Annotated in this window: 63 protein-coding genes, 3 tRNA genes and 1 pseudogene (2 of these 67 cut by a window edge); 22 read left to right on the top strand and 45 right to left on the bottom strand. The window is 35.4% G+C overall.

Annotated features, from left to right (window positions below):
• Together ACYQZV_RS01760 and rnhA are read left to right on the top strand one after the other, a co-directional pair.
• Positions 1-395: the 3' portion of a 7-carboxy-7-deazaguanine synthase QueE gene (locus ACYQZV_RS01760; protein WP_459892575.1), read on the top strand. Its footprint begins 244 nt before the window's first position; 395 of the gene's 639 nt are visible here — the last part of the coding sequence; its start codon lies beyond the left edge, outside the window; the stop codon is at positions 393-395.
• Complete coding sequence (gene rnhA, locus ACYQZV_RS01765; RefSeq protein ID WP_459892577.1) at positions 395-856, top strand: ribonuclease HI; 462 nt, start codon at positions 395-397, stop codon at positions 854-856. Before ACYQZV_RS01760 ends, rnhA begins: the two co-directional genes overlap by 1 nt.
• On the opposite strand, the gene ACYQZV_RS01770 is transcribed toward rnhA, so the two are convergent.
• From ACYQZV_RS01770 to gltX, 9 genes are all read right to left on the bottom strand, one after another.
• Complete coding sequence (locus ACYQZV_RS01770) at positions 828-1,175, bottom strand: hypothetical protein (protein WP_459892580.1); 348 nt, start codon at positions 1,173-1,175, stop codon at positions 828-830. The two genes, rnhA and ACYQZV_RS01770, sit on opposite strands and share 29 nt — an antisense overlap.
• Entirely contained in the window at positions 1,175-1,321 is a 147-nt protein-coding gene (locus tag ACYQZV_RS01775; RefSeq protein ID WP_459892582.1) for a hypothetical protein, read from the bottom strand. Before ACYQZV_RS01775 ends, ACYQZV_RS01770 begins: the two co-directional genes overlap by 1 nt.
• A 1-nt stretch (position 1,322) precedes the next feature.
• Entirely contained in the window at positions 1,323-1,484 is a 162-nt protein-coding gene (locus tag ACYQZV_RS01780) for a hypothetical protein (protein ID WP_459892584.1), read from the bottom strand.
• 297 nt (positions 1,485-1,781) lie between these two features.
• A complete protein-coding gene (locus ACYQZV_RS01785; protein WP_459892586.1) occupies positions 1,782-3,140 on the bottom strand; it encodes a tetratricopeptide repeat protein in 1,359 nt (452 codons plus the stop codon).
• 26 nt (positions 3,141-3,166) lie between these two features.
• Positions 3,167-3,997: a 4Fe-4S binding protein gene (locus ACYQZV_RS01790; protein WP_459892587.1), complete on the bottom strand. Its 831-nt coding sequence runs from the start codon at positions 3,995-3,997 to the stop codon at positions 3,167-3,169.
• 89 nt (positions 3,998-4,086) lie between these two features.
• Positions 4,087-4,479, bottom strand: a complete 393-nt coding sequence (locus ACYQZV_RS01795) for a DUF2203 domain-containing protein (protein WP_459892589.1) — start codon at positions 4,477-4,479, stop codon at positions 4,087-4,089.
• Between the two features lie 43 nt (positions 4,480-4,522).
• Complete coding sequence (locus ACYQZV_RS01800) at positions 4,523-5,437, bottom strand: glycosyltransferase family 9 protein (protein ID WP_459892591.1); 915 nt, start codon at positions 5,435-5,437, stop codon at positions 4,523-4,525.
• Positions 5,430-5,651, bottom strand: a complete 222-nt coding sequence (locus ACYQZV_RS01805; RefSeq protein ID WP_459892593.1) for a MoaD/ThiS family protein — start codon at positions 5,649-5,651, stop codon at positions 5,430-5,432. The genes ACYQZV_RS01800 and ACYQZV_RS01805 overlap by 8 nt, the downstream gene beginning before the upstream one ends.
• Positions 5,648-7,042: a glutamate--tRNA ligase gene (gene gltX / locus ACYQZV_RS01810; RefSeq protein WP_459892595.1), complete on the bottom strand. Its 1,395-nt coding sequence runs from the start codon at positions 7,040-7,042 to the stop codon at positions 5,648-5,650. Before gltX ends, ACYQZV_RS01805 begins: the two co-directional genes overlap by 4 nt.
• 50 nt (positions 7,043-7,092) lie before the next feature.
• Between gltX and ACYQZV_RS01815 the strand changes: the two genes are divergently transcribed.
• The 4 genes from ACYQZV_RS01815 (at position 7,093) to ACYQZV_RS01830 (ending at position 13,472) form a co-directional block, all read left to right on the top strand.
• The gene (locus tag ACYQZV_RS01815; protein WP_459892597.1) at positions 7,093-7,854 is read left to right on the top strand and encodes a glutaredoxin family protein; all 762 of its coding nucleotides are present in this window, start codon (positions 7,093-7,095) and stop codon (positions 7,852-7,854) included.
• 80 nt (positions 7,855-7,934) lie between these two features.
• Positions 7,935-10,883 (top strand): AAA family ATPase, encoded by a 2,949-nt coding sequence (locus ACYQZV_RS01820; protein ID WP_459892599.1) that lies wholly within the window; start codon positions 7,935-7,937, stop codon positions 10,881-10,883.
• Positions 10,884-10,940: 57 nt separating this feature from the next.
• Positions 10,941-12,131: a peptidase U32 family protein gene (locus ACYQZV_RS01825; RefSeq protein ID WP_459892601.1), complete on the top strand. Its 1,191-nt coding sequence runs from the start codon at positions 10,941-10,943 to the stop codon at positions 12,129-12,131.
• 15 nt (positions 12,132-12,146) lie between these two features.
• Positions 12,147-13,472, top strand: coding sequence for a glutamate-5-semialdehyde dehydrogenase (locus ACYQZV_RS01830; protein ID WP_459892603.1), 1,326 nt, complete (start codon positions 12,147-12,149; stop codon positions 13,470-13,472).
• Positions 13,473-13,480: 8 nt separating this feature from the next.
• Here the strand turns inward: ACYQZV_RS01830 and ACYQZV_RS01835 are convergent, their stop codons facing one another.
• The 20 genes from ACYQZV_RS01835 to ACYQZV_RS01930 all read right to left on the bottom strand — a co-directional run bounded on the left by ACYQZV_RS01835 (position 13,481) and on the right by ACYQZV_RS01930 (position 32,025).
• Entirely contained in the window at positions 13,481-14,539 is a 1,059-nt protein-coding gene (locus ACYQZV_RS01835) for a 3-deoxy-D-manno-octulosonic acid transferase (protein WP_459892605.1), read from the bottom strand.
• Positions 14,540-15,637 carry an inositol-3-phosphate synthase gene (locus tag ACYQZV_RS01840; protein ID WP_459892607.1) on the bottom strand — a complete coding sequence of 366 codons (1,098 nt, stop codon included), beginning with the start codon at positions 15,635-15,637 and terminating at the stop codon, positions 14,540-14,542.
• A 2-nt stretch (positions 15,638-15,639) separates the two neighbouring features.
• Complete coding sequence (gene coaE / locus ACYQZV_RS01845; RefSeq protein ID WP_459892609.1) at positions 15,640-16,533, bottom strand: dephospho-CoA kinase; 894 nt, start codon at positions 16,531-16,533, stop codon at positions 15,640-15,642.
• Positions 16,530-18,314 carry a translational GTPase TypA gene (gene typA / locus ACYQZV_RS01850; RefSeq protein ID WP_459892611.1) on the bottom strand — a complete coding sequence of 595 codons (1,785 nt, stop codon included), beginning with the start codon at positions 18,312-18,314 and terminating at the stop codon, positions 16,530-16,532. The genes coaE and typA overlap by 4 nt, the downstream gene beginning before the upstream one ends.
• A gap of 12 nt (positions 18,315-18,326) precedes the next feature.
• A complete protein-coding gene (rho, locus tag ACYQZV_RS01855) occupies positions 18,327-19,634 on the bottom strand; it encodes a transcription termination factor Rho (RefSeq protein ID WP_459892613.1) in 1,308 nt (435 codons plus the stop codon).
• A gap of 87 nt (positions 19,635-19,721) precedes the next feature.
• The gene (gene mnmE, locus ACYQZV_RS01860; RefSeq protein ID WP_459892615.1) at positions 19,722-21,038 is read right to left on the bottom strand and encodes a tRNA uridine-5-carboxymethylaminomethyl(34) synthesis GTPase MnmE; all 1,317 of its coding nucleotides are present in this window, start codon (positions 21,036-21,038) and stop codon (positions 19,722-19,724) included.
• A gap of 11 nt (positions 21,039-21,049) precedes the next feature.
• Positions 21,050-21,122: transfer RNA gene (locus ACYQZV_RS01865), tRNA-His, on the bottom strand.
• 19 nt (positions 21,123-21,141) lie between these two features.
• Positions 21,142-21,214 (bottom strand) — tRNA-Gln (locus ACYQZV_RS01870).
• A 43-nt stretch (positions 21,215-21,257) separates the two neighbouring features.
• Positions 21,258-21,602 carry a HesB/IscA family protein gene (locus ACYQZV_RS01875; RefSeq protein ID WP_459892617.1) on the bottom strand — a complete coding sequence of 115 codons (345 nt, stop codon included), beginning with the start codon at positions 21,600-21,602 and terminating at the stop codon, positions 21,258-21,260.
• Positions 21,603-21,712: 110 nt separating this feature from the next.
• A complete protein-coding gene (locus ACYQZV_RS01880) occupies positions 21,713-22,540 on the bottom strand; it encodes a lipoate--protein ligase family protein (protein ID WP_459892619.1) in 828 nt (275 codons plus the stop codon).
• Positions 22,513-22,971 carry a GNAT family N-acetyltransferase gene (locus ACYQZV_RS01885; protein WP_459892621.1) on the bottom strand — a complete coding sequence of 153 codons (459 nt, stop codon included), beginning with the start codon at positions 22,969-22,971 and terminating at the stop codon, positions 22,513-22,515. Before ACYQZV_RS01885 ends, ACYQZV_RS01880 begins: the two co-directional genes overlap by 28 nt.
• 14 nt (positions 22,972-22,985) lie before the next feature.
• Positions 22,986-23,288 (bottom strand): Lrp/AsnC ligand binding domain-containing protein, encoded by a 303-nt coding sequence (locus tag ACYQZV_RS01890; RefSeq protein WP_459892623.1) that lies wholly within the window; start codon positions 23,286-23,288, stop codon positions 22,986-22,988.
• Positions 23,269-24,468 carry a glutamyl-tRNA reductase gene (hemA, locus tag ACYQZV_RS01895; RefSeq protein ID WP_459892625.1) on the bottom strand — a complete coding sequence of 400 codons (1,200 nt, stop codon included), beginning with the start codon at positions 24,466-24,468 and terminating at the stop codon, positions 23,269-23,271. Before hemA ends, ACYQZV_RS01890 begins: the two co-directional genes overlap by 20 nt.
• Positions 24,458-26,155, bottom strand: coding sequence for a proline--tRNA ligase (locus tag ACYQZV_RS01900; protein ID WP_459892627.1), 1,698 nt, complete (start codon positions 26,153-26,155; stop codon positions 24,458-24,460). The genes hemA and ACYQZV_RS01900 overlap by 11 nt, the downstream gene beginning before the upstream one ends.
• A gap of 47 nt (positions 26,156-26,202) precedes the next feature.
• Positions 26,203-26,285: transfer RNA gene (locus tag ACYQZV_RS01905), tRNA-Leu, on the bottom strand.
• Between the two features lie 46 nt (positions 26,286-26,331).
• Complete coding sequence (locus ACYQZV_RS01910) at positions 26,332-28,728, bottom strand: glycosyltransferase family protein (protein ID WP_459892629.1); 2,397 nt, start codon at positions 28,726-28,728, stop codon at positions 26,332-26,334.
• Positions 28,729-28,762: 34 nt separating this feature from the next.
• A complete protein-coding gene (locus ACYQZV_RS01915; RefSeq protein WP_459892631.1) occupies positions 28,763-29,299 on the bottom strand; it encodes a hypothetical protein in 537 nt (178 codons plus the stop codon).
• Positions 29,300-29,317: 18 nt separating this feature from the next.
• Positions 29,318-30,334, bottom strand: a complete 1,017-nt coding sequence (tsaD, locus tag ACYQZV_RS01920) for a tRNA (adenosine(37)-N6)-threonylcarbamoyltransferase complex transferase subunit TsaD (protein WP_459892633.1) — start codon at positions 30,332-30,334, stop codon at positions 29,318-29,320.
• Between the two features lie 3 nt (positions 30,335-30,337).
• The gene (locus ACYQZV_RS01925) at positions 30,338-31,594 is read right to left on the bottom strand and encodes a S41 family peptidase (protein ID WP_459892776.1); all 1,257 of its coding nucleotides are present in this window, start codon (positions 31,592-31,594) and stop codon (positions 30,338-30,340) included.
• Between the two features lie 14 nt (positions 31,595-31,608).
• Positions 31,609-32,025: a hypothetical protein gene (locus ACYQZV_RS01930; protein ID WP_459892635.1), complete on the bottom strand. Its 417-nt coding sequence runs from the start codon at positions 32,023-32,025 to the stop codon at positions 31,609-31,611.
• Positions 32,026-32,099: 74 nt separating this feature from the next.
• Between ACYQZV_RS01930 and rfbA the strand changes: the two genes are divergently transcribed.
• From rfbA to rfbD, 4 genes are read left to right on the top strand one after another with little or no spacing between them, the layout of a single operon-like run.
• Positions 32,100-32,984 carry a glucose-1-phosphate thymidylyltransferase RfbA gene (gene rfbA / locus ACYQZV_RS01935; RefSeq protein ID WP_459892637.1) on the top strand — a complete coding sequence of 295 codons (885 nt, stop codon included), beginning with the start codon at positions 32,100-32,102 and terminating at the stop codon, positions 32,982-32,984.
• A complete protein-coding gene (gene rfbC, locus ACYQZV_RS01940; protein WP_459892639.1) occupies positions 32,974-33,552 on the top strand; it encodes a dTDP-4-dehydrorhamnose 3,5-epimerase in 579 nt (192 codons plus the stop codon). The genes rfbA and rfbC overlap by 11 nt, the downstream gene beginning before the upstream one ends.
• Positions 33,549-34,538, top strand: a complete 990-nt coding sequence (gene rfbB / locus ACYQZV_RS01945) for a dTDP-glucose 4,6-dehydratase (protein WP_459892641.1) — start codon at positions 33,549-33,551, stop codon at positions 34,536-34,538. Before rfbC ends, rfbB begins: the two co-directional genes overlap by 4 nt.
• Entirely contained in the window at positions 34,535-35,365 is an 831-nt protein-coding gene (rfbD, locus tag ACYQZV_RS01950) for a dTDP-4-dehydrorhamnose reductase (RefSeq protein WP_459892643.1), read from the top strand. Before rfbB ends, rfbD begins: the two co-directional genes overlap by 4 nt.
• A 28-nt stretch (positions 35,366-35,393) precedes the next feature.
• On the opposite strand, the gene ACYQZV_RS01955 is transcribed toward rfbD, so the two are convergent.
• The 3 genes and pseudogenes from ACYQZV_RS01955 to ACYQZV_RS01965 form a co-directional block, all read right to left on the bottom strand.
• Entirely contained in the window at positions 35,394-35,777 is a 384-nt protein-coding gene (locus ACYQZV_RS01955; protein ID WP_459892645.1) for a rhodanese-like domain-containing protein, read from the bottom strand.
• A 78-nt stretch (positions 35,778-35,855) separates the two neighbouring features.
• Positions 35,856-36,011 (bottom strand): annotated as a pseudogene (locus tag ACYQZV_RS01960) (type II toxin-antitoxin system mRNA interferase toxin, RelE/StbE family); the annotation flags it as partial.
• A 69-nt stretch (positions 36,012-36,080) separates the two neighbouring features.
• Complete coding sequence (locus ACYQZV_RS01965; protein ID WP_459892646.1) at positions 36,081-36,341, bottom strand: type II toxin-antitoxin system RelB/DinJ family antitoxin; 261 nt, start codon at positions 36,339-36,341, stop codon at positions 36,081-36,083.
• A gap of 209 nt (positions 36,342-36,550) precedes the next feature.
• Here ACYQZV_RS01965 and ACYQZV_RS01970 point away from each other — a divergent pair, with 209 nt between their 5' ends.
• The gene (locus ACYQZV_RS01970; protein WP_459892648.1) at positions 36,551-37,963 is read left to right on the top strand and encodes an OmpP1/FadL family transporter; all 1,413 of its coding nucleotides are present in this window, start codon (positions 36,551-36,553) and stop codon (positions 37,961-37,963) included.
• Positions 37,964-37,994: 31 nt separating this feature from the next.
• Here ACYQZV_RS01970 and ACYQZV_RS01975 read toward each other — a convergent pair whose 3' ends face one another.
• Positions 37,995-38,612 carry an ABC transporter ATP-binding protein gene (locus ACYQZV_RS01975; RefSeq protein ID WP_459892650.1) on the bottom strand — a complete coding sequence of 206 codons (618 nt, stop codon included), beginning with the start codon at positions 38,610-38,612 and terminating at the stop codon, positions 37,995-37,997.
• On the bottom strand, positions 38,605-39,804 hold the full coding sequence (locus tag ACYQZV_RS01980; RefSeq protein WP_459892652.1) for an FtsX-like permease family protein: 1,200 nt from the start codon (positions 39,802-39,804) through the stop codon (positions 38,605-38,607). Before ACYQZV_RS01980 ends, ACYQZV_RS01975 begins: the two co-directional genes overlap by 8 nt.
• 130 nt (positions 39,805-39,934) lie before the next feature.
• Between ACYQZV_RS01980 and rpsF the strand changes: the two genes are divergently transcribed.
• The 6 genes from rpsF to ACYQZV_RS02010 all read left to right on the top strand — a co-directional run bounded on the left by rpsF (position 39,935) and on the right by ACYQZV_RS02010 (position 42,593).
• Complete coding sequence (rpsF, locus tag ACYQZV_RS01985; RefSeq protein WP_459892654.1) at positions 39,935-40,276, top strand: 30S ribosomal protein S6; 342 nt, start codon at positions 39,935-39,937, stop codon at positions 40,274-40,276.
• A gap of 17 nt (positions 40,277-40,293) precedes the next feature.
• Positions 40,294-40,749, top strand: coding sequence for a single-stranded DNA-binding protein (gene ssb / locus ACYQZV_RS01990; RefSeq protein ID WP_459892656.1), 456 nt, complete (start codon positions 40,294-40,296; stop codon positions 40,747-40,749).
• Positions 40,750-40,773: 24 nt separating this feature from the next.
• On the top strand, positions 40,774-40,995 hold the full coding sequence (gene rpsR, locus ACYQZV_RS01995; protein WP_459892658.1) for a 30S ribosomal protein S18: 222 nt from the start codon (positions 40,774-40,776) through the stop codon (positions 40,993-40,995).
• A 10-nt stretch (positions 40,996-41,005) separates the two neighbouring features.
• Positions 41,006-41,458: a 50S ribosomal protein L9 gene (gene rplI, locus ACYQZV_RS02000; RefSeq protein WP_459892660.1), complete on the top strand. Its 453-nt coding sequence runs from the start codon at positions 41,006-41,008 to the stop codon at positions 41,456-41,458.
• 88 nt (positions 41,459-41,546) lie between these two features.
• Positions 41,547-41,996, top strand: a complete 450-nt coding sequence (locus tag ACYQZV_RS02005; RefSeq protein WP_459892662.1) for a hypothetical protein — start codon at positions 41,547-41,549, stop codon at positions 41,994-41,996.
• A gap of 12 nt (positions 41,997-42,008) precedes the next feature.
• Entirely contained in the window at positions 42,009-42,593 is a 585-nt protein-coding gene (locus tag ACYQZV_RS02010; RefSeq protein WP_459892664.1) for a PH domain-containing protein, read from the top strand.
• Here the strand turns inward: ACYQZV_RS02010 and ACYQZV_RS02015 are convergent, their stop codons facing one another.
• The 8 genes from ACYQZV_RS02015 to ACYQZV_RS02050 are packed head-to-tail and all read right to left on the bottom strand — an operon-like array spanning position 42,594 to position 48,514.
• Positions 42,594-42,884: a hypothetical protein gene (locus tag ACYQZV_RS02015; RefSeq protein ID WP_459892666.1), complete on the bottom strand. Its 291-nt coding sequence runs from the start codon at positions 42,882-42,884 to the stop codon at positions 42,594-42,596. It abuts the gene before it with no gap.
• 28 nt (positions 42,885-42,912) lie between these two features.
• On the bottom strand, positions 42,913-43,671 hold the full coding sequence (gene hisF, locus ACYQZV_RS02020; RefSeq protein ID WP_459892668.1) for an imidazole glycerol phosphate synthase subunit HisF: 759 nt from the start codon (positions 43,669-43,671) through the stop codon (positions 42,913-42,915).
• Positions 43,661-46,081 (bottom strand): penicillin-binding protein 1A, encoded by a 2,421-nt coding sequence (locus tag ACYQZV_RS02025; RefSeq protein ID WP_459892670.1) that lies wholly within the window; start codon positions 46,079-46,081, stop codon positions 43,661-43,663. The genes hisF and ACYQZV_RS02025 overlap by 11 nt, the downstream gene beginning before the upstream one ends.
• The gene (locus ACYQZV_RS02030) at positions 46,081-46,818 is read right to left on the bottom strand and encodes a TlyA family RNA methyltransferase (protein ID WP_459892672.1); all 738 of its coding nucleotides are present in this window, start codon (positions 46,816-46,818) and stop codon (positions 46,081-46,083) included. The genes ACYQZV_RS02025 and ACYQZV_RS02030 overlap by 1 nt, the downstream gene beginning before the upstream one ends.
• Positions 46,815-47,369, bottom strand: coding sequence for an orotate phosphoribosyltransferase (pyrE, locus tag ACYQZV_RS02035; RefSeq protein WP_459892674.1), 555 nt, complete (start codon positions 47,367-47,369; stop codon positions 46,815-46,817). Before pyrE ends, ACYQZV_RS02030 begins: the two co-directional genes overlap by 4 nt.
• Positions 47,344-47,841 (bottom strand): 3-isopropylmalate dehydratase small subunit, encoded by a 498-nt coding sequence (gene leuD / locus ACYQZV_RS02040; protein WP_459892675.1) that lies wholly within the window; start codon positions 47,839-47,841, stop codon positions 47,344-47,346. Before leuD ends, pyrE begins: the two co-directional genes overlap by 26 nt.
• Entirely contained in the window at positions 47,838-48,071 is a 234-nt protein-coding gene (locus tag ACYQZV_RS02045) for an HP1242/YdcH family protein (RefSeq protein ID WP_459892677.1), read from the bottom strand. Before ACYQZV_RS02045 ends, leuD begins: the two co-directional genes overlap by 4 nt.
• Positions 48,072-48,091: 20 nt before the next feature.
• A complete protein-coding gene (locus ACYQZV_RS02050) occupies positions 48,092-48,514 on the bottom strand; it encodes a hypothetical protein (protein WP_459892679.1) in 423 nt (140 codons plus the stop codon).
• A 23-nt stretch (positions 48,515-48,537) separates the two neighbouring features.
• Between ACYQZV_RS02050 and ACYQZV_RS02055 the strand changes: the two genes are divergently transcribed.
• On the top strand, positions 48,538-49,314 hold the full coding sequence (locus ACYQZV_RS02055; protein WP_459892681.1) for an HAD-IIA family hydrolase: 777 nt from the start codon (positions 48,538-48,540) through the stop codon (positions 49,312-49,314).
• 8 nt (positions 49,315-49,322) lie between these two features.
• On the top strand, positions 49,323-51,365 hold the full coding sequence (locus ACYQZV_RS02060; RefSeq protein ID WP_459892683.1) for an LPS-assembly protein LptD: 2,043 nt from the start codon (positions 49,323-49,325) through the stop codon (positions 51,363-51,365).
• Here ACYQZV_RS02060 and ACYQZV_RS02065 read toward each other — a convergent pair.
• Entirely contained in the window at positions 51,357-52,208 is an 852-nt protein-coding gene (locus tag ACYQZV_RS02065) for an ATP phosphoribosyltransferase regulatory subunit (RefSeq protein WP_459892685.1), read from the bottom strand. The two genes, ACYQZV_RS02060 and ACYQZV_RS02065, sit on opposite strands and share 9 nt — an antisense overlap.
• A 28-nt stretch (positions 52,209-52,236) precedes the next feature.
• Here ACYQZV_RS02065 and trmFO point away from each other — a divergent pair, with 28 nt between their 5' ends.
• Both trmFO and ACYQZV_RS02075 read left to right on the top strand, forming a co-directional pair.
• Positions 52,237-53,532: a methylenetetrahydrofolate--tRNA-(uracil(54)-C(5))-methyltransferase (FADH(2)-oxidizing) TrmFO gene (gene trmFO, locus ACYQZV_RS02070; RefSeq protein WP_459892687.1), complete on the top strand. Its 1,296-nt coding sequence runs from the start codon at positions 52,237-52,239 to the stop codon at positions 53,530-53,532.
• Positions 53,529-54,143 carry a trimeric intracellular cation channel family protein gene (locus tag ACYQZV_RS02075; protein WP_459892689.1) on the top strand — a complete coding sequence of 205 codons (615 nt, stop codon included), beginning with the start codon at positions 53,529-53,531 and terminating at the stop codon, positions 54,141-54,143. Before trmFO ends, ACYQZV_RS02075 begins: the two co-directional genes overlap by 4 nt.
• Here ACYQZV_RS02075 and ACYQZV_RS02080 read toward each other — a convergent pair.
• Together ACYQZV_RS02080 and ACYQZV_RS02085 are read right to left on the bottom strand one after the other, a co-directional pair.
• The gene (locus tag ACYQZV_RS02080) at positions 54,136-54,777 is read right to left on the bottom strand and encodes a lysophospholipid acyltransferase family protein (protein WP_459892691.1); all 642 of its coding nucleotides are present in this window, start codon (positions 54,775-54,777) and stop codon (positions 54,136-54,138) included. The genes ACYQZV_RS02075 and ACYQZV_RS02080 overlap by 8 nt on opposite strands.
• Before the next feature lie 9 nt (positions 54,778-54,786).
• On the bottom strand, positions 54,787-55,836 hold the full coding sequence (locus ACYQZV_RS02085; protein WP_459892693.1) for a glycosyltransferase: 1,050 nt from the start codon (positions 55,834-55,836) through the stop codon (positions 54,787-54,789).
• A gap of 63 nt (positions 55,837-55,899) precedes the next feature.
• On the opposite strand from ACYQZV_RS02085, the gene ACYQZV_RS02090 reads away from it, so the two are divergent.
• Positions 55,900-56,231 carry the 5' portion of a nitrous oxide reductase accessory protein NosL gene (locus tag ACYQZV_RS02090; RefSeq protein WP_459892695.1) on the top strand. 229 nt of this gene lie beyond the right edge of the window, so 332 of the gene's 561 nt are visible here — the first part of the coding sequence; it begins with the start codon at positions 55,900-55,902; its stop codon lies beyond the right edge, outside the window.

Here is a 56,231-nt window from a genome sequence, read left to right on the forward strand (position 1 = left end):
TTATACATATTTTTTCTTATCTTAAAAGCCTAAGCAAGACCATCCAGATAGAAACAAATGCAACCATCCTAAGGGAAGATATTTACGACGCTATAAAATCGTATCCACATACATATATAACGTTATCTCCTAAATACATATCAAACTATGCAGTAGACCAAAAGTTTTTAGCTTTTAACAAAAATATAGAGTTAAAAATAGTGGTGGATGAGCATCTAAACGAGAGCATTTTAGAACGAGAATATATTAAGCACTTTGTAGACAAAGGCCTACTTATACTCCAACCGCTTTGGGAAGAAGGCAAGGTAAAATTTCTCGATAAAGCTACTAGCCTTGCGGAGAAATTTGGGGGTAGAGTAATACCGCAAGTGCATAAACTTTTAGGCTTAAAATGATGGAAATAAAGATATATACAGACGGCTCTTGTCTTGGAAACCCAGGTGCAGGAGGATACTGTGCTATATTAAAAGCCTTTAAAGATAATAAAGTTTTAAAAGAAAAGATTGTAAAGGGAGCAGAAGAAAACACCACCAACAACCGCATGGAATTAAAAGCCGTTATAGAGGCGTTAAAAACTTTAAACAAGACAGATAAAAAAATAACTATATACACAGACAGCCAATATGTAGCAAACGGTATAAAATTATGGTTAGACGGTTGGGTTAAAAAAGATTTTGAAGGCGTAAAAAACAAAGACCTTTGGAAAGAGCTTTATGAGCTTTTAAAGAAATTTAACGTAGAAGTAGTATGGTTAAGGTCTCATCAAAAGGAAAAAGGACATGACCATGATACAAACAACCTTTGCGATAAAATAGCAAAAGAAGAGGCTATGAAGATAAAGAAGGGCCTTTTATAAATTCCTCTCCATACTCCAAAGGTTCCCCAGGCTTTTGTATATATATGTCAAACACATCTTTAAAGTTGTACAACAATGCACTTGAAGTTTCCAGATAACTTAAAGCCTGTTCATGCTGCTTGAGGGCAAAGTTTATCAAAGAAAGAAGTATATATTTTTCTCTTGAATCGCTTGCCAAAAAAAGCCACTTTGAAGCCTCTATATATTGAGATTTATGAATGTATTTTATTGCCCTTGCAAGATTCTTATCTTGTATAAGGTGTTCGTCAATTTTATTTTTATATTTATCTAATATTAAAATCCTAAAACCGGTGCGCATCAATCTTCGTCTTGTTCTTGAAGCGGGCTTTCTCCTCTTTCTTGCTCTGTTATATCAACCAAGTAAGCGATGAGATATGACATCGTAGCCACCACTACTAGGGCTGTGATAGCTAAAAAATCCATGTATTTCCACATTCCACCCATATCAAGCTTCTCCTTTTTTGTTGCCACCTTTCCATATAGGTAGCACAAAAGATACCACCATAATAGCTAGCACTCCAAATGCTAAAAAAGCAAACCATTCTCTATCAGCAGGAGTAACAGCTTTGGCCATTACTTCATTCATCACTCTTATCGCTTCTTCCATTTTTCTTCTCACCTCTCATAACATAAAAATAAAGCACAACCCCAAAAGATATTATCATCATTATCATAACTATTGTCATGAAAATGACATCCCATATCCTAAAAACGACGGGCACATACATATGGTGTCCCATTATTCTCTACTCTTTTGTCCTTTTTTGCTGGAAAAAATGCTGTACATAAAAATAGTAAACATGAGAAGCAGAACAAAAGCAACAACGCCTATTACTATAAATCTAAAAATCATAAAAACCCTCTCAAATGATTATATCACTTAATTATATAAAAATTATAAAAATTAAAACCCAAGATTTTTAAACCTAGGCAGCATATTTTGTTGAGATATTATACTTTTATATTTGTTAAAAAGCTCTTTTGCTTTCGCAATGTTTCCAAGCTTTTGATAGCAAGATATGTCTTCGTACAAAGCTTTTGCCATAGTATCGTATATACCAAATTTTTCTAAGTATGGTACAGCTTCATCAAGATATACGATGGCGTTTTTACACTGGTTCATCTTATAAAGATCGTTGCCAACGTTGTATAAGTCCAAATCAAGGCCGTATCTAGCACCGCCTTTCCTAGTTTTATATCCCCTTATCATAAGAGCCTGCAAGTGATATTTATAAGCTTTTTGATAGTTGCCTTTTTGATAGTAAATATCTCCAAGATGTCTTAGCGGTATGGCGGCACCTTCCGTATCCCCATTTTTAAGAGCTATTTGAGAAGATTCTACGTAGTATTTTTCTGCATCTTTCAAATCACCCTTTTTTTCATAAGCTTGTCCCAAAAGATTGTATAAAAGCCCAAGCGTATTTGGTTTATCTTGACCCAAAGCAATAGCTTGCTTTAAATATGATATGGCTTTATCATAGTCTCCGGTTTCAAGATAAAAGTTTCCAGAATAGTAATACGTAGTGTACAAAAGATTGTTATCGTTTAAGAGCTTTGAAATTTTAAAAGCCCTAGACAAATCCTCCAAAGCGAGTTGCTTCTGACCTGATTTTGCTTTGTTTAATACACTGTTTAAAATTTTTTGAGTAGATATTTTGATATCATATATAAAGTTAGATACGTTTATGCCGTTTTCTTGAGCTATTTTCATATATTTAAATACTTTGTCTATGTCGTAGTATCTAGAAGATAAAAAGTTGTTGTAAGCTATATAATAAGCTGCTTCCCCAATAAGGTATTTGTTGCCTACTACGTTTGCAAAGGCAAAGGCTTTTTTAAGCTCTTCGTTGGCTTTTTTATACCTTTCAGATTTCATAAGATTTATAGCCCTTTCTATAATCCCCTCTATCTGCTTAGTGGGCTCGGCGTAAACCTCAAATCCATAGTCAGTCTCATGTATCATATACTCATCTTTTGAAGAGTTACAGTAAAGCCATGGACCATTTTTTATAAATTCACCGCCTTTCGCTTTACAGTATTGGGCTGCCAGCGTTTCATATCTTTCGCGTTTTGTTTTATCGGTAAGATGGAAGTTAAAGTACATAGGTTTTTCTATCATATCTAGATAGAAAGGTATTACGCTTTCTGAATATTTTATGAAGTTTTTATAGTTGTTAAAATCCTTTTTTTGATAAACCTTTTCACAGCTTGATAAAGCCACTATGGCACCAACCATTCCAACGTATATAATGTTTTTCCTCATACTAAGGCTCCTTTTATATGTTAACATTAAAACAAATCCTTAGCATTTCCTTCATCATCCACCCTAGATATGTGAAGAGCCTGCTTCTCTTCACCATGAACTCTAAAATCTGTTCTACATGCATCCACACATTTTCCACACATATAACAAGCCTTTAAACCGCTTGTAGTATCAAGTTCATCTTTTAGTTTCCTAGGGTCTAAAGCTATAGGGCAAGCTCTCACACATTCCAAACATTCTGTGCAAGTGTTTTTATCATAAGTTATCCGCCATCTCATCTTTTGATTTAGCACTTCCAGATAAAGACCTATAGGGCAAAAGTATCTACACCACTTTTGCCTTAGCCATCCTATGGCGAGATAATTGAGAGCTATAAGACCATACGTAAGAAGCGATACCCATAAAAAAGCGGGATGATATGGTTTAAACAAAACCGATAAATCCACTATCCAATTTAGAAGTATCAAGGTAAGCAAAGCATTTAAAACAAATACTATAATATTAAATTGCAATTTTTTGCCGTGCCTATAGAGTTTATCATAAAGCACTTTAACGCCTCTAATAAGCCATCCTTCTGTACATATAAAACTACAAAAGAATCTTCCGTAAAAATAGTTTATAACAAAAGTGATACTATAAAGAGCTATCCACAATGAAAAAGCCCAAATGGCTGGTTTTGTCCAGTTGGTGGTGTAATGTCCCCATAAATAATAATTTCCATTGGCAAAATCCATCTTAATAAGATGAAAAAGCGGAAAGACAATAAGACTGATAGCAGAGATAACATTAAAAGCGAGCCTAACCTTAGTATATTTTGTAGAATAGGGATATTCCCCTAAAAGCTCTAAAAGCGCCATAGCAACCTCCTATCCTTAAAGTAAGTTCTAGCTTACTATAAAATTATTATAACATAAACCCTACAAATATTTTTAGGCATTTATGTTAATTAAATATCTCTTCTTTCCTCTTCTAAAAGTTCCACAGGCTTACGCCCAACAAAGCCCTCTTCTATACCATGCCAATGAGTTATCTCTTCTTCATCTTCTAACCAGCATAGCCATATATCTTGCTTTCCATTCTTAGACAAAAAGTCCAATAGCAAAGGGTTTAATCCCTTTACAACAGCACCGCTGGCTGATATCTCGTAAATTAGGTTGTTCATTTGGTTTTTCTTTTCTTCTAAAACACTTTCCATATAAAGCTTTTCCAACTCATCATCTATGCTGGAAATACGCTCTATAATATCTACAATTTCCTCTCTTAGGTCTATAAAATCATATATAACAGGTTTTATAGACTCCAAAACTCTATTAGCCTCTTCTAATTCAAAATACCGCATAGTATAAAAGTAATCTGTAAATATGCTTTTACTATGAAAAATGTTAGCCTAACAGCGCCATAGCTTTGTCAAATATAAATCTAGGCTCCACATCAAGGCAAGGGTAATTACCATACTTGCAAACTCCTTTACCATGCAAATCACAGGGCTTACAAGACATGTCCTTGGAGACTGTAATGCCCTCGTCTTCTTTTGGGGCAAAACCAAAGCATGGGTCTGTCCCACCAAATATAGTAATCACTTTAACTCCCACGGCTCTAGCCATATGGGTTATAGATGAGTCGTTCGCTATCACAAGTTTCGAGCTTTTGATACAAGCAAGAGTCTCTATAAGAGAAAGCCTGCCAACATAGTTTACGCCATAGGCATCTGTAACATCATCTTTTCCACCCAAAAGCCTCACCTCAAAACCATTTTTTAAAAACATTTGAGAAAGTTCTTTATAATGTTTATATCTTTTTTTATCATACCTAGCCCCAACTCCAAGGCTTATAACTGGTTTTGAGGATAAGAATTTGGCAACTCTATCAGATTTTACTTCCAAATAAGGTTTTGGGTTTTTTATGTCTAAAATAGGCTTTACGGCACTTGCATACTCGTTAGTTATATAAAAGTTTTCTTTTTTAAAAGCCTTAAACCATACACAAAGCCTTCTTTTTAAAGATTTTTTATTGTAAGAAAACCATGTTGCTTTTAAAAGGCTTCTTAAAGCAAAAGTTTTTAGATTTTTATGAAGGTCTACAACAATATTAGGATTTATACCTTTAGCAACCTCAAACATATTTGATTTATCAACTTCTAAAACCTTTACAAAAGAAGAATCTTGAAAAATAGGAGCAAACTCTTTATAGGTCATAAGATATACATCAAAACCAGCATCGTAAAGTGGTTTTAAAACAGCTGTCGTAAGTATAACATCTCCAAGGGAAGAAAACCTAAGAACAAGGACTTTATCCACCACTTACAGGGGGTATTACAAGGACAGTATCATCGTTTTTAAACTCGCTTGCATATTCGTTTTCTTTGGCAAACCTACAAGATTTAATTATATCGCAAAGAGCAGGATATTTTTTGCATAAGTATTCTTTTAAGTGCGCTTCATTTCCTTCAAACTCAATCTCTTCAAAAGCCCCGAGCCTTTCTTTTAATATAGAAAAATATAAAAGCTTCATACAAACTTAGAAAGTCTTCTTAAGGTTTCTTCTTTTGGAAGAATTGATACTATAACATCTATCGCTATACCTTCCAAAGAGCCTGTTATGGCTATTCTTAAAGCATGCCATATATCTTTTGGTTTTAATCCTGTGGATTTTTGGATATGCTTTACAACAGCTTTTAAGTTTTCTGGGGTTATCTCTTCTAAATCACTTATTTCTTTTATCAAAAGCTCAAAAACACTTTTGTCTATTTTCTCAAGTTCTATCTTTGCCGCTTCATCTGGGTCTTTGTGCTCAAAAAATGGCCTTAGTTTCTCAACAGCTTCCAAATATGTGTTGTATTCTTTTCTGGTGGCTTTCACTATCTTTTTAAGATACTCTATATCAAATTGTTTATAGGCTTTTTCTATAAAAGGCATCAAGTCCTCTAAAAGTCTATCTTCTGATAGTATTTCTCTTATATAAACGCCGTTTAACCAATACAGTTTATCGTGACTAAAAACAGCCGGCGATAGATTTATATCTTTTATATCAAAATGTTTTATGGCTTCTTCTTTTGATATAATCTCTTTACCAAGCTTTTCGCTGGACCATCCTAAAAGACAAAGATAGTTGAAAAGAGCTTCCGGGCAATAGCCGTTTTCTTTGTAAAATCTCACAGAAACACCACCGTGTCTTTTTGAGAGCTTTGTCCTGTCTTCTCCAAGGATTACTGGCAAATGCGCAAACTCTGGAGGTTTAAAGCCAAGGGCTTCGTATATAAGAATTTGTTTTGGTGTGTTTGATATATGGTCTTCTCCTCTTATAACATGGGTTATTTTCATAAGAGCATCGTCTATTACCACCACAAAGTTATAAACAGGGCTTCCGTCGCTTCTTATTATCACAAAATCCCCAAAATCATCTACGTTTATGCTTATATTGCCTCTTATCAAATCATCAAAACTTATCACTTTTCCGTCTGGAACCTTAAACCTCACAACGTAAGATTCGCCTTTTTTCAATCTATCTTCCACTTCTTCTTTAGAAAGATGTCTACAAGTACCAGGATATCTATAAGCTTTTCCTTGAGCGTAAGCTTCTTCCCTTTGCTTTTCAATATCTTCTTCTTTGCAAAAGCAATAATACGCATGTCCTGATTCCAAAAGTTTTTTGGCATATTCTCTGTAAACATCAAACCTTTCTGATTGCCTATAAAACTCATCCCAATCTATACCAAGCCATTTTAAATCTTCTAAAATAGATTCTTCAAACTCTTTTGTAGACCTTTCTCTATCGGTATCTTCAATCCTTAGTATAAAATTTCCGTTGTGGTGTCTTGCAAAAAGATAACTAAAAATACCGGTTCTTGCATTACCGAGATGCATATATCCTGTTGGACTTGGAGCAAACCTTGTTCTAACCATAAGACTATTATAAAGCAAAAACACCATTTTATCGTTATAATTAATACCATATGGGTATATTTACTAAAATATCAATCTTGGGTATTGTTTGGGTTGCACTAGAGCTTGTAATGGGTATCTTCCACAAAAGCGTGTGCACAAGCTCAGGATGTACCATAGCAGCCTCTTACAACAGATACCCAGAGTTTGTAATGCTTACAATAGGGATTTTACTTTTTATAATTTTGGGGTTTTTAAAAGAAAAAAAGAAAGAAAAACTCTTAGATAATGTGCTGATAGGTGCTTTAGCTTCGGAAGGGTATCTACAAGGATTTGAAATATTTACAGCCCATACGTTTTGTATTTTTTGCACAGTTACATTTTTAATAATACTAACACTCTTTATAATAAGAGTAAAAGAAAACAAAGAGATACTTTTAAAAGGGTTTAGCGCTTTTTTCTTTGTATTTTTTACGGTTTTCATGGTAAACAACCCTACTTTGGAGATAAAAAATCAATATACGCTTTTGTATCTTCCGGGATGCCCTCACTGCGAGCACGCAGAAAAATTTTTAGACAGCATACACGTAGATTACAACAAGATAAACGCTTCAAAACATAAAGGGCTTCTAATGTCCATGGGTATAAGCGAAGCTCCTGTGCTATTCGTAAGAGAGCCATACGGATACAAAGTGCTTGTGGGCTCTGATGCTATAGAGTCGTTTTTTAATAAAACCAAAAAAACCAATTCAAACATACAACAAGGCAACAATCTAAATTTTGGAGGCGGATGTCAACTAAACAACGTATTTGGTAATAGTTGTAGCAAATAATATTAGTATATTAATATCAAATGTATTGACAAAAATATACTAAAGCTTAAATTATAGTATAATACTAATAGGAGGTTGATATGTATAGCGAAAACATGTGGAGTAAGAAAGTAAAAGATTACATAGAGCAAGCGTCTTCAACGGCTAGGTCTTTGGGCGACACTAAAGTAGACACAGACCATCTTCTTTTGGCACTTTTAAAAGACCCAGATTCGGCGCTGTCAAAATACGTTTCGAAAAAAGGTATAGACTCAAAAGAGCTATATCAAAAGCTAAAAGAACACATAAACAGCATAGACGTTCAACTAAACAAAGCAGCAGAATCGGAGGCTAACCATCTTATAGACTTAAGAAGCAAGATTATTCAATTAAAATCCGATATATCAAACATTCAGACAGAGCTTTCTGAGATAAAAGAAGCAAAAAGACGGATAGAAAACGAATTAGAAAGAGCTAGAAGGTACGACCCTTGGAGCGCAAGACAGCTAGAGCTAGAATTAAGACAACTAAGAGCAGAGGAAGAACGCCTAAACAGAGAGCTTTCAAGAGTTGAACAAAACTTATCTACCGTTTTTGACAAAAGCGCAGTAAGAGATTTCTTAAACAACAAAATATCTATAGATGCTCTTGTTAAAACAGCTTTAAAAGAAAGCCCACACAAAGAACAATTAAAAGAAATAGGTATATCCTTTGATAGGTATGAAGACAAGGTGTCAAAAAGATTTATAGGGAAAACCCCAGAGTTTGGATATTCCAAAAACTTAGAAAGAGTGTTTGAATTAGCCCAAGAAAAAGCTGTAAAAGAGGGTGTTGCAGAGATTTCGGCAACTCATCTAGTTTCAGCGCTTTTAGAAGCAAAAGATTTTATAGCCGCAAAACTTTTAGAACAAATTTTAGGAGGTAAAAGCATGGACACAGAAAAAGAAATCCAAGAAGAAGAAAAGTCTATATTAGAACGCTACGGGGTGGACCTTACGCAAAAAGCAAAAGATGGCAAACTTGACCCAGTTATTGGTAGAGAGAAAGAGATAAATCAAACCATAGAAATACTTCTAAGAAGGAGCAAAAACAACCCTGTATTAGTAGGAGACCCGGGTGTAGGTAAAACTGCTATAGTAGAAGGCTTGGCCCAAAGGATAGTAAACAAAGAGGTTCCACCAGAGCTTCAAGACAAAAGCATAATAAGTATAGACATGGGTTCTTTGGTGGCTGGTTCTAAATATAGAGGCGAGTTTGAGGAAAGAGTAAAAAAGCTATTAGATGAGTTAAAAGAAAAGCCAGAAGTTATTTTATTTATAGATGAAATTCATACGGTAATAGGAGCAGGAAAAGGCGAAGGTTCTTTAGACGCTGGTAATATGTTAAAACCGGCTTTGGCAAGGGGCGAGATAAGGCTTATTGGAGCAACAACGCTAGATGAGTACAGAAAATATATAGAAAAAGATCTCGCCTTAGAAAGAAGGTTTCAGCCCGTATACGTAGACGAACCTACCATAGAAGAGGCTATAGAGATATTGAAAGGTTTAAAACCAAAATTAGAAGATTTCCACAAAGTAAAAATAGAAGACGAAGCCATAGACGCTGCTGTAAAACTAACGCACAGGTATGTAACATTTAGAAAACTACCAGATAAAGCCATAGATGCCCTTGACCAAGCCTGCGCTCGTAAAAAGTTAGCCTCTGTAACAGTACCTCCAGAACTTCAGGAAATAGAAAGAAAGCTAAGAGCTTTGGAAGAACAAATAGTCAATGCAAATCTATCTGGCGATTACGAAAAAGAAGCCCAGTTAAAGATAGAGAAGGTAAACCTTGAAAAGCAAAAACAAGATATCATCAACAAGCTTGATATGATAGATATCAAGATAAATCAACTCAAGAAAAAGCTAGAAGACCTAGAACAACAGATTATAAAAGTTGCAGAAAAAGGTGATTACGAAAAAGAAGCCCAGCTAAAGATAGAGATGATAAATACAGAGAAGGAGATAAAAGCATTAGAATCAAAACGTGCAAAAACGCTCAACGTAACATACGATGATATAGCTCAAGTAGTATCAGACTGGACTGGTATACCTCTAAACAAGCTAAAAGAAGAAGAGATGGAGAAGCTATTGCACTTAGAAGAAGAGCTTCATAAAAGGGTTATAGGTCAAGACGATGCAGTGATAGCCGTAGCAGAAGCTATAAGAAGAGCAAGAGCTGGTCTAAAAGACCCAAAACGTCCAATTGCTTCTTTCTTATTTTTAGGTCCTACCGGTGTAGGTAAGACAGAGTTGTCAAAAGCTTTGGCAGAACTCTTGTTTGGCGAGGAAGACGCTCTTATAAGACTCGATATGTCAGAGTTTAAAGAAGAGCATACCGTGTCAAAACTAATAGGTGCTCCTCCTGGATACGTAGGATACGAAGAAGGTGGAAAGCTAACAGAGGCCGTAAGAAGAAAGCCTTATAGCGTTGTGCTTTTAGATGAAATAGAAAAAGCCCACCCAAGGGTATTTGATTTATTCTTGCAAGTGTTAGACGACGGAAGACTGACAGATTCTCATGGAAGGACAGTAGACTTTAGGAACACGGTCATTATAATGACCTCTAACATAGGTAGTACATATCTTCTCACCCTTCCATTAGAAGGAGACCCAGAAGAAATCAGGAAAGAGTTTGAAAAAGCCAAAGAAAAAGTCTTAGGAGAACTAAAACATTTCTTTAGACCAGAGTTTCTCAATAGAATAGACGATACCATCGTATTCAAACCTCTTACTATGGAACAACTTATTCAAATAGTAGACTTGTTGATAAATGACCTTAATAAGCGCTTAAAAGATAAAAATATAACAGTAGAACTAACCATAGAAGCCAAGAAAGAGCTTGCCAGAAGAGGATATGAACCAACCTTTGGTGCGAGACCGCTAAAACGCACAGTTCAAAAACTATTAGAAACTCCTTTAGCCAACAAGATAATAAAAGGCGAAATAAAAGAAGGCTCTAAAGTAAAAGTAGATGTAAAAGACGGGGAGTTTGTCTTTGAAGCAACCTAACAAATCTTTCTGACAAGGGCGGGAGTTTTTCCCGCCCTATTTTGATATAATACTCTCATGAAAAAACCAGAGATACTATCACCAGTTGGTACTTTTGAAAGTTTGATGTCTGCTATAAAAGCCGGAGCAGACGCAGTTTATATGGGATTTGACAAGTTAAATCAAAGAGCCGGCAAAGGGGGCTTTTCAAAAGAAGATATAAAACAAGCAAGGCTCATCACAAAAGATTACAACGTAAAACAATACATAACCCTAAACTCAATAGTCTTCGAAGAAGATATACCGTATTTAGAAGACGTACTTGATTTTTTAAAGGATATAAAAGTAGATGCTGTTATAGCCTGGGATTTTTCTGTGGTGCTTGGAAGCTTGGCAAGAGGCTTAGAAACACATATATCTACAATGGCTTCCGTATCAAACTCTATCTCTGGTAAATTTTACAAAGATTTGGGTATAAAGCGTATAGTCCCAGCTAAAGAACTTGATTTAGATTCTGTTAAAAGCCTAAAACAAAACACAGGCTTAGAAGTGGAAGTGTTTGTGCATGGATCTATGTGCATGGCAGTATCTGGAAGATGTTTTCTGAGTCATGAGGTATTCCAAAAATCCGGAAACAGGGGAGAATGCTATCAGGTTTGCAGGCACGAATTTGATGTAAAAGTGATATCAAAAAACTCTGGCACAGAGTATTATCTCGGAAGCGACTATGTAATGTCTGCTAAAGATTTATTGACTATCAACTTTGTAGATAAACTAATGTGGGCGGACGCTTGGAAGATAGAAGGCAGGAACAAAAACCCTGACTATGTATACATGAGTACAAAAGCCTACAAAGAAGCAAGGGACAGAATATTAAACAACGAATGGAAAGACAAAGGATACCAAGACCTTTTGGATATGCTAGAAAGAGTATACCATAGAGAATGGGATAGTGGTTTTTACTTTAAAGAAGCTTCCTTCGGTATAAACTCCTCTATAGCAAAAGAAGAAAAAATATATGTGGGAGATGTGATAAAGTTCTACCCAAAAGCCTCTGTAGCAGAGGTAAAGATAGTGGCTCACCCTCTAAAAATAGGAGACACCATACATATAATAGGGAAATCCACAGGACTAGTAAGACAAAAAGTAGAATCTATGGAAATAGAAAATCAAAAAGTAGAAGAGGCTGATAAAGGTATGACAATAGGTCTAAAAGTTGCTGAAAAAGTAAGAGAAAAAGACAAAGTTTACCTTATAAAAGAAAAATAGGATAAAATAATTTTTATGAGAGAATATGCTTTAGAAATAGCAAAAAAGGCAAAAAGCGTATTGCCAAAGCTTTCAAGCCTAACACCAGCTACTAAAAATAGTGTACTCTTAAGAGTTTCCAAGCTTTTAATAGAAAACAAAGAACTTATCCAGAAAGAAAATGAAAAAGATTTAGAGTTTGCAAAGTCCATCGGCCTTTCAAAGGCAATGATAGATAGATTAAGAGTTGGAGAAAAGCAAATAAACAGCATGGTAAAAGTCCTAGAAGACGTTGCCAAATTGAAAGATCCAGTGGGTGAAATTACATCCATGTGGACAGTAGACAACGGACTTAAAATAGGCAGAATGAGAGTACCTCTTGGAGTAATATTTATAGTATACGAATCAAGACCCAACGTCACCATAGAAGCTGCTAGCTTGTGTTTCAAGTCTTCAAACGCTGTTATATTAAGAGGTGGTAAAGAAGCTCTTCATACCAACAAAATACTTGCAGACCTTTTTAGACAAGCTATAAAAGAATATGTAGATGGCTTAGAAGACGCTGTATCTTTTGTAGATAGAAGAGAAAGAGAAATTGTCACAGAACTCCTGCAGCTTGAGGGTCTTGTGGATGTTGCTATACCAAGAGGGGGCGAAAGTCTAATAAAGGCCGTATCAGAAACCGCTAAAATCCCGGTGATAAAGCATTACAAAGGCGTTTGCAGCATATATGTAGACAATGAAGCGGACCTTAAAAAAGCTTACGACATAGTTTACAATGCAAAAGTCCAAAGACCATCAGTGTGCAATGCTATAGAAAATCTTATCGTACACAAAGACCTTTTAAAGGATTTTTGGCCAAAGATGGCCATGGTGCTTTTGGAAAGCTCTGTAGAGTTAAGGTGTGATGAAGATACTTACAATGCCCTTCAAACAAAAGATTTTGAAGCTTTTAAAGACAAAATTAAAAAAGCCACCGAGGATGACTATTATGAAGAGTTTTTAGACCTTATACTAGCCGTAAAAACCGTAAACTCTTTAGAAGAGGCTATGGATTTTATAGAAAAATACGGCTCTAAACACTCGGATGCCATAATCACAGAAAACCACACAAAAGCCATGAGATTTTTGCAAGAAGTGGATTCTGCCGCAGTTTATGTAAACGCCTCCACCAGATTTACAGACGGCAACGAGTTTGGCCTAGGTGCTGAAATGGGTATATCCACAGACAAGATACACGCAAGAGGCCCAATGGCTTTAAGAGAGCTTACCATAGAAAAGTTTATCATATTTGGAAATGGACAGTTAAGAGAAAACGTAGGTATACCAGAAGAGCTAAAGAAAAAGCTAGATTTAGAGTAGGCTAGGCTTTATAGCTTTTGATTTCTTAAAACAAAATTCTCAACAAGCTCTAAATAGCAAGACTTTAATTTTCTTTTATAAGTTGAAAGCTCTAAAAGCTTATCGGAATTAAAAGGGCTTTCTAAGCAATATTTTAGCATTTCTAAAATGTTTGATTGCCGCACTCTAAACCCAACACCCACACTCTCTAAAATACTTGCTACATCTTCTATCTTGTCTATATAAGGCCCGTATAAAACGTAAGAGCAAAAGCTTACTGGCTCTACTATATTGTGACCTCCGTAACCTTCTACAAAAGACCCTCCTACTATGCTTACAGTTGCCCTCTTGTAATAGTGTTTAAGCTCTCCGATGGTATCTAAAACGATTACCCTATCCTCTTTCTGGCTTTTAAGAGATGCTTTTATCTTTTCTTTTTCTAAAAGCCTTAACACTTCTTGGGAGCGAGATATATGCCTCGGTGCTATTATGACTTTATAATCCGTGTTTGACAAAATCCATTTTATAGTGGGTAATAGCAGCTCCTCCTCTTTTTCATGAGTACTTCCTATGACTATACTGTCTTTTTCAAGATTATCGCACTGTAAATCTATAGAAAACTTAAGGTTTCCACACAAAAAAGTATTTTTGTTTATTTCTTTTAAAAGCCTAAAACTTTCTTCATCTTTTGCCACTATCATATCAAAAAATCCCAACAAGTATTCCTCTAATCTATTTTTAGGAGCCCTACCGTTTAAAAGTGCTTTTGGTATTTTGGTTTTTAATAAAAAAGGCCAAAATTCTTTTTCAACGTTTATAAGACATCTTGGACTGTGGGTAGTTATAAATTTATTCCACAAAAGGGGCATATCTACAGGAATTGGTATAGAAGGATAGTCTATTTTCTCAAAAAATTCTTTTGCCCTTGGTGAAAAATATGTTATAAAGACAGGATATTTTTGAGATACAAAATCTATTATAAACTTTATACTGTTGAATTCTCCAATGCTTGCAGTGTGAAACCAAACGGCATTTTTAGGTAGATTTACATGTTCTATTAGAAGCCTTTTTGAAAGCTCTAATATCAATTAACTTTCTATTTCTCCGGCAATAAACTTGTTAACAAGCTCTTTGGCCTTGTAGTCTGGATATTGGACAGGAGGATGTTTCATAGTGTATGCACTTATAGAATACAAAGGACCAGCTATACCTCTATCCTTTGCAAGTTTTGCACATCTTATAGCGTCTATGGCAGAACCAGCACTATTTGGAGAATCTTCTACGTCAAGCCTTGCCTCCACATGCATTGGCACATCACCAAATAGCCTACCTTCCATTCTCACATAAGCTATCTTTCTATCTTTTAGCCATGGCACCCAATCAGAAGGACCTATATGTATATTACCATAACCTAAATCATAATCTATTAAAGAACTAACAGCCTTTGTCTTTGACTCTTTTTTAGTGTCAAGCCTCTTTCTTTCTAGCATGTTTAGAAAATCCGTATTACCACCTACGTTAAGCTGATAAGTCCTGTCTATTTTTACACCTCTATCTTTGAAAAGCTGAGCTATAGCTCTATGGAATATAGTAGCCCCAAGCTGTGATTTTATATCATCTCCTACCACAGGTATACCAGCTTCTTTGAAGCGCTTAGCCCATTCGTTATCAGATACTATAAAGGTTGGCATAGCATTTATAAAGGCAACACCAGCTTTTAGAGCGCATTCGGCGTAAAACCTAGCTGCTTTTTCAGAACCAACTGGTACATAGTTTATTAAAACGTCAGCCTTAGTTTCTTTTAAAACATTTACTATCGTATCCATATCATCTTCTTTTTCATCGGCTTTTACAAAAGTAAGATCTTCTGGATAATTTGACATATGCTCTGCTAGTCCATCCAAAACTTGACCCATTCTCACTTTACAGTTTAAGTTTGGAACGTTTGGCTCAAAGATAGCTGTGCAATTTGGTTTTGCGTATATAGCTTCAGATACATCTTTTCCTACTTTTCTTTTATCTATATCCCAAGCAGCCACAACCTGTATATCGTAAGGCTTATAACCCCCTATATCTTCATACATAAGACCGCTTACATCTTTCAAATCGCTTTTTTTATAGTAAAAAATACCTTGTATCAGAGCGCTAGCACAATTACCAACCCCTATTATAGCAAGCCTTATCATCGTCAGCCACCGCCGTATTCTGATTGCTCTATTTCCATCATAAAATCTTCTACATAATGAGTTATTTGATCAAATAGCTCTTGATCTTCTAGGTCAAAATAATGATCAAATAGCTCTATCTTTCTTTCGTGGCACTTGTTGTCCTCTAAACAAAATTTGACCAAAATAAATGGCTTATCGCAATGTGGACAACAGTCGTTACCGGGCATACAAAGCTCTACTATTGTTTCCACTTGATCAAAGTGGGTGCTTATAAACTCCTCTAACCTCTTGAGTTTGTCTAAGTGTTCTTTCCATTTTTTCATACCTAATATTTTAGCATATCTAATCTTGTTGTATATATCTTTTACCTGTTTTATAGTGTATTCTTTACCATTTGAATTGTCTATTACAAAATCGGCGTACTTGAGCTTTTCCTCTATTGGCATCTGTCTTGAAAGTCTTTTTTCTATTTCTTCTTCAGTGTAACCTTTTTCCAAAAGGCGTTTTTTAGATGTTTCTTTATCTGCATAAACTACTATTACAACATCGTAACTTTTATAAGTACCGTTTTCTATTACCAACGATGCTTCTAAGCCAAACATATCACAATTTAAGGTTTTTAATAAATTATCAAGATAATCGTAAAGAGCTTTGTGTACTATTTTTTCCAAGGCAAAAAGCTTTTCTTTATCGTTAAAGACTATACTGGCAACTTTTTTTCTATCTATAGCCCCGTCTTTTAATATACCTTCTCCTAAAAGCCCAACAATCTCTTTTTTTAACATTTCGTCTTTTTTATAAAGCTCGTGGATTATAGCATCAGCATCGTAAACACACACACCAAGCTCTTTCAACAACGATGATACAAAGGACTTGCCTACACCAAAGTTTCCGGTGATAGCTATTTTTATCACTTTTTCTTTTTTCTTATCCTTATAGCATCTGGAGTCACTTCTATGAGTTCATCTTGCGTTATCCACTCCATAGCTTGCTCAAAGTTCATTTTTCTTGGTGGTGTAAGCCTTACATACTCTTCAGCGGCGGCAGCTCTGTTGTTGGTAAGCTTCTTTTCCTTTGTTATATTTACATAAAGATCGTTGTCCTTGTTGTGTTCTCCTATTACCATGCCTTCGTAAACTTCTGTACCAGGCTCTATAAAAAATATGCCCCTATCTTCCAAACCAAGCAAAGCGTAAAGAGTAGCTACACCTTTTCTATCGGCTACGATAGCTCCGTTTATACGGCTTTTAATATCGCCTTGCCAAGGTTCATATCCTTCAAGTACAGTATTTATGAGCCCTTCTCCCCTGGTATCCGTTTTAAACTCTGACCTATATCCTATAAGCCCTCTAGACGGTATAACAAATTCAAGCCTTACTCTACCAAAACCATGATTTATCATATTTACCATACGCCCTTTTCTAGAACCAAGTTTTTGAGACACAATGCCGACGTATTCCTCTGGGATATCTAAGATAGCCCTTTCTACAGGTTCTAACCTTTTGCCGTCTTGCTCTATGGTAACAACATCTGGTTTAGACACTTGAAACTCGTATCCTTCTCTTCTCATGGTCTCAACAAGTATAGCCATCTGAAGCTCGCCCCTTCCCATTACCAAAAAAGAATCCGTAGAGTCCGTGTCCCTTACCTTTATAGCTACATTCATAAGAGTTTCTTTGTATAGTCTATCTCTTAAATGTCTTGAAGTCACGTATTTACCAGATTTTCCAGCAAAAGGAGAGTCGTTTACGGAAAACGTCATAAATATAGTGGGCTCTTCTACTTTTATAGATGGTAAAGCCAATGGATTTTCGGCATCAGATATAGTTTGGCCTATGTTTATATCTTCAAAACCAGCTATGGCAACAATATCTCCAGCAAAAGCTTCTTTGGTTTCAACTCTTTTAAGACCTTCTATCGTGTATATGGCTTTTATGAAACCAGTCTTTACAACACCTTCTTCTGGAGAAGCTATAGAGACCTGCTGATTTTGTCGTAAATATCCATTTTGAATCCTTCCTATAGCAAGTCTTCCTAAAAAGTTATCGTAATCTAAAGAGGCTACTAAAAGCTGCAAAACTTGGTTTTCATCGTATTTCGGAGCTGGTATCGTATTTACTATTGCCTCAAACAAAGGTTCTAAATCGGTGGATTCCTGTTCTAAAGAGGTTTTTGCTATACCTTTTTTAGCTATAGCATATAACACTGGAAAATCAAGCTGGTCTTCAGTGGCATCTAAATCTATAAAAAGATCGTATATTTCGTTCAGAACTTCGTTTGGCCTTGCGTCTTGCCTATCTATTTTGTTTATAACCACTATAGGAGTTAGCTTCGCTTCTAAGGCTTTTCTCAGTACAAACCTTGTCTGAGGAAGAGGTCCTTCAGCGGCATCTACAAGCAGTATAACTCCATCTACCATGTTTAAAACACGCTCTACTTCCCCACCAAAATCAGCATGTCCTGGTGTGTCCACTATGTTTATTTTGATACCTTTATAATTTACAGAGGTATTTTTTGCTAAAATCGTAATACCTCTTTCTCTTTCAAGGGCGTTACTATCTAAAATCCTTTCTTGTACCTCTTCGTTTTGCCTAAAAGTCCCACTTTGTTTTAGAAGAGCATCCACAAGCGTTGTCTTACCATGGTCTACGTGTGCTATAATTGCTACGTTTCTTATATCGTCTCTTGTTTTCATCAAATATCCTTTTTAAGCGTTCATCGCTTTTAAAAATTCTTGGTTCGTTTTAAACTTTTTAAGCTTATCAAGTAAAAATTCCATAGCCTCTACATCGTCCATAGAAGAGAAAAACTTTCTAAGTACCCATATACGTTGAAGCTCCCAGTCTGAAAGCAAAAGCTCCTCTTTTCTCGTACCAGATTTGCTTATATTGATAGCTGGGAATATGCGCTTTTCGGTGAGTCTTCTATCAAGATGCACCTCCATATTACCAGTGCCCTTAAACTCTTCGTATATAACGTCATCCATACGAGAACCCGTTTCTATCAAAGCTGTAGCAATAATGGTAAGGCTACCTCCATCTTCTATATTCCTAGCAGCCCCAAAAAACTTTTTAGGCCTTTGCAAAGCCGTAGCTTCTATACCACCAGACAACACTCTACCAGTAGGCGGCGTAACAGCGTTGGAAGCTCTAGCAAATCTCGTCATAGAATCAAGGAGTATAACCACATCGTTTCCAAGCTCTACAAGTCTTTTTGCTTTTTCTATGACAAGTTCTGCCACTTGCATATGCCTTTCCGGTGGCTCGTCAAAAGTAGAGGCTATCACCTCTGGTTCGTGGTCAGCTTTATCGGCATTTGACATCACTATACGTCTCATCTCTGTAACTTCTTCTGGTCTTTCGTCTATTAAAAGGATGATTAGATAAACCTCTGGATGGTTCGTAAGAATTGCCTTTGACAGACGCTGAAGTATTACAGTTTTACCAGCTTTTGGCGGTGCTACGATAAGTCCTCTTTGACCCTTACCTATAGGACTTACAAGGCTTAATACCCTTGTTGCATAATCAGACGGATCGTATTCTATATTAAGCCGTTCGGTAGGATGATATGGCACAAGCTTATCAAAAGATGGCCTACTTCTTAACTCCAAAGAGCCTATGGGTAAGCCGTTTACCGCTTCAATTTTTATCAGTGCGTAATATTTTTCGTTGTCCTTTGGCGGTCTTGAAAACCCTATGATAGTATCTCCAGTTCTTAAATACAGCTTTTTTATTTGAGAAGGAGAAACGTATATATCGTCTGGATTTGGCATGTAGTTGTTGGAAGGGCTTCTTAAAAACCCATACCCGTCTTGCAAAACTTCTAACACGCCCCTTACAAACCTCAAGCCTTTTGTTTTACCATAAGCTTCTAATATATCTTCTATAAGCTCTTCTTTCCTTATGCCTGTAATCCTTTTTAAGTCAAACTCTTTGCCGAGTTTTTGCAACTCGGACATTGTCATCTTTTTAAGCTCTTCTAAAGATAACTCTTTTGAACTAATTTCTTGTTCCATATTTTCATCCCATTCAATTAAATGCTGGTATTTGTATAGCGGGTTTTATGGCCCTCCAGCGCCCGCTTATGGCCAAAAATAAAAAAATCATTTTCCGATGCAAAATGTAGAAAATATCTCATCCAAAACGTTTTCATCTGTAATTAGCCCAAGTATTTCCTCAAGATAATCTAAAGCCTCCCTTATGTATAACATAACGATTTCTGTTTTATCTTGCAAAGCGGCTTCTTTTAGAGCCTCTAAAGCTTTTGCTACCAAAAACCTATTTCTTTTTGAAACATAAATACCATCTTCAGCTAAATCCATCATATTTAAAATTTTGTTTTTCAAGTATTCCAAATTTTCTTGATTTCTTATAGAAATTATTATAGCATCATTTTTAAAAAAATCAAGGGTTTTAGCGTTTATACCTAAATCACTCTTGTTTAATACCACCAACGTATTTAGGCTTTTAACAATATCATATATAAAATAATCCTCTTCGTCTAACTCACTAGACCCATCCACTACAAAAAGTACTACATGAGCTTCTCTCATGTGCTCTAAGGCTATATCTATGCCTTCTTTTTCTATTGGGTCATCAGTCTTTCTAATCCCAGCTGTATCAACAAGCTTTACTGGAAAACCGTTTAGCTCTAACCTATCTTCTACATAATCCCTAGTAGTACCTGGTATGTCAGACACTATAGACCTTCTTTTTTGTAAAAGCGCATTAAACAAAGAAGATTTTCCAACGTTTGGTTTACCTACAATAGCTATCTTTATGCCATCGTATAAAAAAGATTGCTCTTTTAATTTGCTGTAAAAATTTTCTAACTTTCTTGCAAGGTTCTCTATCTCTTTTTTTATCTCATCCACACTAAGAGGCTCTATATCCTCATACCCAAATTCTATGTCTGCTTCTATGTTTGCTATTATCTTTACAAACTCTTTCCTTAAATCCTCAATAAAATGAGAAAATCTTCCTTTTAATATGCCCAGAGCGTTTTCAATAGCTTTTTCTGTGGTGGCGTTTATTAAAAGCTCAACACTAGAGGCTTCATCAAGGCTCATCTTACCATTTAGAAAAGCTCTTTTGGTAAACTCCCCAGGCGACGCAAAAGAGCATCCGTATTCTATAAGACTTTCAATAGCTTTTTCTACAATGATGGGGTTTCCATGAAAGAAAATCTCAAGCATATCTTCGCCAGTGTAAGAATGTGGAGCCTGATAATATATAACCACAACATCATCTAACATGTTATCTTTTATGTAAAAAGCTCTATGATAAGCGTATCTTGGCTTTGGATTTTCAAGACACAAAAAACGCTTAGCGATATCCTTACAGGTTGGACCCGACAACCTTACAATAGAGATAGCCGATTTCAACATAGGGGTTGCAGGAGCTACAATAGTATTGTTCATAAAGCGTTAAGGGAGGATGACGGGGGTCGAACCCGCGGCATAGGGATCCACAATCCCTCGCTCTGCCAACTGAGCTACATCCTCCTAAATATAAAAGTGGAAACTGGGGTGCCTGGATTCGAACCAGGAACCCTCGGATCCAAAATCCGATGCTCTGCCAGTTGAGCTACACCCCATGAGAATATTTATTATATCAAAATTCACAATAAAAAGCAAGGGTTATCCGAAGTTAAAAGATGAGCCACATTTACAAGTCTTTTTTATATTTGGATTGTTGAATATAAAGTTGTTAGTTTTCATAAGATTTTCTATGTAGTCTAACTCTGTACCTTTCAAATGCTCATAAGAGTCTTTGTCTATAGCTACTTTAAAATCCCCATAGTCTATTACTATATCGTTTTCTCTTGTGGCTTCATCAAACTCTGTGTGATATTTATATCCAGCGCAACCTTCTTTTATAAGACTAACCCTAAACACTGGATTTGAAAGCTGCTTTTTTAAAGCAAGCTTTTTTATAGCTTTTATAGCCCTATCCGTTAAAACAAAATCTAGTACCGCTTCCATATGAAACCTCCTTTAAGATTGATTATTCTAATATATTTATAGATTTAAATTTTTCTATATAAAAGCTTAATACCATAAAATAAATGTTAAATTACTAATATGATCACATATCATAAATCTATTTTTCTAAGCGTAATTGGGTCTATGAAATAATCTTCCTTTATTTTAAAAGTTTCATGTTTCTTTCCAGTATCCTCTGTTATAACATCCCAAGAAGTAAGCTCTTTTTCTAAAACCTCAGCAAGTTCTAAAATATCATTTGGCAAAGGAGCTATTTCTAATTCACCAAAGTTTTTCTTTAGGACATCTAAAAAAGCCTTTGTTATATCGTTTTTACTAATATTTAGGCTCTCTTTTTTGATTGTGGTAATGTGCTTTTCTAAAATATGCCTAAAACCCTCTTTATCTCTCACGCAAGAAACGATATTTGTCATAGTATCAAAATCAAAATCCATTAAAATATTTCCCACAAACACAAGCATATTTTCTATATCGCCTGCCCCTTGGCCAGATATTTTCTTATCGTTTAGGACTATGTCTGCTATTGGCTTATAAGAAGCGTTTATACCAAGATGCTTATACACATCTATCGCTATGTTAGAAAAATACTTATACACATTTTCCATCTTAAAGGGAATAGTTTTGTTGCTTTTAGAAAAAATAAATTGATAAAAAATTTGCCCCTTGTGAAGAAGGACAGTTCCACCGCCAGTTTGCCTTCTTATTATCGGTATATTGCGGGTTTTGCAGTAGTTAAAATCCAAAAAACGGTTTGCGTTGTCAAAATATCCAAGACTAACACAAACGTCAGATGGCTCTAGTATAACTACACACTCAATTTGTTTTTTCGCCAAAGCGTGAAACAAAGCCACAGATGTAGTAGCTTTTATATCTTCTACTAAAAATACTATCAAATATCTTTTACCATCCTGACCCAAAAATTGTACTGTCCATCTTTCCTAAATCCAAACTTTTCGTAAAACTTCATAGCCCTTTCGTTTTTATCCCCTACCCAAAGCTCCACAAGGTTTAAGTTCCTTTGCTTAAAATACTCTATAGCTTTTTCCATCAACTTTGAGCCTATTCCTTTTCCAAAGTAATCTGGGTCCACAAAAATCTCATGTATTGCACCAACTACCTTGTTGTACTTTTTACTGTACCAGTTGCCGTCTATAGCCATAAAACCTACTATCCTATCGTTGTCTTTCACCACAAAAAGACCAGCCACATCTCTTCTTAAAAGCCAATTTATATAAACCTTAACATCCTCTTCATGTGTATAAGAATATTCTTCTAGGTTTTTATAGCTTTTAAGATAGAGCTTAGCTACTTTATCTATATCTTTTACGTCAAAAAGCTCTATTTCCATTAAACATTTAATTGTTATATTCTAACTACTACGCAGGTAATTGCCTCTCTCACTCCTTCCAACGTATGAATCTTGGTAATCACCAATCTACCTAACTCATCTTGATTCTTAAGCTCTGCAAAAACTATAATATCGTAAGGACCAGTTACTACATCCGCTGTCCTTATACCATCAAATGTAGAAAGCGCTATCATAATAGAGGGTATCTCTTTTGGTTCTGCTTTTATCATTATATAGGCTTTTATAGAGCTTTCTGACTCTAACTCCATCAATTCAGTGATGGACACCGGAAACGTTTTATCGTTCAACAAATCCATAATTTATCTCCTTTTCATTGAATTTTATTCCTAAAAGCTCAAACACCAAAGGTGTATACTCCTTATTTTCTCTTATCAACTTTATCGCTCTATGCACTATTTTTTTACAATCCTTTGAGCCATTTTTAGTATAATCTAGCATATTTATAATTATAGGCTCTAATTCAAGATTTTCAAGCCATTTATAAAATTTATCAGCTTCGTCCAGTATTATAAATTCACCTTTTTTAGCCTCTTGAAACCTATTGGACAAGTTATTTTCCACCACCTCTTTTAAATCATCTATGTTGTACAAAAATACGCTATCTAAATCAGCGCAAGATGGTTCTATATTCCTTGGTACTGATATATCTATTAAAAATATAGGTTTGTAGTGTCTTTTTTTCATGGATTTTGCTACAACATCCTTAGTTAACACATACCCTTGGGCACCGGTAGATACTAAAACTACATCAAACTCGTATAAAAACTGCTCTATTTCCTCAAACCTTATCACATTTGCCCTTATATTTTCTGCCAAAGCTATAGCCCTTTCGTAAGTTCTGTTTGATATATATATGCTGGCTCCTGAGCGCTGAAGATATTTTGCAGCCAACTCTCCCATCTCACCAGTCCCTATCAAAAGCACTTTATGATTTGTAAGCTCCCCAAATATACGCTTTGCAAGTTCTACTGCCGCATAGCTTACAGATACTGCACTTTTGCTTATACCTGTTTCATACCTTACTCTTTTGGAAGCGTGAAGAGCGTTTTGGCAAAGCCTATTGACTACTTTTCCAGTGGTTCCTAAACTTTTTGCTTTTAAAAAAGCCTCCTTAAACTGGGCTACTATTTGGGGTTCTCCTATAACCATGGAATCAAGGCCAGAAGCTACTTTGAATATATGGATAACGGCCTCTTTTCCAGCTTTTAAGAAAAAATGCGTTTTATCAAAATGCTGGTTTTTTATATCTAGATATCTTTTAAAAGCATCCAACACGTACTTTTCATCGTAAGCGTGAGCGTAAAACTCAAGCCTATTGCAAGTGGATAAAAGCATAAACCCTTTAACACCATCTGTAGAAGCCTTCAACACCTGCAATATTGAATCTAAATCAGCTATATTGCAACTAAGCTTTTCCCTAAGTTCCACTGGAGCCGTTTTATAGTTAAGGCCTACGGCGTATATATCACCTACCATTTACATTTAACAAGTCCTTCATATAATCTAAAACCTTATCCACCGGTATATCAACGGTTTTTAACGTATGTCTATCCACCACCTCTACAAGACCGTCTTTTATCTTTTTGCCTACCACTATCCTGTACGGTATACCTATCAAATCTGCGTCGTTAAATTTTACTCCAGGAGATACATCTCTATCGTCAAAAAGCACCTCTACATCGTTTTGTATTAAGCTTTTATAAAGATTTTCCGAAACGTTGTACTGAAGCTCATCGGATGTATTCACACAGGTGATTATAACTTGGAAAGGAGCTATAGACAAAGGCCATTTTATACCCTTTTCATCGTGGTATTGCTCTACTATAGCAGCTATAAGCCTTGATATACCTATACCGTAGCATCCCATCACAATAGGCTTTTCAACACCATCTTTGTCGGTAAAATATGCTTTCATAGGTAGAGAATACCTAGTTCCAAGCAAAAAGGTATGACCAAGCTCTAAGCCTTGGGCTACTTTCAAAGGACTTCCACACTCTGGACACGGGTCGTTTTCTTGGACTTCTGCTACATCCACAAAGTTATCAAAATGAATGTTTGCGTTTTTATAATGGTAGTTGGGCTTGTTAAAAGCTACCACCATGTTAGAGGCGTTGTACAAAGAGTTGTCCACTACAAGCTCTATATCTTTTCCCTCTATAAAAGGTCCTATAAAACCTTTTTCTGTGTTTAAAAGCTTTAAGACCTCTTCGTCTTCTGCTAGTCTAAACTCGTCTGTACCAAAAAGCCTTTCTAACTTTTTTTCATCTATCTTTTTATCCCCTCTTATTAAAACCATCACAGGCTTTCCTTGCTTTATATAAAGCACGGACTTTATTATCTTTTCTTTACCAACCTTCAGAAAAGATGCTAGCTCTTCAATGGTTTTTACGTTGGGAGTATAAATCTCTTCCGTGGGTAGCGGTGCTTCTTTTCCATTATTTGGTTTTTTAAGCTCTACTATCTCGGTGTTGGCTGCGTATCCACATCTTTCACAGTAAGCCACCAAAGCCTCGCCGTACTTTGTAATAGCCACAAACTCATGAGAACTTTTGCCGCCTATTTGACCAACATCCGCTTTGACCATCAATACGTTTAAATTTAGTCTTTCAAAGATGTTTTTGTAGGCTTTTACCATGGTATCGTAAGATTTCTTAGCGCTCTCTTCGTCTGTGTCAAAAGAGTAAGCGTCTTTCATTATAAACTCTCTTCCTCTTATAAGCCCATAACGGGGTCTTTTTTCATCTCTAAACTTTGTATGTATTTGATATAGGTTAAGAGGAAGTTGTTTGTAAGACCTCACTGTTCTTCTTACCAAATCCGTTATCTCTTCTTCGTGTGTTGGTCCAAGACAATAATCTCTTTCGTTTCTATCTTTTAGTTTAAAAAGTTCGTTGCCGTAATAATCCCATCTTCCGGTCTCTTTCCACAGTTCCGATGGATTTAAAATAGTAAGTAGAAGCTCCTGGGCTCCTGCCTTATCCATCTCATCTCTTACTATATCTTGAATTTTTTTTAACACTCTAAAAGCTATGGGCGTAAGCTCGTATATACCAGAAGCCACTTGTTTTATAAAGCCTGCTTTGGTAAGATATCTATGAGAAGCCGCTTCTGTCTCAGAGGGTTCTTCTTTGGTGGTGTATAAAAAGTATCTACTCCATCTCATCTAATTATTATATCTTAAAAGCCAAATACAAAATAGGATAATTTATATGGGGATGGAGGGACTTGAACCCTCACGGGATTGCTCCCTGCGGATTTTAAGTCCGCTGCGTCTGCCATTTCGCCACATCCCCAACGATAGATTAATATTATATCACAACTTTAATATGACAAGGGGTTTTAAGCTTTTAACTCACTAAAAGCGTACTCTATCATATCTATTCTAAAATCTTGCTTATAATATGTGAGTATGATATCTTTTAGCTCTTTCACAAGGGATTCCCGTTCATCTTCATGAGATAGATAATAATCTATTTTTCTTATAGCATCTTCTATGTTGGTGTATGTGATTTCTTTGTAGTGATTTGGAAATAGTATCTTGGCTTCTTCTTTTCTATCTACCATGGGAAAACTACCAAACAAAGGTGGATCAAAAGTCATATCGTGTATTGTGCTAAAGCCTTGAGAGTGTATATAAAATGTAATCTTAGAGGCAGATATCACATGTTTTAGCCTTGAGTATGGGATATTTATAAGCTCTGTGGTAAGCATCTTATCTTTGTATCTTTCTTTTAAAAGCCTAGGATAAAGAGCTCTTACGTATGACATCACAGAGGTTGACACGCTAAAAAATTCGTCGTTAAAAAATCCATTTTTTATGCATGGTATATTTACACATTTTCTTATATCTGATACATCAGCTTTATAGCACTCTATATAGTCTTTATATTTTTGGTAAACCTCTTCGTTTGGTTGGTGCATAGTCCCTGGAAAAACTATATCAAAAAGCTTTTCTTCATTTGGTATATCAATATCATCTGTGGACAGATTTAAACTGCTCATTATAAAACCATTTGATGTCCACCAATAGGCTTTTATACCAAAAGCCCTAAAACAATCTGTTAAAAATTTATCGTGATGTATGATGGCAAACTTGTGCTTGTATTTTTTTAATATTTCTAAACCCTCTTTTGTTAGACTATATCTATTCACACTTGGAAAATCTACCTTCAAAGTTATTATTGGAAAATTAAATTCCCTAAACCAAAAATCCCTTGGCTTCATATCCCAAGTGCTTTCATCTCTCATGAAAAACAAGTCCCCGTAAAAGCCAAAAAAAGCAAAATCTGGCGAAAACTCTTTTACTTCTTCCTTTAGCTTGCTTAAATTCAACGGTATATCTTTTCTTAATATTCCTACGGTATAGCCTTTTGATGCAAAAAGCTCTGGATAGTTTGATATGAGTTCCCAATGGTCTGTGATGAGTACTTTTCCATTTGGACCTTCGCTGTAGATTTCAAGATAAGGTTCATCGTGAGTAGATATAGAAGTTTTATGAAATGTAAAAACAGATTTTTCATACATATGCCATTTTGAAAAGTCTATACCTCTATTGGTGTTTTCTTTTTCTATAGGAAACGAGCTTGCATATACATAAGTACCGTATTTGGCTTTTAACTTATAGAAATTCTCATGTTCAAACAAAGATATAAAAATATCGTTGCCTAAATGTAATACACTTGATAAAAGCTCACCAAAATAATCTTTTGGATAGGATAGCTCGTAAGAGCGATATAAAAACACATCTTTTCCAACATCTTTCATCATCTTTATTAAAGCGTTTTCACTTACATAGGTTTTTACAGAGTCGTTGTATCTTCCCAAAGCTTTTAACATGCTTTCTTTATTTGGAGCTCCTATTAGTATATGCTTATCTTTAAAAGCTTTTAATATACTTGTATCTTCCAAAAGCCTTACATCAGGTATCAAAACGATATCGACCTCTTTTAATATATCTTCCAAACTCCTCTCGTCGTATCTGATGCCAAAAAGCACAAACCCCATTTGCTTTAAATCGTTATCATCTTCTACGCTCACAACTTCATACCCAAGATAACTAAGAAGATGAGATACCTCTCCGTTGCAAGCTTTGTAAACAAGGACTTTACCTTTTAGATTTGAGGCTTTTAGGATATAAGCTATGTCTATGCTGTGAAGTTTACCAAGCAAGCTCATCGCCATATGATTTTTATAAAAGCTAAAAAATCCAGTTATCCCCCACATCGCCATATCTTTATCTACGTAAAACTCTTCTTTATCAGAGAATACACTTTTGCAAGTATTACACTCTTTATACTCTTTGGAGTTTTCGATATCTAATATGGTAAATGTGGTGTTTGCATTACAAAATTTACACACGCCTTCACTTACAAGCTCCTTATTTGCTTTTGCTATAGCATCTTCTATGTGCTGATTTTTTACGCTATCTATTTGAAGACATGGGTTTATAGAAAGTCCCTTTGACCTACCTTCCACACAAACACCATCCCCTACTCTCATGCATGGACTAGAGCAAAGCGAGCCTACATATGGGATTTTTAAAAGCTTTGAAAAAGATTTTTCTCCAAACACTTTTTCATCAAACCCACCTACTATAAAAACACAAGGGATTTTGTTTAGATGACAAAGAAAAGAAACGGCTGGGTGAGTGGTGATTATAGCTTTTGCATTTTCTAAAGCCTCTAAAATCTTTTTAATTGTGCTTTTACCAAAAATATCTTTTGGAATTGTCATCATTTTATCTATATTTGAAGTATCCTTTATATCTCCTTTATAAAAACCTTCTGAGTTTATGAAATTTGGCTTGATTTTTTATAAAGGGCTCTATATCAACAGCTTTTGTGTCAAAGAATCTTTCAAAATAATCTATCCTATTAGACGTATCAAATTCAAAAGACGATATATCTTCCTGAAACAGCGTATAAAATGCGTCGTATTCCATGAGGCTTTCTAAAGACGGTGCTTCTTTTAAAAGCTCGATACCAAAAAGCTCAAAAATATGCCTATTTGAAAAACTAAATACTTTTAAAGAAGAGTTCCTTTCTATAGCTTTTAAAACAGGTATTGCACAAAAGCTACTAAAAGCATCCAAATCAAGTATCACCAATACATTTTTAGGGCTTTTAAGAGAATAAGATACGTTAAGATGTCTAACATGAGATTTTCTAATAGAGTAAAGCTTTACGCCATCGTAAGCCTCAAACAAAGCCTTAGCAAGAGAATCTGGCACTAAAAACGGCTTATCTGGTATTTTAATCAACTCTTCATTATAATCTATTTCCCTTGTATTTATTTTTAAAGCTTTCATGAGAATATTATAAGGGATTTAGATAGTTTTTGTAAAAGCTTCTAAACTCAAAGAGGGTTGGGGATTTAACTTATGAAGGTCTATTTTTTTAAAATACTTTCCTTTTGCAAATCTTAAAGTACCCACTAAGCTCACCATAGCGGCGTTGTCTGTGCAATATTTTATAGAAGGTATATAGCATTCTACGTCAAGGGTTTTTAGTTTTTCTCTGAGGCGCTTGTTGGCTGCTACACCGCCTACTACCACAAGACGTCTTACACCAGTTTTTTGGATGGCTTTTTGCAATGTCCTTATTACATGGTTAACAATAGCCTCTTGATAAGAAAAGGCCAAAGCTTCTTTTGGATAACGCATGACATTTTCTCTTAAAAACGTTTTTAAACCACTAAAAGAAAAGGCAATTCTATCATCTTTTATAGGCGTTGGGAAATCTACAGTTTCAGGATTTTCATAAGAAGATAAAAACTTTTCTATGGCAGGCCCGCCTGGATATTGAAGCCCAAGTAAAACTGCTCCTTTGTCAAAAGCTTCTCCTGCTGCATCATCAAGGGTTTTGCCTATGAGCTCGTACTCTTCAAACCCCTTTACAAGGTATATTTCCGTATGACCTCCTGATATTACAAGGGCTAAAAAAGGGTATTCTACATCGTATTCTAAAAACACAGAATATATATGAGCCTCTATATGGTGGACTGGAACTATAGGCACGCTAGTGGCATAAGAAAAACCGCTTGCAAAAGATACACCCACCAGAAGGGATAGTATAAGACCAGGAGCCATCGTAACTGCCAAAAAATCTATGTCTTTTGGTTTTACATTGTTTTTTTCTAAAAGCTCATAAAAAAGTATGTAAAGGTTTTTTGTATGCTCTCTAGAACAAAGCTCTGGCACTATACCGTTGTATTCTTTATGAAGGTTTACCTGTGAACTGAGCAGGCTATCTAAAAGACCTCTTTTATCACTATATAAAGCTAAAGCGGTATCATCGCAAGAAGTCTCTACGCCAAGACAAAGATTTTCCTTTTCAAAACTCATCTATTAAGAAGCTTTTTCTTCTTTCTCTTCTTTTTGGGATTTTACCGGCTTCCCTTCCAAATAATCTATAGCAGCTTTTAGTTGAGGGTCTTTGTTTGGAAGAAGTATAACCTTTTGTTTATCTCCTTTTAACCTCATATCTTCTATGGTTTTGATAAGCTCTTCTTGCTCTTTGGCTGGGAATTTTATGTATATATCAGGCATTATACCTTTTTTGTTTATACAGATACCAGCTGGTGTATACCAATAAGCTATCGTAAGCTTAAGACCTGCCCCGTTTTCCAAAGGTATAAGGTTTTGAACAGAACCCTTACCAAAGGTTTTTTCACCTATTATAGTAGCTCTCTTGTAATCTTTTAAGGCACCTGTTACTATTTCAGCCGCACTTGCAGTACCACCGTTTACTAGCACCACTACTTTATCTTGCATAGGTATAAGTGGGTTTTGAGTGGTGTAATACTTATGCTCTCCTACCACTCTTCCTTTTGTATAAACCACAAGCTTATCTTTTGGCAAAAATACGTTAGCTACTTTTATCGCTTGCGTCAATAGACCACCTGGGTCGTTCCTCAAATCAAAGATAAACTCGTTCGCTCCTTTTGCCTCAAGTTTTTTAACAGCTTTTGCAAGCTCGCTGTAAGCGTTTTCTTGGAATTGCACAAGCTTTATATAACCTATATGGTTGTCTACCATCGTAGCCTTTACCGCAGGGACTTTTATTATCTCTCTTGTAAGTTTAAAAGTAAGAGGATGATCTACGCCTTTTCTAAACACAGTAAGAGTTACAGTGGTACCAGGTTTTCCTTTTATAAGCTTTATAACCTTAAAAAGACTCATGTTGGATGTATCTTTGCCGTTTATCTTTATAATAATATCCCCAGCCCTTATACCAGCTTTGTAAGCAGGAGTTCCTTCTATGGGAGCTATTACTATAGGTCTTCCGTCTTTTCTTGCTATTTCAATACCTATACCGCCAAACTGTCCTTCTGTATCTTGGGTAAACTCTTTATACTCAGAAGGTGTAAAGAAATCTGAAAAAGGGTCAAGAGATTGAAGCATACCGTTTAAAGCACCGTAAATCATTTTTTTGGTACTCGGATTCACCACGTAGTTTTGTTTTGTAATTTCAAAAACATCCATAAAAAGCCTTATATAATCAGCATCTGATTCGTGTTTTTTGCTTTGCTCTGCCTTTGCACCCACTAAAAATCCACCAACAAATACCAACGGTATTGCCAAAGCCAAAGATGTTTTTTTCATCAAACGTTCTCCTATCATGGTTTTAAAATATACATACTTTTTATGTTTTTTATATAAAATTTTGCATTTCCAAGGCTTCCAAGCCCATAGCAAGTCATGTCTTTCGACACATCTACAAGTTCGCCATTTGGATTTATGTTTGTTTTCAAATCAACTTCCACTTCTCTTCCCCTAAAAGCTTTAACATCTATTGACCTAACGGTATTTAAATCCACAAAATAGCTCAAAGAACCGTCTTTTACATCTATGTAAGTCCTGCCATCGCAGTTGCAGTTTTGCAAAACATGGGCTTTGCCGGTATTATCTATAACCTTGCACACAATCCCAGTCGGTACGCTTTGCATAGGTGTGGTCTCACCCATCCCATAACTTGTAGCAAAAGCCAACAAAATCCCCAAAAGTATTGAGCTTTTATTAAAAGCCTTAAACATATTAATTTAATTATATCACATAGAAATCTATTTTGTATTACATTCCTTATAAACCAATGCTAAAATAGTTCAGTATGAAAGCAATTATATTGGCTGGGGGTTCTGGTACAAGGTTGTATCCCACGACTACTGTATTAAACAAGCATCTTTTGCCTATATACAACAAGCCTATGATATATTATCCGCTTTCTATGGTTATGCTTCTTGGTATAAGAGATGTAGGTATTGTGATAAATCCGCAAGATTTAGAGAGTTTTAGGCTTTTATTAAAAGATGGGTCTCATATAGGATTGAATATAACATACATAATCCAAGAAAAACCAAGGGGTTTGGCAGAAGGGCTTATCTTGGCAAAAGACTTCATCAAGGATGATTATGTGTTTTATCTATTGGGAGACAACATATTTTTTGGACATGATTTGCTAAAGGTTGTAAACTCAGCAAAAGAAAGGGTGTTGAAAGAAAACGGAGCATCTATATTTTGCTATCACGTAAAAGACCCAGAGCGCTTTGGCATAGCAGAGATATCAGAAGATGGAAAAGTAATATCCTTAGAGGAAAAACCAAAACACCCAAAATCAAACTACGCAGTGGTTGGTATGTATATATACGACAAGGATGCATACTATATAGCAAAAGAGATAAAACCCTCTCATAGAGGAGAGCTAGAAATCACATCGGTAAACGAAGTTTATCTTAAAAACCAAAAACTATACGCATACTTGTTGGGAAGGGGCTTTGCATGGTTTGATACTGGGACTCACGATAGTTTTATTGAGGCGTCTGAGTTTGTATCAACGATAGAAAAAAGAACAGGGCTTATGGTAGGATGTATAGAAGAGATAGCTTACAAAAATGGCTGGATTGACAAAGAAAAGCTATTAGAGCTAGCAGAACCTCTTAAAAAGACAGATTACGGAAAATACTTGATAGAGATAGCTAAAGACCATGCCTTTTGAATTTATAAAAGCCGAGATACCAGAGGTAATACTTATAAAGCCAAAAGTTTTTGAGGATGAGAGGGGATTTTTCTTGGAAAGCTATAAAAAATCAGAGTTTGAAAAAGCCGGTATAAAGGATATCTTTATCCAAGACAACCATTCAAAATCTACAAAAGGTGTGTTGAGAGGCCTTCATTACCAAAAACAACCGGCAGCCCAAGGAAAGCTTGTAAGATGCATAAAAGGAAAGATATTTGATGTGGCGGTGGACATAAGAAAAAATAGTCCTACTTACGGAAAATGGGTAGGTTATGAACTCTCAGAAGAAAACAAGCTTATGCTTTTTATACCAAAAGGCTTTGCCCATGGGTTTTTAACGCTTTCAGAAGAAGCTGAAATAATTTACAAGGTATCTGGGGCCGAGTATTCAAAAGAGCATGACAGAGGCATCATATGGAACGACAAAAGCATAAACATAAAATGGCCTTTAGATATGGTGGATGATATAATACTATCAGATAAAGATAAGAATCTACCAACGTTGGAGCAAGCAGACAACGACTTTTTATATGGAGGATTGTCTTGAAACTACTTGTAACAGGTGGAGCTGGTTTTATAGGAAGTGAATTTGTAAGAGAAGGCGTAAGAAAAGGATACGATATAGTTGTTGTTGATAAACTAACATACGCTGGGGATTTAGAAAGACTAAAAGAAGTAGAAGAAAATATTGCCTTTTACAAAGCAGATATTACAAACAAAGAGTTTATAGAATACATCTTCAAAAAAGAAAAACCAAACATAGTGGTGCATTTTGCAGCGGAATCTCATGTGGATAGAAGCATATTAGATGCAAGTCCTTTCATAGAGACAAATGTAAAGGGTACGCAGGTACTTTTAGATACATCTAAAGAAGTAGGTATAGAAGCATTTATAAACATAGCCACCGATGAGGTATATGGCGAGCTTGGAGAAGAAGGAACGTTTAGAGAAGATTCACCGCTTATTCCAAACTCCCCTTACTCTGTTTCAAAAGCCTCTGCTGATATGCTTGGAAGAGCTTATTACAAAACATATGGACTTCCAGTAATCACTATAAGACCTTCCAACAACTACGGTCCTTGGCAATATCCAGAGAAGCTAATCCCTGTTGTCATATTAAAAGCCCTAAACAACGAAAAAATACCAGTCTACGGAACGGGGCAAAATATAAGAGAGTGGCTTTTTGTATCAGATTGTGCAGAGGCTATTTTTGAGATAATGCAAAAAGGTAAAATAGGAGAGGTTTACAACGTAGGAAGCCATCAAGAAAGAAGAAACATAGAAGTGGTAAAAACGATATTGAAGCTTTTAAACAAACCAGAGGCTCTTATAGAATTTGTGCAAGATAGACCAGGACATGATTTTAGATACTCTTTAGATACTACAAAAATTCAAAAAGAATTAGGATGGAAAGCAAAAACCACCTTTGAAGAGGGCATCGAAAAAACTGTAAAATGGTATATAGACAACATGCCCTGGGTAGCAAGAAAATTGAAGTACCTAAAAGAATACTGGGAAAAAGTGTATAGATGAGGTATTTAATACTTGGAAAAAAAGGACAGCTTGGTCAAGGGTTTGAGAGAGAGTTAAAAGACAAAGATATATTAGCCCTTGATTATGAAGAGTGTGATATCTCAGATTTTGACAAACTAAAAGAGGTATTTGAAAGCTACAAACCTGATATAGTGCTAAACTGCACCGCTTATAATCTTGTGGATAAAGCAGAAACGGATTTTTTTAACGCATACAAAACGAATGCCTATGGTGTAAAAAATTTAGCTTATCTTTCAAAAAAACACAAAGCTTATTTTATAACTTATTCTACGGACTATGTATTTGACGGAACAAAAGAAGGTTTATACAAAGAAGAAGATACGCCAAATCCATTAAATCAATATGGTAAAAGCAAGCTAACGGGAGAGGTTTGGACGCTAGAAGAAGGTTTAGAGAAATTTTTGATATTTAGGACAAGCTGGGTTTATGGAGATGGCAAGCAAAACTTTTTATATAAGCTTTTAGAATGGGCTAAAAACCAAGATTATCTTCGAATAGCCTGTGACGAGTTTTCTGTGCCTACTTCCACAAGGACTTTGGTAAATATCACATTAAAAGCCATAAAACAAGGCCTTATAGGACTTTATCATCTTACAAACTCTGGTTATGCCTCTCGTTATGAATGGGCAAAGGAGTTTTTGGCTTTTAAAAAGATTGATAAATTTGTATATCCAGCTTATCAGTCTGATTTTAACCTACCAGCCAAAAGGCCGAGATTTTCCCCTATGGACAACACTAAGATATCAAAAGCGTTAAACCTTGAAATACCTCATTGGCTTGAAGAAATGAAAGATTTTTTAAAATAACATCCCGCCCGCTACGGGCGGAAAAATATCAAGCATTTGATAGAGCTTCTATAAGCTCGGGCGTAGAACCGTCAAACACGTAAACGTTTGTATAGCCAAGAGCCTCCAAATAACCCATAGCCCTGTTGGCAAATTTTACAAGTTTACAGGTGGTAATAATTGGAGCTTCCTTGTCCTTTGGCAACTTGTCAAGATGCTTAGTGATATCTGTGATTGGTATGTAGTAGGCATTTTTAATACCGGCCTCTTCAACATTTTTGCCCTCTACCTTGCCCACAGGCCTAACGTCCAACACAAGAGCCCCATTTTTGTAAAGCTCTTTTACCTTCTCAATGTCTATAAGCCCCAAATTTGGCTTCTTCTTGTCTTGCTCAATGGCTTTTTCAATCTTGTCTACAAGCATTCCAAACATAATTTAACCTCCTTTAAAAGTTAGTATTAATTAATAAAAATTATCAATTTAAAGTTTTTTGTAAATGATTTTACTTAGTTATTTAAATTTTTTGTATACTTTTGTATGCTTACCAATCATAACAAGGATTAATTCATCATCTTTAATTTTAAATATCATCACCAAATCTCCTTGTATATGTAAAGCTTCATAGCCTTCTAAATCACCAGTAAGCTTATGTCTTCTGCAGATTTGACTTACGGGTTCGTTTTAAAAGAGCAATATCCTTTTCAAAACCCTTTTCTGCTTTAAGTTTTAGCAAATTTACAAATCTAATTTATCAAACAACTCATTTACATCTTCATATTCGTCCATATTTTTACCTTGCTCTACATTTTTTATCCTCTTTATAAGCTCTGACGATGGAATATACTCGGCTGGTTTAATCAACTTAACAACTTCATCATCACTTATTTTACTCAATATAAGCCTAATAGCCTCGTTGAAAGTTAGCCCATACTCTTCAAATATTTTTTTTGATTTAGCGTAAGTATTTTCATCTATCACTATGCTAGCTCTTTTCATCACAGACTCCTTAAATATATTTACAGATAAAAATTTAAAGCCAATATTTCAAATTTACTAGTTGATAATTATCATAAATTATATCTATATCTTTAGCATATGCTAATATTCTTATATAACTATTCATATCAAAAGCTATAAGAAAATAGAAAAGTAAAATCACAGTTATTTCACTATAATGATAATCACTAATTTAGGAGGTTTTTGATATGAAAAAGAAGCTTCTTCTTCTGGCAGTTTTTGCAAGCACAGTAGCTATACCATTACAAACATCCTTCGCCACAAACGGTGATGACCTAATAGGTGTTACTCCAAACTCCGAAGCTATGGGTGGTATAGGCGTTGGCATGCCAGTAGGTTCCGTAGATTCTATATTTAGAAACCCAGCTTGGATGAGCACCGCCAAAAACTTCAAACTCCAATTTGGTGGTATGCTATTTATGCCAAGCGTAAAAGCTGAAAACAACGGATTTAATCAGTACAATGGTTCCCCATACCCAACTCCGAACGCCTCAGCCTCAGCAGATAGCAACGCGAATCTATTCTTGGTGCCAGAAATAGGTATTGTAGATAGAATAAACGATAAACTTGTTTTTGGTATAGGTGCTTTTGGTGTGTCTGGTATGGGTACGGATTATAGCGGAAAAGGACCGATGCAATTTATAGGTCGAAACTCTTCTGGCCAACCAGTAACCAATCCCGCATTTTACAACATGAGAACAACGCTTCAATTTATGCGTATTATACCAGCTTTATCTTATCAGATAAATCCTATGATTAGCATAGGTGCTGGTTTAGACTTAGCCTATGGGTCTTTGGATATGAATGCTACTATGCCAAATGGATGCGCTCTGACACAAAATGGCGCTTTCAACTGCACAAGCAACGCTTCTTACGGTGGTGGTCAAAGCTCTGCTCTTGGCATAGGTGGGCAGCTCGGTGTGGCTTTCAACTTTGGTAATTTTGTATACGCTGGTTTAAATTATCAAACGCCTATATCTATGACATATAGACATGTATTTGATTTTGTCGGAGCTTCCCAAGGAAAATTCAGTGGAAGTTTTCAAGATTTAAAACTTGAACAGCCTCAAGAGCTTGGATTTGGTGTAGGTGTAGCTCCTACAGACAAATGGAACGTGGGTCTTGATATAAGATGGATAAACTGGTCCAACGCCGATGGTTATAAAGATTTTGGCTGGAAAGACCAATGGGTATACGCTATTGGTACCTCTTACAAAGTTACGCCAAAGCTTACATTAAGAGCTGGTTTTAACTACGCTAGAAGTCCTATAAGAAGCAACAGCTTTGGAACAAATATGAATCGACCAACTGTAAATATAAGTGGTGGTAATTTTAACCAATACGATATAGACTTATTTAACCTATACGGCTTCCCAGCCATCACAGAAGAAGCTATTACAATTGGTGGGTCTTATCAATTTACAAACAATTTTGGTATATCTTTGGCTTATGAGCATGATTTCCAACACTCTGTAACTGATAGCGGTATGTGTTATAACGGGCGAGGTCCTCTTACATCCCAAGCCGCTTACTCTCCATGCTCTATCACTGCCAAAAACGCCGAAGATGCCGTGAATGTAGCGCTTGAATGGAGATTTTGATAGTTTAAATCTTTTGGGGCTTTTGCCCCTTTTACTTACCAAGATAGAATATTCTATCAAAAAAAGGTTTTAGTTCTTCGTTGTGGGTGGCTACTATTATAGTGATGTTTTTTTCTTTGTTTAGGGATTTTAATAAAGAAAAAATCTTCTTTGATTCTTGATAATCAAGGTTGCCAGTAGGCTCATCCGCTATAAGAATTTGAGGCTCTCTTACAAGGGCTCTTGCGATGGCTACCCTTTGCTGTTCACCACCTGAAAGCTCGTAGGGCTTATGGTGAAGCCTATGTTCTAATCTTAAAAATTTCAAAAGCTCCAAAGACTTTTTCATATCTCCGAACAAAGCCACATTTTCTAAAACATCAAAATCTTCCAAAAGATAGTAAAACTGAAAAATAAACGATATGTATTTTCTCCTTAGCTTTGCTATCTTTTTTTCTTCGGTGTGTTTGACGCCAAGTATATAAACTTCTCCTTCTGTGGGAGTCTCTATGCCGCCTATTATGTGAAGGGTGGTGGACTTACCGCAACCAGAGGGCCCCATTATACCTACAAACTCGCCTTTTTCAACAGATATGCTTAGGTTTTCAAACACAAGAGTATCTTTGTATCTTTTTGATACGTTTTTTAGCTCTATAACACTTTCAGTCATTTCTTAGTATCCTTACTATATTTTCTTTGATAGCGTAAAAAGATGGTATAAAACTAGCCAACACACTTAAAAACACCACAAGCAAAAACACCTCTAAGATATCCTTAGAAGATATAGAAACTGGCACATAGGACATAAGGTATATGCTTTTTTGCACATGTATTAGTTTAAATTTGTTTATGAAAAACTCTAAAACAAAAGAAAGCACTACACCAGCCAAAAATCCCATAAAGCTAAGCAAAAACCCCTGGATAAGCACTATAGCCATAATAAAACTTTTTGGTTCGCCGTAAACTCTAAATATAGCGATATCCCTTAGCTTTTCTTTTACTTTTATAAAAAGAAGGCTTGTAATGTTAAAAGAAGCCACCACTACCATAAGAGTAAGCACAAAAAATATGCCTCTTTCCTCCGTTTCTAAAGCTTCAAAAAGAGGTTTATTCATATCTATCCAAGTAGTGATTACAAACTTATCTCCTACCTCGTGTTTTAGGCTTTTAGCAAAAGTACTGGCTTCGAAAGGATTTTTTAAATTTATCTCCACAACCCTCGTGGGTGGGTTGTTTACAAAAAGTTTATCGGCAAGGTCATTGTCCATAAGCACCGTAGAATAATCTATATCAAATATACCACTATGTAGGGTCCCTACTACAGGCAAGTTTTGAACTTTTGGCATATAACCAAAAGGCGTTTGAATACCCACCGGCGATATGATACTTATATAATCTCCTAAAGAAGCCCCAACCATAGCCGCCAAATCACTACCCAGTATCACACCTTTTTTGTTTAAAGAACCCTTTATCTTATTTGAAAAAAAACCAAGATTTTTCTTGTTGCTAAAATCTATAGCATCTATGTTGACAGCGCTGATATAAGACCCCCTTTGGATAGCCCCATGGTATATCTTAAAGTAAGAAAATAGTTTTATATCTTTGTTTTTTTCTAAAAGCTTCAAAACTTTTGGTATATCTGTTTTAGAATCATCCCCTATATAAGTCAAGATAATGTTTGGCATAGACCCAAGAAGCTTTATTCTAAGGTTATCCTGAAATCCCTCAAACACCCCGTTAGTAAGAAGAATGCCAGCGGTACTTATAACAATTCCAAGAAAAGATATAAAGCTAATGACAAGGGTACTCCCTTTAAAACTAAACAAATATCTTATTGCAATCTTAAAAGCTCTAAATTTCACAAGATATATATTATATAGGTTTAAGATGAAATTGTTGTGAGAGGATATTTTAAATTGAGAATTTAAATCATAAAACACTTTTACAATTTTATGGTAAAATAGCTTGTTATACTTTAGTTAAGGAGGCAACATGAGTTCAAGACATTATCGTGCATATAGGATGTACGAAAGTGTGGTGGTATTTAAACCCACACTTGCCGAAGATGAGTATAGGACTAAGCTAAACGAAGTTAAAGACTTCATAGCTAAAAAGGGCGGTACTGTAGTAAAAGAAGAGGATTGGGGTACCAAAAACTTAGCTTACAAAATAAGCGGTTTTGGTCATGGAAGATATTATTTTTTCAAAATCGCCTCTAGTAATCCTCAGTTGCCCAACGAGCTTGATTTTTACTACAAGATAAACGAAGATATTATAAGATGGTTAAACATCCTAACAAAAGAAGAGCCATCCTTATCAGAAAAAGCTTCTTAAAACTTAGGGGATAAAACATGATAAACAAAGTTATCATAATAGGGAGGCTTACAAGAGACCCAGAGTTAAGAATACTTCCTTCTGGCAACAAAACTGTGGATTTATCTTTGGCTTACAATAGAAGCTATAAGGCAAACAACGAATGGAGAGAAGAAGCTCACTATTTTGATGTAAAAGCTTACGGAGTCTTAGCCGATAGGTTGTCCACGCAAGTATCCAAAGGATATATGGTATTGGTAGAAGGTAGGCTATCTCAGGATAGATGGACTTCTCAAGATGGTAAAAATATGTCAAGAGTAAGCATAGTGGCTGAGAGTGTAAGGATAGTGGCAAAACCTCAGTCTAACCAGAACAAACCCATGCCAGAGGAAACGTCTGAAAGCTTTTACAATGAAGAAGAAGTAAGCGGTATAGAAGACATAAAAGCTGATATAGAAAAAAGCTTAGAAGATGACGATGATGTCCCGTTTTAAAAACTTTAAAAAGGAGTATGTAGCATGATGGAAACTAAGATTAAAAAAGCTAAGGTTTGCAAATTTTGCATGGAAAAAAGAGACCCAGATTATAAGAACTACAACGAACTAAGAGAGTTTATGTCAGAGCATGGCAAAATTCTTCCACGAAGAATGACATTTGTATGTGCCAAGCACCAGAGAAAGCTAGCCAACGAAATAAAAAGAGCCCGTCAATTGGCATTGATACCCTACGTTATAGTTTAAGGAGGATACTATGAAAGTGATACTTTTAGAAGAATTAGAGGGACGCGGAAGTTTCGGAGATATTATAACAGTAAAAGATGGTTTTGCCAACAACTATCTTATACCAAGGAAACTTGCAATACCAGCCACAGAGGGCAATATAAAACATATTCAAAGCATACTCTCTCAAAAAGCTAGAAAACTAGAAAAAATAAGGGCACAAGCCCAAGAGCTTGCTAAAAAATTAGATGGTGTAGAAATCACCATAAAAAAACCAGTGGGTCAAAATGGAAAACTTTTTGGTTCCATAACCACATCAGATATAGCAAAGGCTCTTCACGATAAAGGCTTTAACGTAGATAGAAAACAAGTTATGATAAGTTCACCTATCAAAAATTTAGGCTTATATACCATTAAAATAAGGCTCCACAACGACGTTTACGCCAATATCAAAGTAAACGTAGAAGAAGAGCAAAAGCAATAAACATATACACCCACCGGCCCATAGAGGCCAGGTGCTTTCCTAAATATAAATCATAGAATTATTATATACGATAAGTTATCATTTACTTATGAATATTTTAGTACTTTTTATACACATAACCTTTGCTTGCTTGTGGGTAGGCGGTATGCTTTTTATGGTATTAGTATCATCTCCTTACATAAGGAAAACACCTTTTAAAGATGAAGCTTTTCAACATATAGGCAAGAGGTTTAGCCTTGTAGGCACCATAATAAGCCTTCCAGCGCTATTTATAACAGGTCTTTTAAACATGCATTTTTTATCAATACCCTATAGCACCTTCTTTCATCCAGAGTCAACATATCAAAAAACCCTTCAGGCAAAGATACATATTTTCTTCTTAATAGTGTTAGTATCAATACTTCACGATTTTTATTTTAGCAAAAAAGCCAAATACTCCAGTAAATATGCAAAGATAACAAGAGCGCTTGGTATATTAAACTTACTTTTAAGCCTTGGCATAATCCTACTTGCAAGCGCTTTAAGATACAATATGTGATAAAATTGTCTTATGGAACAACAGCATTCAATACTATCACTAGCATTTGGTATACTTATAGTTTATTGGCTTTTAACAGCCATTGTAAGCATTATAAAGATAAAAATAGGCGACAAACAAAAACTCATTCAAAAATACCTCACCGGAGATGAACACATTGTAGTAGAAGGTGAGATGGTATACATAAAAGAGATAATAACATCGATAATTGTTGGAGCAATAGGTATAGCTATAAGTATCTTTGTGTTCGTAGTAAAAAAAGAGTTTTCAGATTTTATAATAACATTTTTATATGCAATAAGCCTTAGTTTATCTATATTGGTAAAACCTTATGTTTTGAAAAAAACCACAAAACTTCTCATCACAAGCAAAAGACTAATACTCGCATATGGAACATGGGGTAACAACGTCATTGACTATAGTCTTGACAAAATATCAAACATAGTTTTAAAACAAAGTTTATGGGGTAGAATATTTGGTTTTGCAAAGATAGCTATTATAAGCACATCGGGAGCAGAGCTAAAAATTTGGAACAGAGAGCTTGAGTTAAAAAACGCTGAAGAATTTATAAAAGCTTTCGTATCGATGAGAACTTAACTATTTGCATATTTTCTCTTTAGTGGTGGAGCTTGGCACCTTTTGACCTTGTTTAAAATGTGACTTTTCTATATCTATACATCCTTTTGCACTCAAATTTAACTTTATAAATCCATCTTGATTATCAGTTTTCGTATAAAAGCTTTTAACAGAAGAAGCTGGACATATCCTTTGGACTGTGGTATAGTCTGGTACGCGCTGACCATAGCTAAAGTGTTCAGTAGTTATCTTTATACAATCCCCATAAGAAAAACCAAACACCAACATTCCTAAGATAAAAAACCTTTTCATAACACCTCCTTACAACCCGTTATATAAACTATATTCTAACATGCACATGGTTTTCCTGCAAATAATATTTTAATTCCGGTATAGATATCTCTTTAAAGTGAAATATAGAAGCAGCTAAACAAGCGCTCACCTCTGTCATTTTAAAAGCTTCTAAAAAATGTTCTTTAGCCCCGGCCCCGCCAGAGGCTATAACAGGTATGTTTACAGCTTTTGATACAAGGTTTGTAAGCTTTATATCATAGCCTGACTTTGTGCCGTCTTTATCTATAGAGGTTAAAAGAATTTCACCAGCCCCAAGAGACTCTACTCTTTTAGCCCATTCTATGGCATTTAGGTTTGTATTTACCCTACCGCCGTTTATATAAACATGCCAGATATCACCATCTACATGCTTTGCATCTATCGCTACCACTATACACTGAGAACCAAACTTTCTTGCCCCTTCATATACTATCTGAGGATTTTGTACGGCGGCAGAGTTTACAGATATTTTATCAGCTCCTGCTTCTAAAAGTTTTCTTATATCTTCTAAGCTTTTTATACCACCACCTATGGTAAAAGGTGTAAAGATGTTTTCTGCAACATTTCTTGCCAAATCTACCACGGTATCTCTTTTTTCGTAAGAGGCTGTAATATCTAAAAACACTATCTCATCAGCCTTTTGAGACTCATACACTATGGCATTTTCCACAGGGTCTCCAGCATCTTTTAAATCCACAAAGTTTATGCCCTTTACCACTCTACCATCTTTTACATCAAGGCAAGGTATAATCCTTTTAGCGAGCATTGTTTAGCTCCTTATCTATATTTTTTGTTTCGTTGTTTATTTTATGAGCTTCCTTGTTTATCTCTTGAATTACCTTAGGTAATATGCTGTTTGGATTTTTTGGCTTGGGGCTTGCTGAAGGAGCAGCGGGCGGAGTGTTGGGTTGAGGTGGGTTTGAAGGCGTGGTAGCATTGTTCAAAGGTTGTAATATGCTGTTGCTTGGAGTATTTGCATTTTGAGTGGGGTTTAGGTTTTGAAGTATTGGAGGAGGACCATTCTGACAAGTTTCTTTTGGAGCAGTACCTTTTACAAAGAGTATCGGTTCTCCAGGACAAGAAGAAGTAGCCCTTAAGTGCGTTTTTGGGTCTATCTCTACATATTCTACACCGTCTGGAAGCGGAAACGGTTTTTCAGGATACATACTTAAAGCCACTTTCATATAATTTATCCAAGTAGGAAGTGACGCAGCGGCACCAGCCATGTTGTATCCTATTCTTTTTCTTATGTCAAATCCAGTCCAAACACCAGTCACTACATCAGAAGAAAAGCCTTCAAACCAAGCATCGTCGTAATGGTTTGTGGTACCTGTCTTACCAGCTATATAAGGTCCAAGCACATGAGCCGCATAACCAGTGCCTATTTTTACCACATACTCCAACATAGATATCAACACTCTATCGTAAGGGGCCGGAAATACGTTGTAGCACACCGGATGCCCTGTATATACCACTTGATTTTGGGAGTTTACTATCTTGGTGATAAAATATGGTTCACAATATGTCCCCAGGTTGGCAAAAGCCTGAAACATATTTGTAAGCTGAAGCGGGGTAACGCTGGTGCTACCCAATACCATAGAATAGTAAGGTGGTAATTTTATACCAACCCTGGCCGCCAAAGATATGGGAAGGTTAAAGCCCACTTGAGCCAAAAGGTTAACGCTTGCGGTGTTTACACTATAAGCTAAAGCCCTTCTTAGAGTGATGGTGGTAAAACTTTCTCCTTCATAATTTCTAGGCGTCCAAAACCCGCCCGGGGCAGATGGGTCTTTGTAAGCATGAGGAGTAGCATCTATTTCGGTAATTTGAGTATAACCTTTCATAAGGGCTGATAAGTAAACAATAGGCTTTATAGCAGAACCTGTTTGCCTTAAAGCGTACACAGCTCTATTGTAAGAAGAAAGTTGATAAGAATAACCTCCCACCAAAGCCAATATTGCTCCGTTATGCACATCCATACTAACAAGGGCTGATTGAAGCTGAGGTATTATTTTTGCCGTATAACCATTGGTAGAGCTAAATAACTCCACCATCACATACTCACCGCTGTCTATGCCAGGAAAAACATTAGCACTAACCTCTATACCGTTTATATCTATATTTGCTTTGCCGTTTTTTATGCTTTTAACAAAACCTATATAATATTTAGACTTTTTAAGGTCTATCTTTTGAGCTTTAAACTTTGCTATAGTATCCGCAATAGACCATGGTAAGACTGGATAATGCTCTAATTTTGATATGTAAATAATCTGGTTTCTAACGGCATTTTCAGCCGCTTGTTGAAGCGTTTGGTTTAAAGTGGTATAAATCTTTAATCCGCCTTGATATATAAGGTCTGGAAAATATCTATACATATAATCTTTAACAAAGCTTACAAAATAATCGCTGTTTGTGATAGGGTTTGTATGAGTATTCAACACTATAGGTCTTTGTGAAGCTTTTAGGTATTCTTCCTTCGTGATATACCCATCTTTGTACATCCTATACAACACATAATTTCTTCTTTGAAGGGCCAAATTTGGATTTATAAAAGGGTCGTATCTTGTAGGAGCCCTTGGAAGCCCGGCAAGGAGCGCTGCTTCATCAAGACTTAGTTGCCATACGTGTTTTCCAAAGTAGACTTCCGAAGCTGCCTCTACGCCAAAAGCACCATGTCCTAAATAAATTTGATTTAGATACATCTCAAGTATTTTGCTTTTAGGAAAAGTCCTAGTTATCTCTATAGCTAGTATTGCCTCTTTTATCTTTCTTGATATGGTTTTTTTAGGAGTGAGAAATAGATTTTTCGCTAGTTGTTGGGTGATGGTGCTTCCGCCTTCTACAGCTCTTCCTTTTTCTATATCCACCACCAAAGCTCTTAGAATACTTAAAGGGTCTATACCTATGTTGTGATAAAAGGTCTTATCTTCAGCAGAAACAAAAGCATCTTGCACAGTTTTTGGGATTTTACTTATGGGTACGTAAATTCTATTTTGAGTCCCTATAGTACCTATCACCTTACCCGTAGAGTCATAAACTATAGAAGCTTCTGGCGGATGCCAATTTTCTAAAGCCCTTACGTCTGGAAGTCCTATACTTACGCTGTATATATATACTCCCAAAAGCACAAAAACAACAACTATCAAAAATCCTAAAAAAGAAAGTATATTTTTCATTATGAAATATTATAATCCTTTGGTATGAAATAAGTAAAAAACTCTTCGTTTCCTTTTGTACCTTTAGGACGGGCTTTCATATATGTTAAAAGCTTAAAATCTATAGATTCAAAATAAAGTATTACGTTGTTTAAAGCCTGCATTCTGGCGCTATCATCTTTTACTATACCCTTTTTAAGATATTTTGGAGAAAGTTCAAACTGTGGCTTTACAAGCATAAGAAGTTTTGTATTGACGTTGCATAGATGTTTTATATACTCCCCTATTTTAGTAAGCGATATAAAAGATACATCCACACTTATGATATCAAATTCAACATCTTCTGGCTTTTTAAAAGCTCTTATATCAGTATCTTCGTAAAGATAAACCCTTGGGTCTTTTCTTAACTTTTCATGCATCTGAAGATGACCAACGTCTACAGCGTATACGCATTTTGCCCCATATTGCAAAAGACAATCCGTAAAACCTCCAGTAGAAGAGCCTATATCAAGACAAATCTTACCCTTTACATCTACACCAAACTCTTTTATAGCATTTTCAAGTTTATAGCCCGCTCTTGACACAAACTTTTCTTCTTCTAAAAGCTCTAAACTAGCTTCTTCATCTATTAAAGTCCCAGCTTTTGTTATGGGTTTGCCATTTACTAGAACCTTCCCCTCCATTATAAAGCCCTGAGCTTTTTCACGTGAAGAAACAACCCCTTTTTCTACCAAAAGTAGATCTAATCTTTTTTTCACAAAAGCTCTGATAATTTAAACACCGAATAGAATTTAAAACCTTCCTTTTCTATACTTTCCCTTGCCCCTTCTTCTCTATCCACAATAGTAAATATACCTACCACGTTTAAAGAAGCTTTTTTGCATACGTTTGCAGCTTTTAAAGAAGAGCTACCCGTAGTAGATACGTCTTCTAGGATAGCCACGTTTTTAACACCTTCTAACTTACCCTCTATTTGCTTACCAGTACCGTGGTCTTTTGGCTCTTTTCTCACCACAAAAGGTTTTATAGGATTCTTATTTTGATAAGATATAAGGGCTACCGCGTAAGCCATAGGGTCTGCTCCCAAAGTAAGCCCACCTGCCGCATCTATATTGAAGGGCTTTAACATCTCGTACAAAACGTTGCCTAATATATATATACCCTCTGGGTCAAAGGTAACTTGCTTAAGGTCTATATAATATCTACTTAGTTTCCCAGAAACAAGTTTAAACTTCGGCTCATCTGCCACCAAAAGAGAATACTTTTTTATAAGCTCCTTTAATTTAAGAAGATAATCTTGATTTTGCATATTCCATCAACCCACCGGCTTTTAAAATAGCCATAAGCTCTTCTGGAAATTTGGTAGAATTGTAGGTTTTATTTTTGGTAAGGTTCCTAACAACGCCATTTTCAAGGTCTACTTCAAATATATCACCGTCTTCTGCCTCATCTACAGCTTCTTTACATTCTACTATTGGAAGACCTATATTTATAGCGTTTCTAAAAAATATCCTTGCAAAGCTTTTTGCCACCACCACTGGCACACCGGCGTACTTTATAGCTATAGGAGCATGCTCTCTAGAAGAACCAGAACCAAAGTTCTTACCAGCCACTATAATATCTCCTTCTTGATGCTCCTTTGCAAAGTTTGGTTTTTCAGAATCTTCCATCACATGAGAGGCAAGCTCTAAAGGGTCCGATGTATTTAAATACCTTGCAGGTATTATTTGATCTGTATCAATGTTATCTTTAAACTTCCATATTTTACCTTTTATAATCATGCCACTTCTCCATGCTTTTTAATATATTCTGCAACTATTAGCTCCAACTCGTCTTTTAGCTTTAGCCTTTCTTTTTTAAGAACCTCTATTTGAAGTTCTAAATCGGATGTCATAGGATGGTGTTTTTCCATTTTTGCTATTTCTTTATCTAGCTCATCATGTTTATCCTTTAAATGTCTATAACGATGGTCTTCTTTGTAAAGTTTCTCTTCAATGGCTTTTCTATCCATAATAAACCTCCAGCTTGATATTAGTATATTATATCATCTTTTCTGGGCTTTTGATAAAAAATAATAAAAAAACTTATAAAAAAACCAACGCTCAAACTTATCAAATCAGCAAACAAAAGATAAAATATACCAGCAAACAAAAAAGGGGCAGAAGCTATAGTATAAGGCCAAAAATAACCTTTTATAGCTTTATAACTCCAATAAGGCTCTTGTATAGAGGCAGGTAGATACTGTTTTTTCACAAAATAAGATAAAAAAAGTACTATAACACCAAGGGTTATCTCACCACCAACAAGGTAAAACCTTATCTCAAAAGGAAGAGTTATGGGAAGTCTTATTATAAAGTAAGATAGCAAAAGCGCTATATAAGATATGATGGTCAAACCCAAAAAGCTTTTCCAAAACATAGTTGCTCTTTTATAAAAAATATCCACCACTTCCATAAAAACATTGTAAACTATTTTCTATGAAAATACTTGTGGATTTGGACGGGGTTTTAGTAAAAGATAAAGAGTTTAACATTTTTGAGGACTCTAAAGAGTTTTTGGGCTTTTTAAAAAACAAAGATTTTAAAATACTATCAAACAACTCCACAAGACCCCCAGAAGAGCTTGTAAAAATACTAAACGAAAAAGGACTAAATATAGAAGAAAAAGACATTTTAACACCTCTTTCAATATTACCAGATTATCTCAAAGAACAAAAAATATCCTCTTGCTTTGTAATAGGCACAGATTCTTTAAAAAACTATTTATCTAAGTACGTAGACTTAAAAGATGATATAAATGTAGATAGCGTAATAGTAGGTCAAGACAAAAATCTTACCTTTGAAAAGCTAAAAAAAGCTATATCTGCCGTTTTTTTAAAAGGTGCAAAAATAATACCTATAAATCATAGCAAAATTGTAAAAGATTCTGACGGGCTTTATTTTCAAGGGTCTGGGTCCTTGGCTTTTATGATTGCAAACGCCACCAATTACAAAGAGCCTCTACCAAACTTAGGAAAACCATCAGAGCTTTTTTTATCAAAAGCCTTAAACAAAGATGAGTATGATAAAAGCGTTATAATAAGCGATGATTTTTACACAGATTTAATGGGGGCAAAAACCCTTGGTATAAAAACAGTATTTATCACCACTGGCAAATACAAAAAAGAAGACCTAGACAAAACAGATTTTAGACCAGATTTCATAGTAAACTCTTTGAAAGAAACGGAGGAAATTTTATCAAAATTAGGAATGTAATAGTTTTTTTGCTTTTAACAATAGGCATATCTTTTTCAACCGAAGAGGTAAAGATTTTATCGGATATTCTTATAAAAGAACCAAACAACGTAGTGGTGGCAAAAAAAGATGTGGTAATATACTATGAAAATTATACAATATACTGCGATAAAGCTATATACGACAAAAACTCAAAAACTATAACCCTCATTGGTCAGGTTCATCTTATAAACGTAGTTGACCAAGAAGATGTGCACGGTAAAAAGGGATTCTTAAACTTAAAGACAAACCAAGGATACTTTGTAGATGCTTACGGCAAATATCACAACATATACTTTGTAGCGGATAAAATAACAAAAGACAACAAGATTTATTTTATTAAAAAAGGAGTGGTGAGCACCTGTAAGATAGATAGAAAATTAAAAGATAAAAAACTGCGACTTTGCGTTTTTAGTGCAAAAGTAACAAATGAATATGTATATGCAAACTCAAACATATTAGCTTACAAAAAGCTACCGCTCCTATATATACCCTATTCTATATTTCCGGTGGGCAAAAGAAGAAGCGGGCTACTACCCCCTCTTATAGGCTCAAACACCTACAACGCATTCATATACCAACAGCCTATATATTTTGCCTTATCAGAAGATAAAGACATGACCATAACCCCAGAGTATAGAAACAATGAGGGAAAAGGCTTATCTTTTCAATATCGCCAAGCTTTTACCAAAAAAGATTATTTAAACTTCAACATATACTACTTCAAAGAACCATCCACACCTGGAGACTGGTGGACAGGTAGGGATTTGTCAACATTTAGGTCCAATAGATACAGATTAAACGTCTATGGAAGATACGACGGGATTGACTTTAAACTGGACACCATATCAGACCCTTACTTTATGCAGGATATGTATTTTAAGTCCATCCAAAGAACAATACCTTATCTTAGTTCTTACGTAAATTATGAGAAAAATACGAGAGATTTTTTTGCAGATGTAAGCTTTAAATTTTTCTACGATACTACTTCAAACTCCAACGCATACACGCTTCAAAGACTTCCAGAGATAGACTTTTTGTGGAAAACCCATCCTCTTTTTGAGGGTATTTACTACAACATAAACGCTCAAAATACATACTTCTATAGAGAAGATGGATTAAAAGGGGATAGGCTTATCCTAAACCCGAGCCTTATAAAAAGCCTTCACTTTGGGGCTTTTACAAACAGCACAAACGTAAACTTTGTAGGCACAAAATACATCGGCCTAAACCAAAGCGGATATAAATCTTCAGCTTATCAAATATTTTTTCAAAACAAAACATTTTTTGACAAAAATTTTAATATTAAAAGCCTAAACATAAACAATTTTTATGAGCTTTCTTATAACTATCAACCTATCGACAACACCAACAATCCCGTATTCGATTACAAAGATTATCAATCCAATCAAAACTACATAGATTTTAAAATAAACAACGCTTTTACTTACAAAGGCTTTAACTTCGCAAACATATACTTAGAAGAGGGCTATACGTTTTTAAAAGAGTACGCTTTTCCCACATACCTTAGCTCACTAAACTCTTTTGTCACATCGGCAAGTTATCAAAACTCAAATCTGATAGTTCATAAACCCCTTCTACCACTAAGAGCCACCATAACTTTTAGACCTTTTCAAAATATATCTTATACGCTTGATAGTTTTTACGATTTTAACAAAAACGAATTTCCAGAAGAAAACCAATATGTAAACCTCAGCTTTAAAAAGTTTAACTTCTTTGTGGGGGATAGCGTAGCAAAAGATATCAACAGAAACTACACATTAAACCAGCAAAGCTACGGAGCTTCTTACACTTACAAAGCTTTCAATCTAAACGGCGGTATCGTTCACGATGATATAAGCGGACACGATGTTTCAAGATATTTAAACTTAACTTACAACGGCGAGTGCTACTCTATAGGACTTTCTTTTCAAGAGTATTTCGACGGGACTAGAAATCAGTATATAAACTATGTGCTTCTTACTTTTAACGTATTTAATTTGGAACATCTTACAGTGCCAATATCAAGATAGTTTTTCCAATATTGAAGACAGGTATATAGCACCACCGCAGGCTTTTATATCAAGCTTGTATACATCTTTCAAAATCCTATATTCACCACCAGAGGCTATAGCAAAAGGATAGTTCGGCGAATAAAAAGAAAATGTTATACCATCATAATAAGGTATTGATTTTAACTCAGAGACATCTAGTTTGACATTTATAGAGTTTTCTTTTAAAAGCCTAAAAACTCTTTCTAATCTAGAACTATCAACATCTAAAGTTTTTAGCTTTTCAAACACAATATCCTCATCATCCAACAAAAGCCATTCTAAAGAAAACTCCGATAGTATATTTAGGTTTTTATACCTAAGAGCATACTCCAATCTTTCTTTTTTGCTTTTATCAAAAGTATTTAAAACGTGTTTTAGAATAGCTTCATCATTTATGTATATATACACATCTTTGTCAAAAAAGTTTAAAAGTTTGTTAATTATATCAGCGATTTCAAATATACCTTCATCTTCTTGGTATCCTATGTATTCCAAACCAAGCTGATAGTCTGATTTTATCTCGTTTTCCCAAGAAAACACCTCCCCTTCGTAGTATATCCTTATAGGCAGGTTTCTTTCTTTTAAAGAAGCGATATAACTTGCCACCTGATAGGTCATATCTTTTCTTAAAACAAAAACCTCTTTTGAGGACCTTATAGTGATAAGCTCATGATAGTTTGTAGTAGTCCTCATCTGATTGTAAAAGCTATCAAATACCGGAAGCTTTATAAAACCATATCCTTTCTCACTCAGCGTATTTTCAGAAAACACGATAAACTGCTTAAAAAGTTTTGAAGCTTTTAAATCTAAAAAACCGTTCACAGCAACTATTTTAGCATAAAATATTAACATGAAAGTAAACATCATCGGAGCAGGGCTAGCTGGTTCTGAGGCAGCCTATTTTTTAGCGCAAAAAGGCATAAAGGTAAGACTTTTTGAAATGAGACCCATAAAAACCACAGAGGCTCACCATACGGATAAGTTTGGAGAACTTGTTTGTAGCAACACCTTAGGAAGCTTTGAAATCACCACCGGGGCTGGGCTTTTAAAAAAAGAGATGGAGCTTTTAAACTCTCTTGTAATAAAAGCTGCAAAACTCTCTTACGTAAAAGCAGGAAGCGCTTTAGCAGTAGACAGAAACATATTTTCAGATTTTATAACAAACACCTTAGCATCTCATCCAAATATAGAAATTGTAAGAGAAGAAGTAGAATCTTTGGATGAAAAGGAGATAAACATAGTAGCAACAGGACCTCTTACGTCAGAAAAATTTTCCAACTATCTAAAAACCCTCATAAAAGATGAATACCTTTATTTTTACGATGCCATAGCACCTATAGTAGAAGCCTCGTCTGTGGATTTCTCTAAGGGCTTTTGGGGTTCTAGATACGACAAAGGAGACGATTATTTTAACTGCACAATGACAAAAGAAGAGTACGACATATTTTACAACGAGCTTTTAAAAGCCCAAAAAATAGAACCAAAAGATTTTGAAAAGGTAGTTCATTTTGAAGGATGCCTTCCTATAGAAGAGATTGCCCAAAGAGGTTATGAGACCCTTGTTTTTGGACCCATGAGCCCAAAAGGTTTAAAACACCATATATCAAAAGACGTATACGCTATAGTCCAACTTAGAAAAGAGACAAAAGAAGGAGAAGCCCTTTCGTTGGTAGGCTTTCAAACCAAGCTCACCTACAAAGAACAACTAAGGGTATTTAGGCTCATACCTTGTCTTAAAAATGCCATTTTTTCAAGGCTTGGCTCTATGCATAGAAATACGTTTTTACAATCAAACAAAGCATTAAAACCCACTTTAGAATTAAAAGAAAACCAAAACATATTGTTTGCTGGTCAAATAACAGGTGTAGAAGGGTATTCAGCTTCTTCTGCCACAGGTATAATGGCAGGGATAAACGCTTGGAGAAAACTAACAGGGAAAAGCCCTATAATTCCACCCAAAACAACGATGCTTGGGGCTCTTTTACATTATATAAGTTTAAAAGAAGGGGAGCTTCAACCTATGAACCCAGTTTTTGGGCTTTTACCAGAAATAGAAGCTCCAAAAAAGTACAAGAAACTCTTAAAAGCTTACAGAGCTTTGTTTGATATGGCAAGGTTTATAGAAGAAAACAGCATACTAACATGATTGGTTTTTGGAAGATATTTTCTTTTATAAATCTTTTGGGCATTGTGGCTTTTTCTATATCTGGTTCTCTAAAAGCCATAAAAGAAGGCTTAGACCTTCTTGGCATAACGGTTTTAGCTATTACCACGGCCCTAGGAGGCGGTATATTAAGAGATGTCATCATAAACACAGTGCCGATAGCCTTTAAATCCAAAGAAAATATGATATTTGCTATCTTGGGGCTTTTGATAGGGATATCTATTTATAAGTTTGAGGGCATAGAAAACTCTATGCTGATACTTATCCCAGATGCCATAGGACTATCAGCTTTTAGCGCTACTGGTGCCATGGTAGCATACAACACTAATGTAAACATCTTTGGCATAGTAATACTCGCTACTCTTACTGGAGTAGGCGGTGGTGTTATAAGCGATATACTTCTTGGTAAAATCCCTTCTGTTTTAAAAGATGATTTTTACGCAAGCTGTAGTATCATAGGAGCTATTCTTTTTTATATTACAATAACCATTTCCAGCAATATAACGTTTTCTGCTATTGCTTGCGTAATATCTGTTTTTATAGTAAGAATCCTTGCTATAATGCTAAACTGGAGATTGCCAAGGTTTAAGTAGGTTTATGATGAGCAAGCTCTTTTATATGTTCCATTATTGTATTTGCTATAAGCTTATAGTTTTGAATGTTGTCTTCTAAATTTCCAAAATATATGGGTTTACCAAAGTATACGTTTATAGGTACTCTTGGGACTGGATACTTTGCCCCTACTGGAAAGTTTATGTCTGTGTTTTCAATATAAATTGGTATCACCGGTTTTTTGGTTTTTACCACCATAACACCAACACCAGTTTTTGGCTTTAAAAACTCTCCAGCCGGTGCCCTTTTGCCTTCTGGAAATATGCAAACGTTGCATCCCATGTTTAAAAGCTCTATAGCCCTTTCAATGGCTTGAAAATCTCCAGAACCCCTATGGACCGGTATAGCTCTCATATGGTTGTATAAAAATCCTATAACCGGTGCTTCAAAAAGCTCTTTTTTTGCGATAAAATAAAGAGGCTCCTTCACAATGGAATTTAACACCGGCGGGTCCAAGTGAGACCTGTGGTTTGATGCAAAAATTGCCCCTTCTAAACCTTCGATATTTTCTATGTTAAAAGCCCTAATATTAAACACACTTTTAAAAATCCCTCTTATCCCAAACCAAATAGGTTTTATAATATATCTCCCAAGCGCTGTATCTGGGCACTCCATCCTAAAGTATTATAGCATAGTAAGGATATTTTTATATTTATTGCAAAAAGAAGATTTGCCATAAGACTGTGAAAAAGAAAAGGCATTTTGAGATAGTGTGTCTCTTAAACTTTTATCTTGATAAATTCTTGTAAGAGCCTTTGAAAAGCTTTTTTCATCTTCTTTTGGTACTACAATAGCGTTAAAACCATCTTTTGCAAAAGGTACCGCATCTGTACAAACCACGGGCTTGCCAAGAGCCATAGCTTCTAACACCACCATAGGAAAAGCTTCCCTTTTCGAAGAGCTCACAAATACATCACAAGCTCTTAGATATGGAAAAGGATTTTTCTTAAAATCTAAAAATTTTACCTTATCTTCTATTTTTAGACTTTTAGAAAGATTTAAAAGTTCCTCTTTCTTAGAGCCTTCTCCTATTATAAAAAGCTCAGCATCTAAGTCTGCTATCTTAAAAGCCTTTAAAAGTGTTTTATAATCTTTGTCTTCACTTAATCTTCCAACGCTTAAAAAACTAAACTTTCCAAATTTTACATTTTCTTCTAAAGAAAGTTTTCTTATCTTTTCATGGTCTATAGCATTTTCTATAACAGTTATTTTTTTAGCCCCGTATTCTTCTAAATCTTTAGCTACCTTAGCAGATACAGCCACCGCTATATCACTATATTTGTATAGAGATTTTATCTTGTTTAGTTCTTTATTAGAATAAACTTCCTTTGGCACATGTTCTATCAAAACAAGCTTGGATTTTATAAGACCCTCTTTTTTTAAAGCACAAAGCCTAGTGTTCATGTCCCTGAGATGAGATATTACAACATCAAAACCCTTTAAAGCATCGGCGAGTCTATCAAGAAGTATCTTCTCATACAAAAAAGCTGGCATATAAAAAGGCTTTTTCTTTATATCAAAAAGTATATTAGGTTTAAAATCTATATCATAATTAATAACGTTTTTAGCTATTATAAATTCTTGCTCATACCCTTTAAAACAATCAAAAATATCCAAAGCTACTCTTTCAGCACCGCCCCCAGAAAGAGTGTTTATAACATGAGCTATTTTCATTTAATAATTATAATAAAAAACATTCTCTTGAAAAGTTCAAAAAAATTTTATATTTAATATGATATGAGAAAGATAAACCCGCTTTGGTTTTTGATGTTAGCCCAGATTGGACTTATATTGTATGGCTTCTACAGACTGACCCTTACAAGGCTTCACGTAAGATGGTTTGAAGTTACTTGGGTTATCATAGGCCCTGTGATTCTGATGTCTTTTTTTGGTATATTTACTTATTACAATATAAAAAACGCTTACAAAGAACCGTCAGAGGTAAGAACATCCGACAGATGTCCTGTTTGTGGAGCTTTTGTTTACACCAATCCAAATACCATGTCAGAGATATACTTAGACGGAAAGTATATATATTTTGATTCACCAAAAGATATGGTAAAATTTAT

It is taken from the genome of Hydrogenobaculum acidophilum (genome assembly GCF_054656715.1).

What these genes read in the sequence shown, in the direction of transcription:
- pyrE (WP_459892674.1), bottom strand. Translation starts at nt 47,369, where the DNA reads ATGCAAAATCAAGATTATCTTCTTAAATTAAAGGAGCTTATAAAAAAG.
- gltX (WP_459892595.1), bottom strand. Translation starts at nt 7,042, where the DNA reads ATGGTTAGAACAAGGTTTGCTCCAAGTCCAACAGGATATATGCATCTC.
- ACYQZV_RS01885 (WP_459892621.1), bottom strand. Translation starts at nt 22,971, where the DNA reads ATGGAAATAGAGCTTTTTGACGTAAAAGATATAGATAAAGTAGCTAAG.
- ACYQZV_RS02025 (WP_459892670.1), bottom strand. Translation starts at nt 46,081, where the DNA reads ATGAAAAATATACTTTCTTTTTTAGGATTTTTGATAGTTGTTGTTTTT.
- ACYQZV_RS02080 (WP_459892691.1), bottom strand. Translation starts at nt 54,777, where the DNA reads ATGGAGTGCCCAGATACAGCGCTTGGGAGATATATTATAAAACCTATT.
- ACYQZV_RS01915 (WP_459892631.1), bottom strand. Translation starts at nt 29,299, where the DNA reads ATGAAAGCTTTAAAAATAAATACAAGGGAAATAGATTATAATGAAGAG.
- leuD (WP_459892675.1), bottom strand. Translation starts at nt 47,841, where the DNA reads ATGATTATAAAAGGTAAAATATGGAAGTTTAAAGATAACATTGATACA.
- rpsF (WP_459892654.1), top strand. Translation starts at nt 39,935, where the DNA reads ATGAGTTCAAGACATTATCGTGCATATAGGATGTACGAAAGTGTGGTG.
- rnhA (WP_459892577.1), top strand. Translation starts at nt 395, where the DNA reads ATGGAAATAAAGATATATACAGACGGCTCTTGTCTTGGAAACCCAGGT.
- ACYQZV_RS02085 (WP_459892693.1), bottom strand. Translation starts at nt 55,836, where the DNA reads ATGAAAATAGCTCATGTTATAAACACTCTTTCTGGGGGCGGTGCTGAA.
- ACYQZV_RS01970 (WP_459892648.1), top strand. Translation starts at nt 36,551, where the DNA reads ATGAAAAAGAAGCTTCTTCTTCTGGCAGTTTTTGCAAGCACAGTAGCT.
- ACYQZV_RS01780 (WP_459892584.1), bottom strand. Translation starts at nt 1,484, where the DNA reads ATGGAAGAAGCGATAAGAGTGATGAATGAAGTAATGGCCAAAGCTGTT.
- rho (WP_459892613.1), bottom strand. Translation starts at nt 19,634, where the DNA reads ATGGAACAAGAAATTAGTTCAAAAGAGTTATCTTTAGAAGAGCTTAAA.
- ACYQZV_RS01830 (WP_459892603.1), top strand. Translation starts at nt 12,147, where the DNA reads ATGAGAGAATATGCTTTAGAAATAGCAAAAAAGGCAAAAAGCGTATTG.
- ACYQZV_RS02010 (WP_459892664.1), top strand. Translation starts at nt 42,009, where the DNA reads ATGGAACAACAGCATTCAATACTATCACTAGCATTTGGTATACTTATA.
- hisF (WP_459892668.1), bottom strand. Translation starts at nt 43,671, where the DNA reads ATGCTCGCTAAAAGGATTATACCTTGCCTTGATGTAAAAGATGGTAGA.
- trmFO (WP_459892687.1), top strand. Translation starts at nt 52,237, where the DNA reads ATGAAAGTAAACATCATCGGAGCAGGGCTAGCTGGTTCTGAGGCAGCC.
- rplI (WP_459892660.1), top strand. Translation starts at nt 41,006, where the DNA reads ATGAAAGTGATACTTTTAGAAGAATTAGAGGGACGCGGAAGTTTCGGA.
- ACYQZV_RS01975 (WP_459892650.1), bottom strand. Translation starts at nt 38,612, where the DNA reads ATGACTGAAAGTGTTATAGAGCTAAAAAACGTATCAAAAAGATACAAA.
- ACYQZV_RS01955 (WP_459892645.1), bottom strand. Translation starts at nt 35,777, where the DNA reads ATGTTTGGAATGCTTGTAGACAAGATTGAAAAAGCCATTGAGCAAGAC.
- tsaD (WP_459892633.1), bottom strand. Translation starts at nt 30,334, where the DNA reads ATGAGTTTTGAAAAGGAAAATCTTTGTCTTGGCGTAGAGACTTCTTGC.
- ACYQZV_RS01805 (WP_459892593.1), bottom strand. Translation starts at nt 5,651, where the DNA reads ATGAAGCTTTTATATTTTTCTATATTAAAAGAAAGGCTCGGGGCTTTT.
- hemA (WP_459892625.1), bottom strand. Translation starts at nt 24,468, where the DNA reads ATGGTAGGTGATATATACGCCGTAGGCCTTAACTATAAAACGGCTCCA.
- ACYQZV_RS01825 (WP_459892601.1), top strand. Translation starts at nt 10,941, where the DNA reads ATGAAAAAACCAGAGATACTATCACCAGTTGGTACTTTTGAAAGTTTG.
- ACYQZV_RS01840 (WP_459892607.1), bottom strand. Translation starts at nt 15,637, where the DNA reads ATGATAAGGCTTGCTATAATAGGGGTTGGTAATTGTGCTAGCGCTCTG.
- rpsR (WP_459892658.1), top strand. Translation starts at nt 40,774, where the DNA reads ATGATGGAAACTAAGATTAAAAAAGCTAAGGTTTGCAAATTTTGCATG.
- ACYQZV_RS01925 (WP_459892776.1), bottom strand. Translation starts at nt 31,594, where the DNA reads ATGAAAAAAACATCTTTGGCTTTGGCAATACCGTTGGTATTTGTTGGT.
- rfbC (WP_459892639.1), top strand. Translation starts at nt 32,974, where the DNA reads ATGCCTTTTGAATTTATAAAAGCCGAGATACCAGAGGTAATACTTATA.
- ACYQZV_RS02045 (WP_459892677.1), bottom strand. Translation starts at nt 48,071, where the DNA reads ATGGATAGAAAAGCCATTGAAGAGAAACTTTACAAAGAAGACCATCGT.
- ACYQZV_RS02075 (WP_459892689.1), top strand. Translation starts at nt 53,529, where the DNA reads ATGATTGGTTTTTGGAAGATATTTTCTTTTATAAATCTTTTGGGCATT.
- rfbA (WP_459892637.1), top strand. Translation starts at nt 32,100, where the DNA reads ATGAAAGCAATTATATTGGCTGGGGGTTCTGGTACAAGGTTGTATCCC.
- mnmE (WP_459892615.1), bottom strand. Translation starts at nt 21,038, where the DNA reads ATGAACAATACTATTGTAGCTCCTGCAACCCCTATGTTGAAATCGGCT.
- ACYQZV_RS01815 (WP_459892597.1), top strand. Translation starts at nt 7,093, where the DNA reads ATGGGTATATTTACTAAAATATCAATCTTGGGTATTGTTTGGGTTGCA.
- ACYQZV_RS01890 (WP_459892623.1), bottom strand. Translation starts at nt 23,288, where the DNA reads ATGGATTTGTTGAACGATAAAACGTTTCCGGTGTCCATCACTGAATTG.
- ACYQZV_RS01900 (WP_459892627.1), bottom strand. Translation starts at nt 26,155, where the DNA reads ATGAGATGGAGTAGATACTTTTTATACACCACCAAAGAAGAACCCTCT.
- ssb (WP_459892656.1), top strand. Translation starts at nt 40,294, where the DNA reads ATGATAAACAAAGTTATCATAATAGGGAGGCTTACAAGAGACCCAGAG.
- ACYQZV_RS02005 (WP_459892662.1), top strand. Translation starts at nt 41,547, where the DNA reads ATGAATATTTTAGTACTTTTTATACACATAACCTTTGCTTGCTTGTGG.
- ACYQZV_RS01965 (WP_459892646.1), bottom strand. Translation starts at nt 36,341, where the DNA reads ATGAAAAGAGCTAGCATAGTGATAGATGAAAATACTTACGCTAAATCA.
- ACYQZV_RS01820 (WP_459892599.1), top strand. Translation starts at nt 7,935, where the DNA reads ATGTATAGCGAAAACATGTGGAGTAAGAAAGTAAAAGATTACATAGAG.
- ACYQZV_RS01775 (WP_459892582.1), bottom strand. Translation starts at nt 1,321, where the DNA reads ATGGGTGGAATGTGGAAATACATGGATTTTTTAGCTATCACAGCCCTA.
- ACYQZV_RS01770 (WP_459892580.1), bottom strand. Translation starts at nt 1,175, where the DNA reads ATGCGCACCGGTTTTAGGATTTTAATATTAGATAAATATAAAAATAAA.
- ACYQZV_RS01875 (WP_459892617.1), bottom strand. Translation starts at nt 21,602, where the DNA reads ATGGAAGCGGTACTAGATTTTGTTTTAACGGATAGGGCTATAAAAGCT.
- ACYQZV_RS01930 (WP_459892635.1), bottom strand. Translation starts at nt 32,025, where the DNA reads ATGTTTAAGGCTTTTAATAAAAGCTCAATACTTTTGGGGATTTTGTTG.
- ACYQZV_RS02015 (WP_459892666.1), bottom strand. Translation starts at nt 42,884, where the DNA reads ATGAAAAGGTTTTTTATCTTAGGAATGTTGGTGTTTGGTTTTTCTTAT.
- ACYQZV_RS01795 (WP_459892589.1), bottom strand. Translation starts at nt 4,479, where the DNA reads ATGCGGTATTTTGAATTAGAAGAGGCTAATAGAGTTTTGGAGTCTATA.
- typA (WP_459892611.1), bottom strand. Translation starts at nt 18,314, where the DNA reads ATGAAAACAAGAGACGATATAAGAAACGTAGCAATTATAGCACACGTA.
- ACYQZV_RS01790 (WP_459892587.1), bottom strand. Translation starts at nt 3,997, where the DNA reads ATGGCGCTTTTAGAGCTTTTAGGGGAATATCCCTATTCTACAAAATAT.
- ACYQZV_RS02050 (WP_459892679.1), bottom strand. Translation starts at nt 48,514, where the DNA reads ATGGAAGTGGTGGATATTTTTTATAAAAGAGCAACTATGTTTTGGAAA.
- rfbD (WP_459892643.1), top strand. Translation starts at nt 34,535, where the DNA reads ATGAGGTATTTAATACTTGGAAAAAAAGGACAGCTTGGTCAAGGGTTT.
- ACYQZV_RS01785 (WP_459892586.1), bottom strand. Translation starts at nt 3,140, where the DNA reads ATGAGGAAAAACATTATATACGTTGGAATGGTTGGTGCCATAGTGGCT.
- ACYQZV_RS02055 (WP_459892681.1), top strand. Translation starts at nt 48,538, where the DNA reads ATGAAAATACTTGTGGATTTGGACGGGGTTTTAGTAAAAGATAAAGAG.
- ACYQZV_RS01910 (WP_459892629.1), bottom strand. Translation starts at nt 28,728, where the DNA reads ATGATGACAATTCCAAAAGATATTTTTGGTAAAAGCACAATTAAAAAG.